General features: G+C 68.0%; 52 protein-coding genes and 1 tRNA gene (1 of these 53 running past the window's edge). 2 read left to right on the top strand and 51 right to left on the bottom strand.

All coding sequences use genetic code 11. The features are described 5' to 3' along the window. The 3 genes from RU09_RS00860 to polA form a co-directional block, all read right to left on the bottom strand. Positions 1-744 carry the 5' portion of an LLM class flavin-dependent oxidoreductase gene (locus RU09_RS00860; protein WP_042536656.1) on the bottom strand. The gene continues 291 nt to the left of window position 1, outside the view, so 744 of the gene's 1,035 nt are visible here — the first part of the coding sequence; the start codon lies at positions 742-744; its stop codon lies beyond the left edge, outside the window. Positions 745-797: 53 nt separating this feature from the next. After that, entirely contained in the window at positions 798-2,474 is a 1,677-nt protein-coding gene (locus RU09_RS00855) for a DUF885 domain-containing protein (protein WP_042536655.1), read from the bottom strand. 93 nt (positions 2,475-2,567) lie between these two features. After that, complete coding sequence (gene polA / locus RU09_RS00850) at positions 2,568-5,201, bottom strand: DNA polymerase I (RefSeq protein ID WP_042536654.1); 2,634 nt, start codon at positions 5,199-5,201, stop codon at positions 2,568-2,570. Between the two features lie 45 nt (positions 5,202-5,246). On the opposite strand from polA, the gene RU09_RS00845 reads away from it, so the two are divergent. Next, on the top strand, positions 5,247-5,675 hold the full coding sequence (locus tag RU09_RS00845) for a hotdog fold thioesterase (RefSeq protein ID WP_042536653.1): 429 nt from the start codon (positions 5,247-5,249) through the stop codon (positions 5,673-5,675). Here RU09_RS00845 and RU09_RS00840 read toward each other — a convergent pair. Together RU09_RS00840 and RU09_RS00835 are read right to left on the bottom strand one after the other, a co-directional pair. Then, complete coding sequence (locus tag RU09_RS00840; RefSeq protein WP_082040985.1) at positions 5,650-6,213, bottom strand: GNAT family N-acetyltransferase; 564 nt, start codon at positions 6,211-6,213, stop codon at positions 5,650-5,652. The genes RU09_RS00845 and RU09_RS00840 overlap by 26 nt on opposite strands. Positions 6,214-6,216: 3 nt before the next feature. Beyond that, entirely contained in the window at positions 6,217-6,837 is a 621-nt protein-coding gene (locus RU09_RS00835; RefSeq protein WP_042536652.1) for an ANTAR domain-containing response regulator, read from the bottom strand. A gap of 101 nt (positions 6,838-6,938) precedes the next feature. Between RU09_RS00835 and RU09_RS00830 the strand changes: the two genes are divergently transcribed. Continuing rightward, positions 6,939-7,021 (top strand) — tRNA-Leu (locus tag RU09_RS00830). A gap of 7 nt (positions 7,022-7,028) precedes the next feature. Here RU09_RS00830 and RU09_RS00825 read toward each other — a convergent pair. From RU09_RS00825 to RU09_RS00600, 46 genes are all read right to left on the bottom strand, one after another. Beyond that, on the bottom strand, positions 7,029-7,514 hold the full coding sequence (locus RU09_RS00825; RefSeq protein WP_042536651.1) for a hypothetical protein: 486 nt from the start codon (positions 7,512-7,514) through the stop codon (positions 7,029-7,031). Positions 7,515-7,637: 123 nt separating this feature from the next. Then, positions 7,638-8,315 (bottom strand): esterase/lipase family protein, encoded by a 678-nt coding sequence (locus RU09_RS00820; protein ID WP_042536650.1) that lies wholly within the window; start codon positions 8,313-8,315, stop codon positions 7,638-7,640. Continuing rightward, entirely contained in the window at positions 8,294-9,049 is a 756-nt protein-coding gene (locus RU09_RS00815) for an alpha/beta fold hydrolase (protein WP_042536649.1), read from the bottom strand. The genes RU09_RS00820 and RU09_RS00815 overlap by 22 nt, the downstream gene beginning before the upstream one ends. A 124-nt stretch (positions 9,050-9,173) precedes the next feature. Continuing rightward, on the bottom strand, positions 9,174-10,625 hold the full coding sequence (gene pyk / locus RU09_RS00810) for a pyruvate kinase (protein ID WP_042536648.1): 1,452 nt from the start codon (positions 10,623-10,625) through the stop codon (positions 9,174-9,176). A 56-nt stretch (positions 10,626-10,681) separates the two neighbouring features. Further along, positions 10,682-12,148 (bottom strand): glutamate synthase subunit beta, encoded by a 1,467-nt coding sequence (locus RU09_RS00805; RefSeq protein ID WP_042536647.1) that lies wholly within the window; start codon positions 12,146-12,148, stop codon positions 10,682-10,684. Next, positions 12,141-16,664 carry a glutamate synthase large subunit gene (gene gltB, locus RU09_RS00800; protein WP_153302177.1) on the bottom strand — a complete coding sequence of 1,508 codons (4,524 nt, stop codon included), beginning with the start codon at positions 16,662-16,664 and terminating at the stop codon, positions 12,141-12,143. Before gltB ends, RU09_RS00805 begins: the two co-directional genes overlap by 8 nt. Positions 16,665-16,799: 135 nt before the next feature. Next, entirely contained in the window at positions 16,800-17,828 is a 1,029-nt protein-coding gene (gene lgt / locus RU09_RS00795; protein ID WP_042536645.1) for a prolipoprotein diacylglyceryl transferase, read from the bottom strand. A gap of 10 nt (positions 17,829-17,838) precedes the next feature. Continuing rightward, entirely contained in the window at positions 17,839-18,642 is an 804-nt protein-coding gene (trpA, locus tag RU09_RS00790; protein ID WP_042536644.1) for a tryptophan synthase subunit alpha, read from the bottom strand. After that, positions 18,639-19,907, bottom strand: a complete 1,269-nt coding sequence (trpB, locus tag RU09_RS00785) for a tryptophan synthase subunit beta (RefSeq protein ID WP_042536643.1) — start codon at positions 19,905-19,907, stop codon at positions 18,639-18,641. Before trpB ends, trpA begins: the two co-directional genes overlap by 4 nt. Beyond that, entirely contained in the window at positions 19,907-20,677 is a 771-nt protein-coding gene (gene trpC / locus RU09_RS00780; RefSeq protein ID WP_042536776.1) for an indole-3-glycerol phosphate synthase TrpC, read from the bottom strand. Before trpC ends, trpB begins: the two co-directional genes overlap by 1 nt. A gap of 2 nt (positions 20,678-20,679) precedes the next feature. After that, the gene (locus tag RU09_RS00775) at positions 20,680-20,925 is read right to left on the bottom strand and encodes an HGxxPAAW family protein (protein WP_042536642.1); all 246 of its coding nucleotides are present in this window, start codon (positions 20,923-20,925) and stop codon (positions 20,680-20,682) included. A 48-nt stretch (positions 20,926-20,973) separates the two neighbouring features. Further along, the gene (locus RU09_RS00770; protein ID WP_042536641.1) at positions 20,974-21,564 is read right to left on the bottom strand and encodes a Trp biosynthesis-associated membrane protein; all 591 of its coding nucleotides are present in this window, start codon (positions 21,562-21,564) and stop codon (positions 20,974-20,976) included. Then, on the bottom strand, positions 21,561-21,920 hold the full coding sequence (gene hisI, locus RU09_RS00765) for a phosphoribosyl-AMP cyclohydrolase (RefSeq protein ID WP_042536640.1): 360 nt from the start codon (positions 21,918-21,920) through the stop codon (positions 21,561-21,563). Before hisI ends, RU09_RS00770 begins: the two co-directional genes overlap by 4 nt. Continuing rightward, on the bottom strand, positions 21,917-22,678 hold the full coding sequence (gene hisF, locus RU09_RS00760; RefSeq protein ID WP_042536639.1) for an imidazole glycerol phosphate synthase subunit HisF: 762 nt from the start codon (positions 22,676-22,678) through the stop codon (positions 21,917-21,919). Before hisF ends, hisI begins: the two co-directional genes overlap by 4 nt. Continuing rightward, a complete protein-coding gene (gene hisG / locus RU09_RS00755) occupies positions 22,678-23,520 on the bottom strand; it encodes an ATP phosphoribosyltransferase (protein ID WP_042536638.1) in 843 nt (280 codons plus the stop codon). Before hisG ends, hisF begins: the two co-directional genes overlap by 1 nt. 38 nt (positions 23,521-23,558) lie before the next feature. Continuing rightward, the gene (locus RU09_RS00750) at positions 23,559-23,822 is read right to left on the bottom strand and encodes a phosphoribosyl-ATP diphosphatase (RefSeq protein ID WP_042536637.1); all 264 of its coding nucleotides are present in this window, start codon (positions 23,820-23,822) and stop codon (positions 23,559-23,561) included. Further along, on the bottom strand, positions 23,819-24,499 hold the full coding sequence (gene rpe, locus RU09_RS00745; RefSeq protein ID WP_042536636.1) for a ribulose-phosphate 3-epimerase: 681 nt from the start codon (positions 24,497-24,499) through the stop codon (positions 23,819-23,821). The genes RU09_RS00750 and rpe overlap by 4 nt, the downstream gene beginning before the upstream one ends. Before the next feature lie 4 nt (positions 24,500-24,503). Then, a complete protein-coding gene (locus RU09_RS00740) occupies positions 24,504-26,045 on the bottom strand; it encodes an RsmB/NOP family class I SAM-dependent RNA methyltransferase (protein WP_082040981.1) in 1,542 nt (513 codons plus the stop codon). Then, positions 26,042-26,962 (bottom strand): methionyl-tRNA formyltransferase, encoded by a 921-nt coding sequence (gene fmt / locus RU09_RS00735; RefSeq protein ID WP_042536634.1) that lies wholly within the window; start codon positions 26,960-26,962, stop codon positions 26,042-26,044. Before fmt ends, RU09_RS00740 begins: the two co-directional genes overlap by 4 nt. Before the next feature lie 69 nt (positions 26,963-27,031). After that, positions 27,032-28,990: a hypothetical protein gene (locus RU09_RS00730; protein WP_042536633.1), complete on the bottom strand. Its 1,959-nt coding sequence runs from the start codon at positions 28,988-28,990 to the stop codon at positions 27,032-27,034. Between the two features lie 29 nt (positions 28,991-29,019). After that, positions 29,020-30,213: a methionine adenosyltransferase gene (gene metK / locus RU09_RS00725; protein WP_042536632.1), complete on the bottom strand. Its 1,194-nt coding sequence runs from the start codon at positions 30,211-30,213 to the stop codon at positions 29,020-29,022. Positions 30,214-30,306: 93 nt separating this feature from the next. Continuing rightward, positions 30,307-30,564, bottom strand: a complete 258-nt coding sequence (rpoZ, locus tag RU09_RS00720) for a DNA-directed RNA polymerase subunit omega (RefSeq protein WP_042536631.1) — start codon at positions 30,562-30,564, stop codon at positions 30,307-30,309. 64 nt (positions 30,565-30,628) lie between these two features. Then, positions 30,629-31,537, bottom strand: coding sequence for a guanylate kinase (gene gmk / locus RU09_RS00715; RefSeq protein WP_042536630.1), 909 nt, complete (start codon positions 31,535-31,537; stop codon positions 30,629-30,631). Further along, the gene (gene pyrF, locus RU09_RS00710) at positions 31,530-32,375 is read right to left on the bottom strand and encodes an orotidine-5'-phosphate decarboxylase (protein WP_042536629.1); all 846 of its coding nucleotides are present in this window, start codon (positions 32,373-32,375) and stop codon (positions 31,530-31,532) included. Before pyrF ends, gmk begins: the two co-directional genes overlap by 8 nt. Then, on the bottom strand, positions 32,372-35,659 hold the full coding sequence (gene carB / locus RU09_RS00705) for a carbamoyl-phosphate synthase large subunit (protein WP_042536628.1): 3,288 nt from the start codon (positions 35,657-35,659) through the stop codon (positions 32,372-32,374). Before carB ends, pyrF begins: the two co-directional genes overlap by 4 nt. Further along, complete coding sequence (carA, locus tag RU09_RS00700; RefSeq protein WP_042536627.1) at positions 35,659-36,804, bottom strand: glutamine-hydrolyzing carbamoyl-phosphate synthase small subunit; 1,146 nt, start codon at positions 36,802-36,804, stop codon at positions 35,659-35,661. The genes carB and carA overlap by 1 nt, the downstream gene beginning before the upstream one ends. Beyond that, entirely contained in the window at positions 36,801-37,328 is a 528-nt protein-coding gene (locus RU09_RS00695) for a PH-like domain-containing protein (RefSeq protein WP_042536626.1), read from the bottom strand. Before RU09_RS00695 ends, carA begins: the two co-directional genes overlap by 4 nt. Next, a complete protein-coding gene (locus tag RU09_RS00690) occupies positions 37,325-38,629 on the bottom strand; it encodes a dihydroorotase (protein WP_042536625.1) in 1,305 nt (434 codons plus the stop codon). The genes RU09_RS00695 and RU09_RS00690 overlap by 4 nt, the downstream gene beginning before the upstream one ends. Then, positions 38,626-39,591, bottom strand: coding sequence for an aspartate carbamoyltransferase catalytic subunit (locus RU09_RS00685; protein ID WP_042536624.1), 966 nt, complete (start codon positions 39,589-39,591; stop codon positions 38,626-38,628). The genes RU09_RS00690 and RU09_RS00685 overlap by 4 nt, the downstream gene beginning before the upstream one ends. Then, positions 39,588-40,118, bottom strand: coding sequence for a bifunctional pyr operon transcriptional regulator/uracil phosphoribosyltransferase PyrR (gene pyrR / locus RU09_RS00680; protein WP_042536623.1), 531 nt, complete (start codon positions 40,116-40,118; stop codon positions 39,588-39,590). Before pyrR ends, RU09_RS00685 begins: the two co-directional genes overlap by 4 nt. A gap of 68 nt (positions 40,119-40,186) precedes the next feature. Then, positions 40,187-40,771, bottom strand: a complete 585-nt coding sequence (locus RU09_RS00675; RefSeq protein ID WP_042536622.1) for a hypothetical protein — start codon at positions 40,769-40,771, stop codon at positions 40,187-40,189. Between the two features lies 1 nt (position 40,772). Further along, entirely contained in the window at positions 40,773-42,350 is a 1,578-nt protein-coding gene (locus tag RU09_RS00670) for a Rieske 2Fe-2S domain-containing protein (RefSeq protein ID WP_042536621.1), read from the bottom strand. A gap of 75 nt (positions 42,351-42,425) precedes the next feature. Then, on the bottom strand, positions 42,426-45,725 hold the full coding sequence (locus RU09_RS00665) for a DEAD/DEAH box helicase (protein ID WP_231567441.1): 3,300 nt from the start codon (positions 45,723-45,725) through the stop codon (positions 42,426-42,428). Positions 45,726-45,781: 56 nt separating this feature from the next. Further along, positions 45,782-46,192, bottom strand: a complete 411-nt coding sequence (gene nusB / locus RU09_RS00660) for a transcription antitermination factor NusB (protein ID WP_042536620.1) — start codon at positions 46,190-46,192, stop codon at positions 45,782-45,784. 3 nt (positions 46,193-46,195) lie between these two features. Continuing rightward, positions 46,196-46,756, bottom strand: a complete 561-nt coding sequence (efp, locus tag RU09_RS00655) for an elongation factor P (protein ID WP_042536619.1) — start codon at positions 46,754-46,756, stop codon at positions 46,196-46,198. A gap of 75 nt (positions 46,757-46,831) precedes the next feature. Further along, a complete protein-coding gene (gene aroQ, locus RU09_RS00650) occupies positions 46,832-47,269 on the bottom strand; it encodes a type II 3-dehydroquinate dehydratase (RefSeq protein ID WP_042536618.1) in 438 nt (145 codons plus the stop codon). Beyond that, positions 47,266-48,354 (bottom strand): 3-dehydroquinate synthase, encoded by a 1,089-nt coding sequence (aroB, locus tag RU09_RS00645; RefSeq protein ID WP_042536617.1) that lies wholly within the window; start codon positions 48,352-48,354, stop codon positions 47,266-47,268. The genes aroQ and aroB overlap by 4 nt, the downstream gene beginning before the upstream one ends. Next, entirely contained in the window at positions 48,351-48,869 is a 519-nt protein-coding gene (locus RU09_RS00640; protein ID WP_042536616.1) for a shikimate kinase, read from the bottom strand. The genes aroB and RU09_RS00640 overlap by 4 nt, the downstream gene beginning before the upstream one ends. Further along, positions 48,853-50,082: a chorismate synthase gene (gene aroC / locus RU09_RS00635; protein ID WP_042536615.1), complete on the bottom strand. Its 1,230-nt coding sequence runs from the start codon at positions 50,080-50,082 to the stop codon at positions 48,853-48,855. The genes RU09_RS00640 and aroC overlap by 17 nt, the downstream gene beginning before the upstream one ends. Before the next feature lie 54 nt (positions 50,083-50,136). After that, positions 50,137-50,949: a shikimate dehydrogenase gene (locus RU09_RS00630; protein ID WP_156145850.1), complete on the bottom strand. Its 813-nt coding sequence runs from the start codon at positions 50,947-50,949 to the stop codon at positions 50,137-50,139. Then, positions 50,946-52,466: an endolytic transglycosylase MltG gene (gene mltG, locus RU09_RS00625; RefSeq protein WP_042536613.1), complete on the bottom strand. Its 1,521-nt coding sequence runs from the start codon at positions 52,464-52,466 to the stop codon at positions 50,946-50,948. Before mltG ends, RU09_RS00630 begins: the two co-directional genes overlap by 4 nt. Continuing rightward, positions 52,466-52,942 (bottom strand): Holliday junction resolvase RuvX, encoded by a 477-nt coding sequence (gene ruvX, locus RU09_RS00620; protein WP_042536612.1) that lies wholly within the window; start codon positions 52,940-52,942, stop codon positions 52,466-52,468. The genes mltG and ruvX overlap by 1 nt, the downstream gene beginning before the upstream one ends. Next, entirely contained in the window at positions 52,939-55,599 is a 2,661-nt protein-coding gene (gene alaS, locus RU09_RS00615) for an alanine--tRNA ligase (RefSeq protein ID WP_042536611.1), read from the bottom strand. The genes ruvX and alaS overlap by 4 nt, the downstream gene beginning before the upstream one ends. Positions 55,600-55,680: 81 nt before the next feature. Beyond that, the gene (locus tag RU09_RS00610) at positions 55,681-55,869 is read right to left on the bottom strand and encodes a hypothetical protein (RefSeq protein WP_042536610.1); all 189 of its coding nucleotides are present in this window, start codon (positions 55,867-55,869) and stop codon (positions 55,681-55,683) included. Positions 55,870-55,974: 105 nt separating this feature from the next. Continuing rightward, positions 55,975-56,604, bottom strand: a complete 630-nt coding sequence (rpsD, locus tag RU09_RS00605; RefSeq protein WP_052492801.1) for a 30S ribosomal protein S4 — start codon at positions 56,602-56,604, stop codon at positions 55,975-55,977. A 161-nt stretch (positions 56,605-56,765) separates the two neighbouring features. Then, positions 56,766-57,671 (bottom strand): replication-associated recombination protein A (locus tag RU09_RS00600; protein WP_042536609.1); only part of this gene is annotated, 906 nt, incomplete at its 5' end.

Here is a 57,671-nt window from a genome sequence, read left to right as displayed (position 1 = left end):
CGCGGCCTCCCATGCCTCCTCATCGGTGTCCGCGATGTGGCCCGGCGAGTGCACGGCGATCGGGTGTGAGGTCGTGCCGAAGGATGCCACCGAACGGTGGTAGAGATCCACGAACTGACGGAAGCGACCGGCAGGGCCTCCGATGATCGCGAGCATGAGGCCGAGACCGTGACGTGCCACCCTCACGACGGACTCAGGGCTGCCGCCCACCCCGACCCAGGTGCGCAGACCGTTCTCCGTCTTCGGGAAGACGTTAGCGTTCTCGAGCGAGGCGCGCATCGATCCCGACCAGGTCACCGGTTGCTCTTTGAGGAGTTCGACGAAGAGTTCGAGCTTCTGCTCGAAGAGGGCGTCATAGTCGCGGAGATCGTAGCCGAAGAGCGGGAAGGACTCGATGAAAGAGCCCCGGCCGAGCACGACCTCGGCTCGTCCGTTCGAGAGGGCATCGAGGGTGGAGAAGCGTTCGAACACGCGAACAGGGTCATCCGAGGACAGCACGGTGACGGCGGTTCCGAGACGGATGCTCTTCGTGCGACCCGCGATGGTGGCGAGCACCATCTCCGGTGCCGACACGGCGAACTCCGTGCGGTGGTGCTCCCCCACGCCGAAGAAGTCGACACCGACGCTGTCGGCGCGCTCCGCCTGCTCGACGATGTTGCGGATCGTCTGCGCGCCGGTGAGCAGCTCGCCGTCGTCGCCTCTCGTGATGTCGCCGAAGGTGTCCAGCCCGAACTCGATGCTCATGTCAGCCCTTTCTATTCAGCTGAATGAACAGCGGATCCAGTCGGCGCATTCCCTCAGCGCGACAGAAGCGCGGTTCGGAGTGTGTCGAGTCCGACCCCGCCCATGTCGAGGGCCCGCTTGTGGAAGTCCTTCACATCGAAGTCCGCGCCCCGCTCTGCCTGATACGCGTCTCGCACCTGCTCCCAGATGCGCTGACCGACCTTGTAGGAGGGCGCCTGGCCCGGCCAGCCGAGATAGCGGTTGACCTCGAACTGCACGAACTGATCGGACATGTTCACGTTCTTGCGCATGAAGTCGAGTGCGTAGTCGGCGTCCCAGGTGCCCTCGCCATCGAGACGCGGCTTGCCGAGGTGCACTCCGATGTCGAGCACGACACGGGCCGCGCGCATCCGCTGGCCGTCGAGCATGCCCAACCGGTCGGCCGGATCGTCGAGGTAGCCGAGTTGCTGCATCAGACGCTCGGCGTACAACGCCCAACCCTCTGCATGGCCCGAGGTGCCGGCAAGCAGTCGCCGCCAGGAGTTGAGCTCGGTGCGGTTGTAGACGGCCTGCGCGATCTGCAGGTGATGCCCCGGGACACCCTCGTGATAGACCGTCGTCAGTTCGCGCCATGTGTCGAACTCGGTGACGCCCTCGGGAACCGACCACCACATGCGCCCCGGACGCGAGAAGTCGTCGGTCGGACCGGTGTAGTAGATGCCGCCCTCTTGCGTCGGCGCGATCATGCATTCGAGAGTGCGAATCGCCTCGGGGATGTCGAAGTGCGTGGCGCCGAGCTCTGCGACGGCGCGGTCGCTCGTCTCCTGCATCCACTTCTGGAGAGCGTCTGTTCCGACGAGCTTGCGAGCGGGATCGGCCTCGAGGTGGGCGACGGCCTCTTCGACCGAGGCGCCGGGGAGGATCTCGTTCGCGATCGCGGTCTGTTCGGCGACCATGCGGGCCAGTTCCTCGCGGCCCCAGTCGTAGGTCTCATCGAGGTCGATCGTGGCACCGAGGAAGCGACGGGAGTTCAGCGCATAGAGCTCTCGTCCGACGGCATTGACCTCCGTCGCGACGGGAGCGAGCTCCTCGGCCAGGAAGCTGCGAAGTTCGCCGTACGCGACTCGCGCCGCAGCGGAGTTGTCGGCCAGAGTGCGAGCGAGGGATGCGGGGAGGTTGCCCTCCTGAGGAGTCGCTTCGGCCACGAACGCGGCGAAGAACCCGTCGTCGGCCGTGTAGCGGTCGATCTGCGTCGCGACCTCCACCACCTGGCGCCGAGCCGGGGTGATCCCGGCGGCGATGCCCGCGCGGAGCGTCTCGGTGTATCCGCGGAGCGCATCGGGCACCGCGGCGAGACGCGTCGCGATGACGCTCCAGTCGTCCGCTGTGGCCGTCGGCATCAGATCGAAGGCCGACCGCACGTCCTGCGGCGCTGAAGCGATGACGTTGAGGTCTCGCAGGTGCCACTTCGCGTCGTGCAGCTCGAGATCCAGGCTGAGCTCTGCCGAGAGATCGGTCTTCGTGACTTCGTCGATCGCGTCGACCGGGTCGAGTGCCTGCAGCTTCGCGAGCGTCGATCGCGTTGCAGATGCGATCTGCTCGTGCCCCTCGGGGCTCAGATCGCCGAAACGGTCGTTGACCTCGTCTCTGCCGATGTAGGTGCCGAGCGTCGGGGCGAGCACCGCAATGGTGTCGACCCACTCATCGGCGACTTTGTCGATGGCAGACGGAGTGCGGGGAGCTGAAGTCATCCCTCCAGCGTAGCCCCGCACCCCCGGCGCAGGATATCGGTGTGCCGCGCAGCCGTGCTCTGCACCGTGGAAGTCACGACGCGTCGGCCAGCCTCAGTGCGCGGCCTCGTTCCAGTCGTGTCCGCGGCCGACCTGAACGTCGAGAGGCACGGTGAGGTCCGCTGCGTCGCCCATGCGGGTCCGCACGATCCGCTCCGCCGCGTCCCACTCCCCCGGTGCCACTTCGACGACGAGTTCGTCGTGGATCTGCAGCAGTGCGCGCGAGCTGAGACCTTCTGACCTCAGGTCCTCGTGGATGTGCAGGAGTGCGATCTTCATGATGTCCGCCGCGCTTCCCTGGATCGGGGCGTTGAGCGCTGCGCGCTCGGCGTTCTCGCGAAGCACGCGGTTCGGGCTCGCAAGGTCGGGGAACGGGCGGCGGCGGCCGAAGATGGTCTCGGTGTAGCCGACCTCCTTGGCCTTCATGACGGATGCCCGCAGGTAGTCGCGAACCGCTCCGAACCGAGCGAAGTACTCGACCATCAGCTGCTTCGCCTCGGACTGCTCGATGCGGAGCTGCTTCGACAGCCCGAAGGCCGACAGGCCGTAGACGAGCCCGTACGACATCGCCTTCACCTTCGTGCGCATCGCCGAGGTCACTTCGCTCGGCTCGACACCGAACACCCGCGCACCGACGAACCGATGCAGGTCCTCACCGCTGTTGAACGCCTCGATGAGACCTTCGTCGCCCGAGAGATGTGCCATGATCCTCATCTCGATCTGGGAGTAGTCGGCGGTGAGCAGAGACTCGTAGCCCTCTCCCACCTGGAAGGCGCTGCGGATGCGACGTGATTCCTCGGTGCGCACCGGGATGTTCTGGAGGTTCGGATCGGTGCTCGACAGGCGTCCGGTCTGGCTGCCGGTCTGCACGTACGTCGTGTGCACGCGGTGATCGTCCTGGATGGCGGTGTCGAGCGACTCGATGATCTGGCGCAGCTTCGTCGCCTCGCGGTGCTGCAGCAGCAGGCCCAGGAACGGATGCGGGTGGGACTCCTGCAGGTCGGCGAGCACTGCGGCATCCGTGGAGTACCCGGTCTTCGTCTTGCGGGTCTTGGGCAGCTGCAGGTCGTCGAACAGCACCTCCTGGAGCTGCTTCGGAGAGCCGAGATTGAACTCGCGACCGACGATGCCGAACGCCTCCTGAGCGAGACCCTCGGCGCGCGTCGCCAGCTCGCCGGAGAAGGTCGACAGCACGTCGTGCGACACCGCGACACCGGCGACCTCCATGTCGGCCAGGGTCAGCAGCGTCGGCAGCTCGATGTCGGTGAGCACGGTGGCGACGGATTCGGGAATGTCCTCGCGCAGCGCGGCGGCGACACGGAGCGCGAACCAGGCCTCCTGCGAGGGAGTCGCGCCCTCGGTCTCCGGAACGAGCTGCGTCGGGTCTGCCTCCGGCAGCTTCTCGCCGAGGTAGCGCTCGACGAGGTCGCCGAGCGTCTTGTCGGGGAAGCTCGGACGCAGCAGCCATCCCGCCAGACTCGTGTCATAGGCCAGGCCGCTCATTCGCACCCCCAGGCGGAGCAGAGCCTTTACCTGGGGCTTCGCGTCATGGAGCACTTTGGGGCTCGCGGACTCGAGCCACGGCCGCAGGACTTCGACGACCTCGTCGTTCCAGTCGAGTTCACGGAGCTCGTCCCCGGAGGCGGCACCGAGTCTCGTCGGAGCCCCGCCCTGCACGACGATCCGCACGGCGACGTCGTCGGTCTGCGCCCCGGCCCAGCTGACGAAGTCCGCCGCGGTGACCTCGGTCGGCTCGGGCAGCACCACTGTCGTCGTCGGATCATCGGCGACTTCGCCCGCGCCGACGGCCTCGAAGACGCGAGGCAGCAGGGTGCGGAACTCGAGGCGGGCGAAGATGTCTCGCACTGCCTGGGCATCGATCGGTGCGACGGCGAGGTCGTCAGGCGCGACGGGAAGTTCGACGTCACGCAGCAGTCGGTTGAGGCGGCGGTTGCGACGCACGTCTTCGATGTGATCGCGCAGATTGCCGCCCACGACGCCCTTGATCTCGTCTGAGCGCTCGAGCAGGTCGTCGAGCGAACCGAACTGGGTCAGCCACTTCACGGCCGTCTTCTCGCCCACCTTGGGCACACCGGGAAGGTTGTCGCTCGTCTCGCCGACGAGAGCCGCGATGTCGGGGTACTGCTCGGGTCGGACCCCGTAGCGCTCCTGCACGGTCACCGGGTCGTACCTCTTGAGCTGCGAGACGCCCTGCACCGACGGGTACAGCAGCGTGACGTCGTCGGTGACCAGCTGGATCGTGTCGCGGTCTCCCGAGACCACCAGCACGTCGTATCCCTGCTCCGCTCCCTGCGCCGCGAGCGTCGCGAGGATGTCGTCGGCTTCGACCCCTTCTTTGGTGAGAACCGGGATGGACATCGCGGCGAGACAGTCCTGCAGGAGCGGGATCTGCCCCTTGAACTCCTGCGGGGACTCGGAGCGGGTCGCCTTGTACTCCGGGTAGACATCCGTGCGGAACGAGTGGCGCGAAGTGTCGAAAGCGATCGCCATGTGCGTCGGCTGCTCGGCCTTGATGAGGTTGACCAGCATCGACAGGAAGCCGTAGATGGCGTTCGTGTGCTGATTGTCTTTGGTCGTGAAGTTCTCGACCGGCAGGGCGAAGAAGGCACGATAGGCGAGCGAATGGCCGTCGACGACCATGAGGGTAGGCTTTGCGGAGTCCGTCACCCTGTCAGCCTAACGAGGACGACGGACACCCGCTGAGGAGGAACCATGAGCGACACCGCGACCAGTGCAGGACTCGACTGGGCGACAGCCCGGGGAATGGGTGCGCTCGCTCAGAAGATGGGCATGGAGTTCCTTGAGTTCACCACCGAGCGCTGCGTCGCGACGCTGCCCGTCGAGGGCAACACTCAGCCCGTCGGCCTCATGCACGGCGGCGCCTATGTCGTGCTCGGCGAGTCGCTGGGATCCATGGCCGCCAACCTGCACGCGGGTCCAGGGCGACTGGCCGTCGGGGTCGACATCAATGCGACGCACACGCGATCGGCGACGTCCGGCGTGGTGACCGGCGTGTGCACGCCCGTGCACCTCGGGCGCAGCATCACGGTGCACGAGATCGTCGTCACCGACGATCAGGGCCGCCGGTGCTCGACGATCCGCATCACCAACATGATCAAGGACGCTCCCGAGGCTCGCTGAGAGGTTCGTCCAGCAGCAGCTGGAACAGCAGGTGGTCCTGCCACTCCCCCGCGATCCGCAGATACTGCGGTGCGATGCCGATGCGCTCGAAGCCGTTGTCCGCGAGAACACGCTGAGAACCGGAGTTGTGCAGCAGTGTCGCTGCCTGCAGGCGGTGCAGTCGCACCTCGTCCCGCGCGTAGGCGGCGACGAGGCGCACCCCGCGGGAGGCGAGACCGCGACGGAGCCGCGTGTGATCGACCCAGTAACCCAGATCGGCGTTCCAGAACGCACCGCGCACGATGTTGTTGAGGTTGATCCGTCCGCGGATCTCGCCGTCGGACGACTCGATCACGAAGCGGATGTTCCGGCCAGCAGAGGCTTCGATCACGCACTGCTCGGCGTGGAACTCCTGCCACTCCGGGGTGAAGAACTCCGGTGACCTGAGCGGCTCCCACGGTGCGAGGTGCTCTCGGTTGGCCGAATACGCCCTGGCGAGTGCAGGACCGTCGCCGACCTGCACAGGACGCAGCAGATGCTCCGCGTCGAGCGGGAGCAAAGGCTACTTCTTCGGAGCGAGCTGCTCGATGATCGCCTTGGCGACATCCTGCATCGTGAGGCGGCGGTCCATCGATGCCTTCTGGATCCAGCGGAACGCCTCGGGCTCGGACAGGCCCATCTTCTCGTTCAGCAGGCCCTTGGCACGATCGACGAGCTTGCGGGTCTCGAAGCGCTCGACCATATCGGCGACCTCGGCCTCGAGCGTGATGATCTGCTCGTGACGCGCAAGGGCGATCTCGATGGCGGGCAACAGGTCGTTCGGGGTGAAGGGCTTGACGACGTAGGCCAGTGCTCCGGCCTCGCTCGCGCGCTCGACGAGCTCCTTCTGGCTGAACGCCGTGAGAAGGACGACGGGTGCGATGTTGCCCTTGTGCAGCTTCTCGGCTGCGCTGATGCCATCGAGCTGCGGCATCTTGACGTCCATGATGACGAGGTCGGGGCGGAGCTCGGTCGCGAGTGCCACGGCCGTCTCGCCGTCACCTGCCTCACCGACGACATCGAAGCCGTTGTCGCGGAGGATCTCGACGATGTCGAGACGGATCAGCGACTCGTCCTCGGCGACGACGACGCGTCTGGGTGCGGATGACGTGGGCTGTTCTGCTGCCTGTTCTTGCTCGGTCACAGACCCATCCTAGTGGAGACCACCTCTGAGGTCCCCCGATGGTGTGGCGGGTGACGGTGAGCACGGATCGCCTGCGCTAAAGTCGAAGACGCTACACACGAGCCGGCGTGGCGGAATGGCAGACGCGGAGCACTCAAAATGCTTTGTCCGAAAGGGCGTGTGGGTTCGAGTCCCACCGCCGGCACATCAGTTCAGATGCTGATCCATACCTGACCGTCGATCAACAGATATCGATCGAGGGCGGGGCTCATCGCCTCGAGGATCATCCGCTCAGCGACCGCAGGGTGGTCGGCGGTGACGACGTCTCGCGGAACCACGGACCGGATGATCGTGTCGAGGTTCTCATCGGTTGCATCGACGTGAAGTCCGCCGACCAGCACCGGTTCATATGTCTGCCCGTCGTGCACCCGGTGTCCGTCGGAGTCGAGGACGGTGTCGCATGCGTGACTCTGCGCAAGATAGGCGGGGACGCACGCGATGGCCTCGTGGGTGCGGAAGCGACCTTTGAGGCGGAACCTGACGCCGATGCTTCCCGGCTTCCTCGCGAGGAGGGGCGTGTCGTCAGGCTCCGGGTGGGCGCCGGCGGGATACCGCTGAGGCGCGGACGGCGCTCCGACCAGCGGGCGGGAGCGGTCGGGTCGCTCGGCCACGGCGGGGTCGATGGTCAGGTCATCCATGTGTGCGGGTGCGGGCCTGCCGCCGTGCGGGCGGCCTGCGCCTGACCAGAGTACTAGTCCGCGGCTGAGAAGCCGCGGAGCCGTGGACGACGGGTCGGTGAGGCCCGAGGGTCGACACGTCGTTCACCGCTCGGACAGCGCAGCGACCTCTGCGAGAACCCGGGGGTCCGCGAGAACCCGGAAGTGCCCTCCGGAATCGAGACGCACGTTCTTCATCGCGCCGCTGAGCTCGCTTCCCTCGGGGATGTGCGGGTCGAAAGCCGCGTAGATCGACACGATCCGTCGGTTGACGTCCACCTGGCGCGCGAGCTGCATGATCGACGGGTCCGAGGGTGAGAACGCGCGGAGAGAGCGGACGGGAAGCATCCGCGCATAGCGGGAGCCGCCGAAGGGCGTGGCCACAGCCACCATGGCGCGCACCCGGAAGCCAGAAGGACCAGCCATCGCCATCTTGCCGGCGAGTCCGCCCTTGCTGTGCGCGACGATGAGCGCATCGGTGAGTTGCGCCGACTCGAGGAAGTCGGTCATGAGCTGGGCCGATTCGATGACGGGGCGGCGGTTGTGCCTGAGCGAATCGAGGACATGCACGGGGTGCCCCCGGGCGTGCAGCGCCGTGATGAGGGGCTGCATGAACCGCCATGTCTCGTACACGCCCGGAAGGATCACGATCGGAGCCTCGGAGCCGGTCGCGAAGGAAGCGGCGTCGCGTCGGTCGACGGCAGCGCGCAACTGCCAGTACACGGCATAGGTGTAGTCGGCGATCCACCAGGCGGCTCGTCTCAGCGTGCGGATGGCGCCCATCCTTCGATCGCTTCGGCGACTGCCTGCGGCGCCGAGAAGTGCACGTTGTGCTGCTGTCCGGGGATCTCGACGACCACACCGTCATGCGCCGCGGCGCCGAGAGCGTGGCTCCATTCCGACCCCGCGACCGGGTCGTCGCCTCCGCGGATGACCAGCACCGGCATCTGCAATGCCGGAACCGTCGACGCCGTCGAGTACTCGATCATCCGCCGTGCCTGCTTCAGATACCGGCGGATGCCGCAGCGCAGGTAGTCGACCAGGACGACGGCGTTCGCTGCCGGGGTCTCCCCCAGCGTGTCGACCACGAGTGCGCGTGCCTGCGCTCCGAGCGTGCGGTGCCGCTCATCGACGACCGCGCCGATCAACACGATGCCCTCGATAGGCTCCGGACGTGCACGCGCAGCTTCGAGCGCCCACTGGGCTCCCATCGAATGCCCGACGTAGACGACGCGTCCGAGCCCCAACACCGCGACGAGCTCTGCCAGCAGGCGCCCCATGTCCTCCACCTCGAGATCGCGCTCGGGCTGCGGCAGCCCGGCGAAACCGGGGAGGTCGATCGAGATCACCCGTGCAGATCTCGGCAGGGCCGCGTGCAGAGGAGCGAAATACCGATGGGACATGCCGATGCCGTGGACCAGCACATATGTGACGACGCCTGGCGCGTGCGTCTCGGTGCTCTCGTGCAGACGGAAGGCGTGGCCCGCCACGACGATGCGCCGAGCGAGAAGGGTCATCCGCTCACCGTAGGTGCGACGCGCTCTCCCGCACCAGACGCTTGACATGACCGCCCAGGAACATCGCCGAACGGACGACGAAGGGGCGGAACAATCGTTCCGCCCCTTCGCTGTGCGACCTGGATCAGATCGTGGCTTCCTTGTAGATCGGCGCTGCGCCGTTGACGGCGTCCCCGACCTTGTGGACGCGGATGTCGTTGGTCGAGCCCACGATTCCGGGAGGGGAACCCGAGATCACGACGACCTTGTCTCCCTCGACGGCGAGTCCGCTCGAGAGCAGATAGTCGTCGACCTGCAGATACATCAGGTCGGTGTGCTGCACCATGTCGACGAGCTTCGAGCGGATGCCCCAGGTGAGGGCCATGCGCCGACGGATGCTCGGCTCGGGGGTGAACGCGATCATCGGGATGCGCGAGCGCAGACGCGAGAGGCGGCGAGCCGAGTCACCCGACTGCGTGAACACGCAGAGGTACTTCGCGTCGACGAACTCTGCGACCTCGAGAGCGGCGAGGGTGATCGCACCTCCCTGGGTGCGCGGCTTGGTCGTGAGCGGAGCGATGCGCTCCAGACCGTGCTCCTCGGTGGACTCGATGATGCGAGCCATCGTCTCGACGACGACCACGGGGTAGTCGCCCACGCTGGTCTCGCCCGAGAGCATAACGGCGTCTGCACCGTCGAGCACGGCGTTCGCGACGTCCGAGGTCTCGGCGCGCGTGGGCACCGGGCTGTTGATCATCGACTCGAGCATCTGCGTCGCGACGATGACCGGCTTCGCCATGCGGCGCGCCAGTTCGACAGCGCGCTTCTGCACGATCGGCACGGCCTCGAGCGGAAGCTCGACGCCGAGGTCACCACGGGCGACCATGATCGCGTCGAACGCGTCGACGATCTCTTCGAGCGCATCGACGGCCTGCGGCTTCTCGACCTTGGCGATGACGGGGACCTTAACGCCCTCTTCGGCCATGATCTCGTGCACGCGGCTGATGTCCTCCGCGTTGCGGACGAACGACAGGGCGATGAGGTCGGCGCCGATGCGAAGGCCCCAGCGGAGGTCCTCCTCGTCCTTCTCGCTCAGAGCGGGGACGTTGACTGCGACACCGGGCAGGTTGATGCCCTTGTTGTTCGACACGGCACCGGCGACGATCACGCGGGTCGTGACGGTGACGCCGTCGGTCTCGACGACCTCGACGCGGACCTTGCCGTCGTCGATGAGCAGGAAGTCTCCCGGCTTGACGTCGTTGGGCAGGCCCTTGAACGTCGTGCCGGAGATCTCCTTGTTGCCGATGATGTCCTCGGTCGTGATCTTGAAGATGTCGCCGGCGGCGAGCTCGTAGGGGCCGTTCTCGAACTTGCCGAGGCGGATCTTCGGTCCCTGCAGGTCGACGAGGATGGCGACGGCGCGGCCCGCGTCGTCGGCGGCCTTGCGCACGTTGGCGTAGTTGTTCTCGTGCACGGAGTAGTCACCGTGGCTGAGGTTCAGGCGCGCGACGTCCACGCCGGCGTCGATCAGTGCACGCACGGTTTCATAGGTGGAGGTGGCGGGGCCCAGGGTGGCGACGATTTTCGCGCGTCTCAACAGATTGCTCCAGGGTAGTGGGGGATGGAAATCAGGCGACGGTGCCGCGGCTCAGCCTACGCGGGCTGGAGACCGATAGCGACTTCATGCGGTCGCACAGGCTCGGGCAGAACGGTCGTGCCCATGAGGAAGCGATCGACGTTGGCCGCGGCTGCACGGCCCTCCGCGATCGCCCACACGATGAGGGACTGCCCCCGCCCGGCGTCGCCGGCGACGAAGACACCGGGCACGGTCGACTCGTAGGTGTCATCACGACGGAAGGCACCGCGGTCGGTGACCTGAGGAAGCGTGTCCTCGGTGTAGCCGTCCTGCTCCGGGCCGGTGAAGCCCATGGCGATCAGCACGAGGTCTGCGGGGATCTCGCGCTCGGTGCCGCTCTTGGGCACGCGGCGGCCGTCGATGTACTCGGTCTCCGCGACGCGCAGAGCACGAACCTCGCCGACGTCGTTGGAGAGGAACTCGACGGTCGAGGCGAGGAAGACGCGCTCACCGCCTTCTTCATGAGCCGAGGAGACCTCGAAGAGCGTCGGCATCATCGGCCATGGCTGGTGCCCCGGACGCTCGGTGCCCGGCTGCTTGCCGATCGCGAGGTTGGTGACGCTGATCGCACCCTGACGGTGTGCGGTTCCGATGCAGTCCGCACCGGTGTCGCCGCCGCCGATCACGATGACGTGCTTGCCTTCGGCGCTGATCTGCTCGGGGACCTTGTCTCCGGCGACCGCATGGTTGGACTCGACCAGGTACTCCATCGCGAAGTGCACTCCGTCGAGGTCACGTCCCGGGATCGACAGGTCGCGGGGAACCGTCGATCCGGTGGCGATCACGACGGCGTCGTAGCGGGCGCGGAGGTCGGACCATGAGATGTCCTTGCCGATCTCGACTCCGGCACGGAACCTCGTGCCCTCCTCCTGCATCTGGCGCAGGCGGGACTCGAGCTGCCCCTTCTCCATCTTGAAGTCGGGGATGCCGTAGCGCAGCAGACCCCCGATGCGATCGTCTCGCTCGAAGACAGCGACCGTGTGACCTGCACGGGTCAGCTGCTGTGCTGCGGCGAGCCCGGCGGGGCCGGAGCCCACGACGGCGACCGTCTTGCCGGTCAGACGAGCGGGAGGCTGCGGCTCGACCCAGCCCTTGGCGAACGCCTCGTCGATGATCGAGACCTCGATCTGCTTGATCGTGACCGCGGGCTGGTTGATGCCCAGGACGCAGGCGCTCTCGCACGGCGCAGGGCACAGCCGACCGGTGAACTCCGGGAAGTTGTTGGTCGCGTGCAGACGGTCGATCGCCGCCCGCCCTTCTCCGCGCCAGGTGAGGTCGTTCCACTCGGGGATCAGGTTGCCCAGCGGGCAGCCCTGATGGCAGAACGGCACACCGCAGTCCATGCAGCGCCCGGCCTGACGCTTCAGGACCGCCTGATCGGCGGCCTCGTAGACCTCTTTCCAGTCCATGATGCGCACGGGCACAGGACGACGCTTCGGAAGCTCACGCTCAGTGACCTTCAGAAAACCTTTGGGATCAGCCACCGGTCACCTCCAGGATGCGGTTCCAGACGATGTCGCCGTCGGGGTCGATGCCCTCGGCGACTGCTTCTTCGCGCATGCTGCGCACTGCGGCGTAGTCCCGCGGAAGCACCTTCGTGAACTGGCCTGCGGTCTCATCGAACCGCGCCAGGATGTCGGAGCCGAGCGGCGAGGCCGTGCGCTCCACGTGTGCGACGATCAGGCTGCGCAGCACTTCGAGGTCGGCACGGTCGAGCGGCTCGAGCCTGAGCTCTCCGCTGCCGAGCGACTGGGCGTTGATCTTGGCGCTGTCGAGCGAGTGGATGTAAGCCACTCCCCCGGACATGCCGGCGCCGAGGTTGCGACCCGTCGAGCCGAGGATCACAGCGACTCCACCGGTCATGTACTCGAGCGCGTGGTCGCCCACGCCCTCGACGACCGCCGTGGCACCGGAGTTGCGGACGAGGAATCGCTCGCCCACGACGCCGGAGAGGAACATGGTTCCCGACGTGGCTCCGTATCCGATGACGTTGCCGGCGATCACGTTCTCGTGCGGCGCGATGGCAGAGCCCCGAGCCGGACGGATCGAGATGTCGCCGCCCGAGAGCCCCTTGCCGACGTAGTCGTTCGCGTCGCCTTCGAGGCGCAGCACGATGCCGGAGGGAAGGAACGCTCCCAGCGACTGACCCGCCGTTCCGTGCAGCGTGACGTCGATGGTGCCGCTGGGAAGGCCCGCGGCGCCGTGGCGCGACGTGACCTGGTGACCCAGCATCGTGCCGACGGCCCGCTCGGTGTTGGCGATGGGCAGCTCGACCACGACCGGCTCTCCGTTGAGGAGGGCGGGCTTCGCGATGTCGATGAGCTGCACGTCGAAGTGCTTCTCGAGCTCGTGATCCTGGGTGCGGCGGCTGCGACGCGGCTCGCTCGCGGGGAACGCGGGGCCCTCGAGCACAGGGCTCAGGTCGAGACCCTCCGCCTTCCAGTGCTGCAGGGCCGCGTTCGCCTCGATGAGCTCTGCACGCCCCACGATCTCGTCGATCGAGCGGAACCCGAGCTCCGCCAGGATCTCGCGGACCTCCTCGGCGATGAACTCCATGAAGTTCACCACGAACTCCGGCTTGCCCGTGAAGCGCTCGCGCAGCACCGGGTTCTGCGTCGCGACGCCCACCGGGCAGGTGTCGAGGTGGCAGACCCGCATCATGATGCACCCGCTCACGACCAGCGGGGCGGTGGCGAAACCGAACTCCTCGGCGCCGAGCAGGGCGCCGATGATGACATCGCGTCCGGTCTTCAGCTGGCCGTCGACCTGCACCACCACGCGGTCGCGCATGCCGTTCAGCATGAGCGTCTGCTGCGTCTCGGCGAGGCCGAGTTCCCAGGGCGTTCCCGCGTGCTTGAGGGAGTTCATCGGGCTCGCGCCCGTGCCGCCGTCATGGCCGGATACCAGGATGACGTCGCTGAGCGCCTTCGCGACACCCGCGGACACTGCGCCGATACCCGACTGGCTGACCAGCTTCGTGTGGATCCGCGCCTCGGGGTTGGCCCGCTTCAGGTCGAAGATGAGCTGCTTCAGATCTTCGATCGAGTAGATGTCGTGATGCGGCGGCGGCGAGATGAGGCCGACGCCGGGCGTGCCGCCGCGTGTGCGCGCGACCCAGGGGTAGACCTTCTGCGGAGGCAGCTGACCGCCCTCGCCGGGCTTGGCGCCCTGGGCGAGCTTGATCTGGATGTCGTCGGCTTCGGTGAGATACAGGCTCGTGACTCCGAAGCGTCCTGATGCGACCTGCTTGATCGCGCTGCGGCGTTCGGGGTCGAGCAGACGGTCGGTGTCCTCGCCGCCCTCGCCGGTGTTCGACTTGCCGCCGAGCCGGTTCATCGCGATCGCGAGAGTCTCGTGCGCCTCTTTCGAGATCGAGCCGTAGCTCATGGCGCCCGTCGAGAAACGCTTCACGATCGCGGAGACCGGTTCGACCTCATCGAGCGGCACCGGCTTGCGGGTGCCGGTGCGCAGCGTGAACATCCCGCGGAGCGTCTTGAGCTCCGCCGCCTGGTCGTCGACCATCTTCGTGTACTCGCGGAAGATGTCGTAGCGGCGCTCGCGCGTCGCGTGCTGCAGCTTGAACACCGTCTCGGGGTTGAAGAGATGCGGTGAGCCGTCGCGGCGCCACTGGTATTCACCACCGGTCCACAGTCGCTCGTGCGCACGAGCGGCTTCGTCCTCGGGATAGGCGTAGTCGTGGCGAGCCTGGTTCTCGATGAAGATCTCTTGGATGCCGATTCCGCCGAGCTTCGACTCGGTGCGCGTGAAGTACTTGTCGATGAACTCCTCGCTCAGGCCGACGGCCTCGAAGACCTGGGCCCCGGCGTACGACGACACGGTCGAGATGCCCATCTTCGACATGATCTTCAGGACGCCCTTGCCGAGCGCGTAGATCAGGTTGCGGACGGCCTTCTCGGGGCTGATGCCCGTGATGTATCCGGTGCGCACGAGATGCTCGACCGTCTCCATCGCGAGATACGGGTTGACCGCCGAGGCGCCGTAGCCGATCAGGGTCGCGACGTGGTGCACCTCGCGCACATCGCCGGCTTCGACGATCAGTCCGACCTTCATGCGGTTCTCGCGGCGGATCAGGTGGTGATGGATCGCAGAGACCATGAGCAGCGACGGGATCGGGGTCAGATCCTTGTTCGAGTCGCGGTCCGACAGGATGACGAACTCGGCACCCTGTTCGATGGCCTCGTCGACCTCGTCGCACATCTCGGTGAGACGCTTCTCGAGCGTGTTCGACCCGGCGTCGAAGTGGTAGAGACCCTTGATCGTCACGCTCGAGCGATCCGGAAGCGCCTTGTCGATGTGGCGGATCTTCGCGAGCTCGTCGTTGTCGATGACGGGGAAGTCGAGCGACACGGTGCGCGTGTGGTCCGGGCCCCACGTGAGCAGGTTGCTCTCGGGGCCGAGACCCAGCTTGAGGCTCGTGACGACCTCTTCGCGGATCGAGTCGAGCGGCGGGTTGGTGACCTGCGCGAACTGCTGCGTGAAGTAGTCGAAGAGCAGACGCGGGCGCTTGCTGAGCACCGCGATCGGAGTGTCCGATCCCATGGCACCGAGGGGCTCGACGCCGGTCTGACCCATCGGGGTCAGCAGCAGACGCACCTCTTCTTCGGTGTAGCCGAAGGTGCGCTGACGCCGGGTGATGGACGCCGGCGGGTGCACGATGTGCTCACGCTCGGGAAGGTCGGCGAGACGGACGGATCCGGCATCCAGCCATTCCTGCCACGGGTGCAGGGTCGCGAGGTCGCGCTTGATCTCCTCGTCCTCGATGATGCGCTGCTGCGAGGTGTCGACGAGGAACATCTTGCCCGGCTGCAGGCGTCCTCGACGCTTGATCCGCTCGGGCTCGAAGGTGAGCACGCCGGTCTCCGAACCGATGACGATCAGGCCGTCGGTCGTCTCGGTCCAGCGCCCTGGGCGCAGACCGTTGCGGTCGAGGGTCGCTCCGACCACGGTGCCGTCAGTGAAGATGAGGGCGGCCGGGCCGTCCCACGGCTCCATCTGGTTCGAGTGGTACTCGTAGAACGAGCGCAGCTCTGGCGAGATGTCCGACTGCTTCTCGTAGGCCTCCGGCACCATCATCATGATGGCGTGCGGCAGGCTGCGACCCGTGAGCGTGAGCAGCTCGAGCACTTCGTCGAACGATGCGGAGTCGCTTGCGCCGTCGGTGCAGATAGGCAGCAGAGGTGCCATGTCCCCGAGCAGCTCGGACTCGAGCTGCGACTGACGCGCACGCATCCAGTTGCGGTTTCCGCCGACCGTGTTGATCTCACCGTTGTGCGCGAGCATGCGCAGCGGTTGAGCCAGCGGCCAGGACGGGAACGTGTTGGTCGAGTAGCGCGAGTGCACGACGGCGAGCTCCGACATGAAGCGCTCGTCCTGCAGGTCGGGGTAGAAGGGCTCGAGCTGGAGCGTCGTGACCATTCCCTTGTAGCCGAGCGTGCGCGCGGACAGCGAGACGAAGTACGCCCCCAGCTCGTGGCCGGCGCGCTTGCGCAGGCGGTAGGCGACGCGGTCGAGCGCGATCCCGGTGAGCGGCGCGTCGGAGTGGGTCGCTCCCCCGGCGCTCACGAAGAGCTGCTCGAAGGCGGGGCGGGCTTCGTCGGCGAGCTTGCCGAGGTTGTCGTTGACCGTCGGCACCTCGCGCCAGCCGAGGACGCGCAGGCCCTCGGCGCGGGCGATCTTCTCGATACCGGCCTTCTGCTGACGGCGCTCGCTGGAATCGCGCGGGAGGAATGCCAGACCCGCGGCGTACTCGCCGACCGGGGGCAGTTCGAAATCTGTGACCGCGCGCAGGAACGCGTCCGGCATCTGGGTCAGGATGCCTGCGCCGTCACCCGTGCCGGCATCCGAGCCGATCGCGCCGCGGTGCTCGAGGTTGCGCAGCGCCTCGAGCGCCAACGCGATGATGTCGTGGCCGGCTTCGCCACGAAGTGTCGCGACCATGGCGAGGCCGCAGGCGTCCTTCTCGAACGCCGGGTTGTACATGCCCTGCTTCGGGGGGTAAGCGCCGGAAGCGCCGTAGGGAGGCTGAAAATACACCAGTACCGTCCTCAGATCTGCAGCTGACCCGGGGGCGTCATTGGCCGGGTGGATGTGATGGGGTCCGCACGGACCGGTCGGCTATCGAGCGCCTTCCGTGTCCGTGGGAGCGGTGCTTGTGGCGCTGGCTCCTGCGGCGACTTCTTCGGACGGAGGCTCACTCAGGTCCACGAAGTCGGAGGGATTGTTCTGCGATTCTACATCAGCGTCCAGGTCGGTCCGGCCGCGACCGGGCTGGTACGGCGACGGCTCGAGTCCGGGGTGACGGCGCGACTGCACGATGAGGATCGCAAGGCCGACGACGATGCCGAAGATCGCAGCCCAGACGTTGCTGCGCAGGCCGAGGAAGATTTCGCTCGGATCGATGCGGATCGACTCCCAGACCACACGGCCGGCGCTGTACCAGATGAGGTAGATCGCGAAGAGCCTGCCCCACTGGAACGCGGTCGCCTTGCGGCTCAGCCACAGCAGAACGATGACGCCGAGACCGTTCCACAGCACCTCGTAGAGGAAGGTCGGGTGGAAGAGCGTGCCCTCGGGAAGCCCCGGGGGGAATGCGGAGTTGTCGGCGGGGATCTCGAGACCCCACGGCAGGTCGGTGGGGAGTCCGTAGAGCTCCTTGTTGAACCAGTTGCCGAAGCGGCCCATGGCCTGCGCGAGCAGGAGTCCGGGCGCCAGCGCGTCGGCGAAGGTCCAGAAGCGGATGCCGGTCCAGCGGCAGCCGAGGTATGCACCGACGGCTCCACCGATGAGGGCGCCGAAGATGGCGATGCCACCCTCCCAGATAGCCCAGACGGAGCCGGGCTCGAACGGGTTCCAGGTGTTCCTGCCCTCGCCGAAGTAGAAGTTCGGGTGGGTGAGCACGTGGAAGATGCGCGCGCCGATGATCGCCAGCGGAACGGCGAGGATCGAGATGTCGATCACGACCCACGGCTCTGCCCCGCGCCTCGTGAGGCGGTGGTTGGTCAGCAGCACCGCGGCGATGATGCCGGCGATGATGCAGAGCGCGTAGAAGTGGATCCGTAGCGGCCCGAGGTCGATGTAGGAGACCGGGGGGCTCGGGATGCTGGCGAGCACGCCGCCGAAGGTGCTGTGAAGCGCGAGGGACATGAGTGCGATTCTAGTTCTCGTGTGTGGGGCGTGCCGACGACGTGCCGACTGCCAGGTTTCGGGTGACCTCTGCGAGCGCGGGGATGCCGCCGTCGCGGAGAGCGCGGACCAGCGCGGTGCCGACGATCGCGCCGTCCGCGTATTCGGAGACCCCGGCGATCTGCTCGGCGGTCGAGATGCCGATGCCGACGCAGGCGCGGACATCGCCGTGCTCGCGCAGGCGGCCGACCAGGGTGCGCGCCGCCCGGTCGAGCTCGGTGCGCTCACCGGTGATGCCCATCGTCGAGACGGTGTAGACGAAGCCGGTCGAGGACTTCACGACCAGCCCGAGGCGTTCGTCCGACGAGGTGGGAGCTGCGAGGAAGACACGGTCGAGACCGGTGCGCTCACTCGCTGCTATCCACTCCCCCGCGACATCCGGGGTGATGTCGGGGGTGATGAGCCCGGCGCCGCCGGCTGCGAGCAGGTCATCGGCGTACCGATCGACGCCGTACTGGAACACCGGGTTCCAGTACGTCATGACCAGCACAGGCACGTCTGTGGCTGCGGTGATCGCGCGCACAGCGGTGAAGAGGTCCTTCATCTTGAACCCGTTCGCGAGCGCCGCGGTGGTCGCCTCCTGGATCACCGCGCCGTCCATCACCGGGTCGCTGTAGGGCGGGCCCAGCTCGATGATGTCGACGCCGTTCTCAGCGAGTGCGATGGCCGCCTGGATGCTGGTCTCGAGGTCGGGGAACCCGACCGGGAGGTATCCGACGAACGCGCTGCGGCCGGCCTCATGGGCTGCGGCTATCGCCTGTTCCACGCGGCTCACAGTTCCGGCTCCCCCTTCGACGCGGCTGCCTCGGCGTCGCTCTCGTCCTCGACGTCGTGCGCGAGCGCCTCGGCGTCGTAGAGGTCGAAGTACCGAGCAGCCGTGTCCATGTCCTTGTCGCCGCGGCCGGAGAGGCAGATGGCGAGCACGGCGTCAGGTCCCAGCTCACGGCCCAGGCGCAGAGCCCCCGCGAGGGCGTGAGCCGACTCGATCGCCGGGATGATGCCCTCGGTGCGGCTCAGCAGGCGCAGTGCCTGCATGGCCTCGTCGTCGGTCGCAGGGATGTACTCGGCGCGGCCGATGTCGGCGAGCCAGGAGTGCTCAGGACCGACGCCCGGGTAGTCGAGGCCGGCGGAGATCGAGTGGGATTCGACCGTCTGACCGTCTTCGTCCTGCAGCACGTAGGTCTTGGCGCCGTGCAGGATGCCGGGGCGCCCACGCTCGATCGATGCGGCATGCCGCGGAGTGTCGACGCCGTCTCCGGCGGCCTCGACGCCGTAGAGCTTCACGCCCTCGTCGTCGAGGAAGGCATCGAACATGCCGATCGCGTTCGAGCCGCCTCCGACGCAGGCGATGACCGCGTCGGGCAGACGTCCGACCTCGTCGAGGAGCTGCTGTCGCGCCTCCTCGCCGATGATCTTCTGGAAGTCCCGGACCATCGCGGGGAAAGGATGCGGGCCTGCAGCGGTGCCGAAGATGTAGTTGGTGGTCTCGACCGACGCGACCCAGTCGCGGTAGGCGTCGTTGATCGCATCCTTCAGGGTGCGCGAACCCGAGGTGACGGCGACGACCTCTGCGCCGAGCAGTCGCATCCGAGCGACGTTCAGCGCCTGGCGCTCCGTGTCGACCTCACCCATGTAGATCGTGCACTCGAGACCGAAGAGGGCGGCAGCCGTCGCCGTGGCGACGCCGTGCTGACCCGCGCCCGTCTCGGCGATCACGCGCTTCTTGCCGAGACGTTTCGTCAGCAGCGCCTGACCGAGCACGTTGTTGATCTTGTGCGAGCCGGTGTGGTTGAGATCCTCGCGCTTGAGGAAGACGCGCGCACCACCGGCGTGCTCGGCGAACCGCGCGACCTCGGTGAGCGGAGACGGGCGGCCGGCGTACGAGCTGAGCAGAGACGCCAGCTCGGCGCGGAACGCCGGGTCGACGATCGCATCGGCGTACGCCGCTGAGAGCTCGTCGATCGCGGCGATCAGCGACTCGGGCATGTATCGCCCGCCGTACTCGCCGAACAGGGGACCATGCTGATCTCGCAGGCTCATCACGCCTCCAGGAAGCTCTTGAGAGTGGCGACCGGGTCGCCCGTGACGAGCGCCTCCCCGATCAGGACGACATCAGCACCCGCGGAGCGGTAGTGCGTGACGTCTGCAGGTGTGAGGACCGCGGACTCGGCGATCTTGACGGCTGAGTCCGGGATGCGGTCGACGAGACGGCCGAAGAGGTCGCGGTCGAGCTCGAGTGTCGTCAGATCGCGGGCGTTGACGCCGATCAGCGGCGCACCGAGATCGATCGCCACCTCGAGCTCGTCGGCCGAGTGGGTCTCGACCAGCGGAGTCATGCCGAGCTCCGTGATGAAGCCGAACAGATCACGGAGCACGTGCGGATCGAGTCCGGCGACGATGAGCAGCACGAGGTCGGCACCGGCTGCTCGGGCTTCGAGCACCTGGTAGCGGTTCGCGATGAAGTCCTTGCGCAGCACAGGCAGCGACACCCGTGCCGTGACGGCCTCGAGATCGGCGAGACTGCCGCCGAATCGACGCTCCTCGGTCAGGACGCTGATCGCAGACGCACCGCCCGTCTCATACAGGGAAGCCTGCAGTGCCGGGTCGGGGATCTCGGCGAGAGCACCCCGCGACGGACTCGCGCGCTTCACCTCGGCGATGATCTTCACGCGCTCAGCGGGAGCGAGGAACGCGAGCGCGTCCTTGGCGGCGGGGCGTGCTAGAGCGTCGCGCTCGACGTCGGCCAGAGGCCGGGTCAGAGCACGACGTTCAGCGTCTGCGACTGCGCCGGCCGTGAGGTCGGCGAGCACCATTAGTGCGCCTTCGGCGAGTACTTGGGGCCCTTCACGCCGTAGCCGGCCCTCGACAGCAGCCAGCCCACCAGCGCACCGATCGGGATGATCGCGGCGCCCACCCAGATCAGCGCGACCCAGACGGGGCTGAACTCGGCGAGGCAGAACGCCAGCGTGCCGATCGTGAAGCCGGCGAGCATGATGATGACGCCCGTCCATGCGGCAGGCGAGTGTCCGTGGCCGGGGTCAGCGATCGGGTTGGTCATGGTCTCCTCCGGGGGACGACGTGCTGGTTCGGATCAAGTCTATCGGGGTCATCGTGTCGGGTCGGTTCCGCGCGAGAGGTCGTCCCACGAATCGATCGCGTCGACGGGCCCGGCGGTCGAGTCGACATGTGCGGCATCGGTGCGGTAGCGGCGTCCGCCGCGCTTCCATCGCCGCCACGTGAGGAGCACGACGAGGGATGCCGCCAGCAGGATCACCCAGCCGATGAGCGTCATCACGGGCCAGGCCGAGAGCTCGATGCCGGCGACGACGTCGGCGATCGCCGTGCTGCCTGCGAGCCCGGTCGTCTCGGTGACGGTGGGACCGACAGCGCTCAGCGGCTCGGTCAGGAGCAGCTGCAGGGTCGTCCAGCCGAGGAACAGCGCTGCCGCGGTGGCGAGAATGCCGAACACGAGTCGCATGACCGGGCCGACGATCGAAAGGGCGATGCCGAGCGCCAGGACCGCGAGGCTCAGAGGAGCGAGCAGCGGCAGCGCGGACGCGCCTGGCACGAGGATGGCTTCCCCGGCATCCGCGCGTTCGACGGTGAGCCACGTCTGGGTCGACGAGATGATCCCGACCGCTCCCGCGAGGAGGAAGCCGGAGACGGCGATCGAGCGACCTCTGCGCGCGAGAGTCACTCGGCCGAGCTCCCCTCGACGGCGTGCAGGTCCGTCGTGTCGAAGCAGGTGCGGGTGCCGGTGTGGCACGCAGGGCCGGTCTGGTCGACCCGCAGCAGGATGGCGTCGCCGTCGCAGTCGAGTCGCGCCTCGTGCACCACCTGGATGTGTCCGGAGGTGTCTCCCTTGCGCCAGTACTCCTGACGCGAGCGCGACCAGTACACCGCGCGACCGGTGGTGAGGGTGCGGCGCAGGGCCTCGGCATCGACCCACGCGAGCATGAGGACCTCTGCCGTGTCCCACTGCTGGACGATCACCGGCGCGAGGCCGTCGTCGTTGAAGGCGACCTGGGCGATGCGCTCCTCGATATCGTTCATCGGACGAGCACTCCCTCCGCGCGCAGCGCGTCCTTGACGTCGCCGACCGTGAGCGCGCCCGTGTGGAACACGCTGGCTGCCAGCACCGCATCCGCTCCGGCCTTGATCGCGGGAGCGAAGTCGGATGCCTTGCCCGCGCCACCGGAGGCGATCACCGGCACTGAGGCGGCCTCACGCATGAGCTTCACCAGTTCGAGGTCGAAGCCGTCTCGCGTGCCGTCGGCGTCGATCGAGTTGACCAGCAACTCGCCTGCCCCGCGCTCCGCCGCCTCACGCGCCCAGTCGAGCGCATCGAGGGTCGTCTGGGTGCGTCCGCCATGGGTGGTGACGACGAAACCGGAGGGAGTGCCGGGTGCCCGCTTGACGTCGAGCGACAGCACCAGCACCTGTGCGCCGAAGCGGTCCGCGATCTCGCCGATCAGCTCAGGGCGAGCGATGGCAGCCGAGTTGACCCCGACCTTGTCGGCGCCGACCGAGAGGAGCCGCGCCACGTCGTCGACGCTGCGCACTCCCCCGCCGACCGTCAGCGGCACGAACACCTGCTCAGCCGTGCGCTGCACCACGTCGTACGTCGTCGCGCGAGCATCGACGGTCGCCGTGACGTCGAGGAAGGTGATCTCGTCTGCGCCCTGCGCCGTGTAGTGGCGCGCGAGCTCGACGGGGTCGCCCATGTCGCGCAGGTTCTCGAAGTTGACGCCTTTGACGACGCGACCCGCGGCGACGTCGAGGCACGGGATGACGCGACTCGCGAGCGCCATCAGAGCCTCGCGTTGTGGATCGCCGTGACGAGGATCGCGCGAGCGCCGAGCGCATACAGCGCGTCCATCACGGGGTTGACCCGCGCACGCGCCACCATGACGCGGACGGCGACCCACTCCGGATCGCGGAGCGGTGAGACCGTGGGCGACTCGATGCCACCCGCGATCTTGACGGCGTCGTCGAGCAGAGCCAGCGGCAGGTCGTAATCGATCATCACGAACCGCCGAGCGACCATGACTCCGCGCAGGCGGCGAAGAAGCGTCTCGGACCCCTCGGCATCATGCGGGCCGGCGATCAGCACGGCCTCGGACTGCAGGATCACAGGGCCGAAGACGTCGAGCCCCGCCTGACGCAGCGTCGTTCCCGTCTCGACGACATCGGCGACGGCGTCGGCGACGCCGAGGCGCACGGCGGACTCCACCGCGCCGTCGAGCGGCACGAGGTCGACGGCGATGCCCCGCTCGTCCAGGAACGCGTCGACGAGGCCGGGGTACGACGTCGCGACGCGCAGCCCGTCGAGCTCTGAGACGTCGGTGTAGCGCCCCGATGGCGCGGCGAAGCGGAACGTCGACCCGGCGAAGCCGAGCGCCTCGATCTCGCGCGCGCCCGGCATGCGGGCGTCGAGGAGCAGATCGCGTCCTGTGATGCCGACGTCGATGGCGCCGGACCCGACGTAGGTCGCGATGTCCTTCGGGCGGAGATAGAAGAACTCGACGTCGTTGTCGGCATCGACGACGTGAAGCGTCTTGGGGTCACGACGACCGGCGTAGCCGGCCTCCGCGAGCATGTCGGCGGCCGTCTCGGAGAGAGAGCCCTTGTTGGGAACAGCAATGCGCAGCATGGGAAGCCTTCAGATCGAAGCGAGTGGGGCGGAGCGCTTCACAGATGTCGGTAGACGTCCTGCAGGCTCAGGCCCTTCGCGATCATCATCACCTGGACGTGGTAGAGCAGCTGCGAGATCTCCTCCGCAGCGGCCTCGTCGGATTCGTATTCGGAGGCCATCCAGACTTCGGCGGCCTCCTCGACGATCTTCTTGCCGATCGTGTGCACGCCGCCGTCGAGCTCCGCGACCGTCCCCGATCCCTCTGGACGGGTCTCGGCCTTGACGCTGAGCTCGGCGAACAGCTCGTCGAAAGTCTTCACGATTCCAGGCTAGCGGCTCTGGCGCGGTCTCTGAGCCGGGTGACGGCCGCCTCGACGTCGTCGGCGCCGTAGACCGCCGACCCGGCGACGAACGTGTCGGCGCCCGCGGCGGCTGCCGCTTCGATGGTCGCGTCCGAGATGCCGCCGTCGACCTGCAACCAGACGTTCGATCCGCGACGCTTGGCCTCGTCGGCGAGAGCGCGCAGCTTGGGCATGGTCTCGTGCATGAACCCCTGCCCGCCGAACCCGGGTTCGACCGTCATCACGAGGATCTGGTCGAACTCCTCGAGCACGCTGTAGAGCCCCTCAGCGGGGGTGTCCGGCTTGATCGCGACGCCGGCCCTCGCCCCGATGCTGCGCAAGGTGCGAGCGAGCGAGATCGGATCCGCCGCCGCTTCGAGGTGGAACGTGACGCTGGCGGCGCCCAGCTCTGCGTAGGCGGGCGCCCAGCGCTCGGGCTCGGTGATCATCAGGTGCACGTCGAGCGGTATGGGGCTGGTCGCCTGGATCCGTTCGACCATCTGCGGCCCGAATGTGAGGTTCGGCACGAAGTGGTTGTCCATCACATCGACGTGAGCGAAATCCGCGGTCGCGATCTTGGCGAGATCGCGCTGCATGTTCACGAAGTCGGCAGCGAGGATGCTGGGGTTGATGCGCGGTGCGCTGGGGAGTTCCACGTCTCTAGTCTCTCTCTTCGGAGTTCGCGTCGCCCTGCTCGGTGGCGGTGCGCTGGAGCAGCGCGAGGAACATGGCATCGGTGCCGTGGCGGTGCGGCCACAGCTGCACGCGACCGGAGCCGTCGCCGGCGAGGTCGATCGGTGACGCGGAGACGCCCTGGAGCACGCCACGCGCATCGAGCTCGGTGATGTCTGTGCGGCCTCGGAGCACCTCCTGGACGACGCCCGTCGTCTCGGCGAGATGCGGCGAGCAGGTGACGTACGCGACGATCCCACCCGGCGCGAGTGCGTGGAGCGCGGAGCTGAGGAGCTCGACCTGCAGCGGCACGAGCTCTGCGACGTCGGCGGGGGTCTTGCGCCAGCGCGCTTCCGGCCGCCGTCTGAGCGCGCCGAGGCCCGTGCACGGCGCGTCGACGAGGATGCGATCGAATGCACCGGGATGGGACGCGCCGAACGAGCGCCCGTCCTCCTCGTGCACCACGACCTCGCCAGGCACCGCACGCAGGGCGTTGCGCACGAGACGTGCGCGTGTCGGGATGACCTCGTTCGCCTCGAGCGTGACGTCGTGCTCGCGGGCGATGGCGGCGAGCAGCGCGGTCTTGCCGCCCGGGCCGGCGCACAGGTCGAGCCAGCGCTCGCCCGACGTGAGGGGCGCGGCAGCCGCCAGTGCGAGAGCGACGAGCTGCGAACCCTCGTCCTGCACGCGGACGGTGCCGCCTGTCGCGGCGATCACGCGATGCGGGTCTCCCCCGGGCGAGCCGAAGGCGGTCGGCGCGTACGGACGCCGTGGCTCACCCGGGTCTGCGAGACCGGGGAGCGCGACGAGCGTCACCTCCGGCGAGGCGTTGTCGGCGTCGAGGAGATCATCGAGCTCGTCTGCCCGGCCCTCGGCCGCCAGCGCGCGTCGCAATGCCCTGATGACCCACACGGGATGCGCGGAGCGCAGTGCGAGACGCTCGTCATCGGACCGTGCCGAGCTCTCGATGCGGTCTTCCCACTCCCCCGGTGTCTCTCGGGCGATCCGGCGCAGCACGGCGTTCGCGAAGCTCGAAGCGCCTCGCCCCTGCGTCGAGGCGACCAGATTCACGGATTCGTTGACGGCCGCGTGCGAGGCGACCCGTGTGGCGAGCAGCTGGTGCGTGGCCAGGCGCAGCGCATCGAGCACAGCCGGGTCGATCTCCTCCGCCGGACGATCGGCGGCGGAGGCGATGATCGCGTCGTAGGTGCCACGTCGACGGAGCGTCCCGTATGCGAGTTCAGTGGCCAGGGCCGCATCCTGCGGGCCGAGGCCCGCCTCGGCGATGGCCGAAGGCAGGATGAGGTTGGCGTAGGCATCCGACTCGGAGACCGCTCGCAACACGTCGTACGCCACCCGACGCGCGGGCTGCACCGTGCGCTGCGGCCCGCGAGGCTCGTCGCCACGACGGCCCCGTGGCTGACCACCGGCCTGCTGACTGCCACGCTGCCCGTGCGATCGCCCCTGCGGCCGGTTCTGCGGACCGCCCGGACGGCCGTCGCGACGCCTCGCGTCTCCCTGGCCGCTCATGCTCCGGCTCTCAGACCGTCGGTGTCGCGTTGGCCCCGCCACCAGTCGACCGCGTTCATGGCTCCCTTGCCCGCCGGCTGCACACGAGCGACCGAGAGGGGCGTCGAGCCCGTGCCGATGAGGAGGGCCGACTTCGTGGCGATGATATCTCCCGGTTCCAGGGTGACGACGTCGCTCGATGGCGCCGCCTCGAGGATCTTCAGTCGGAGCCCGTCGACGGTGGTGTGCGCCCCGGGCTCGGGAGTGACTCCGCGGAAGCGCGCGAACACCTGAGCGAGGGGCTGGCTCCAATCGAGCAGGCCGTCGTCGAGCGTCAGCTTCGGCGCCAGTGTCGGCTCCCCGTGCTGCGGCACGGCGCGCGCAGTGCCGTCGGCGATGGCCTGCACGACCTCGGCCGTCAGCTGCGCCCCGTCGACGGCAAGGGTCGCGAGCGCCGCGTCGGCCGTCGCCCCTGCTGCCACATCGACGACGCGGGTCGCGAAGACATCTCCTGCGTCGAGGGCCGGCACGAGCTGGAAGACGCTTGCTCCGAGCTGGGCGTCGCCGGCGATCAGCGCGCGCTGCACGGGAGCAGCACCTCGCCACTGGGGCAGAAGCGAGAAGTGGAGGTTGATCCATCCCTTCGCCGGGGTGGAGAGCAGCGGCTCTCGCACGAGGCCGCCATACGCGACGATCACGCCGAGCTCGACCTGCAGGGCAGCGATCGCCTCTGTCGCCTCGTCACCGAGCCGCGCAGCCTTGATGATCGGCAGACCGAGGTCGGCGGCTGCCTGAGCGACGGGTGACGGTGTCAGCACCCTCTTGCGCCCCAGTGGCGCATCAGGACGCGTGACCACAGCCGCGATGTCGTGTTCGTCCGCGAGGCGGAGGAGGGTGGCAACGGCTGCCGATGGTGTGCCGGCGAAGACGAGACGCATGAAGGTGCTCCGGAGGGATGCGGGGTGAGGATCCGGGAGGATCGGGGTGATCGGATCGGTGCGGACTGATCAGAGCTCTGGGTCGAGGATATCGAGCCGAACCGAGAGCGTGCTCCGAGTCGACTTGCCCTTGCCCCGGCGAGTGCTGACGGCTTCGGCGACGACGGCCGCTCGCAGCGTCGCCGCGACCTTGACTCCGGCGCCGTACTCGAACCGGACGAGGGCGCGGACGCGCGGCGGGTAGTCGTCGGACTCGATGGGCACAGGACCCAGGACCGCGTCGGACGGGAGGGCGAGCTCCTGCAGCGCCGCCAGCGCACGGCCGACGGCCGCGGCTGACCCCTCGACCAGGGCCACGCGCGCGGCCGGCGGCATGTGGAGCGGCGCGCGCTCTGCGAGCTCAGAGCGTGCGTAACCCGACTGGTTCCACGTCGCGAGCGCTCGCGCGATCGTGCCGTCGACTCCGACGAGGTGGATCGGCGCCCCCGGGGCCGCGAGTGCTGCGGCGTTCGACCACCACCGCAGGCAGGCCTCGCCGATCCGCAGATCCGGGGCCTGGAGCATCCGCGGACCGTCGAGCAGCACCACTGCGCGATAACCGCCCTCGGCAAGCGGCTCGGCGCCGCGCGTCGCGACCACCAGTGCGGGCTTGTCCGCGACGTGCTCGACCGGGTGCGCGCTGTCGGCCACGATCACGCGGACGCCGGGGAACGCCTTGCCCAGCTCGTCGGCGGTCCGCTCGCTTCCCGACGACGCCAGGCGCAGCTTGGTCGACGCACACGTCGGGCAGGTCCAGGCTCGCGCGCCCCGGCCGCACCACGCGCACACCGGCACGGCGCCGCGATGCTTGGCGCCCAGGGGTCCGCCGCAGTGCGCGCATCGGGCGGGGGCCCGGCACTCCGCGCACACGAGGGACGGTGCGAATCCCGGGCGCGAGACCTGCACGAGCACCGGCCCCTCGGACGCGGCGTTGCGGGCCGACAGGAACGCCGACGACGGCATCCGCTGGGCTGTCGGCGCATCCATCTCCTGCGGGGTGCTCAGGATCACCCTCGGCATCACCCGCCGCGCGGCTCGCACGTCCTGCAGGTAGCCGTGCGCGACGAGGCGCTCCACGTCCGTCGTACGGGTGTGGCCGACGAAGAGCAGGGCGGAGTCCTCCTGCTCCTGCCGGAGCAGGGCCGCATCGCGCGCGTTGATGTAGGGCGCGAGAGGTTCGCCGAGCAGCGGATCGCCGTCGTCCCAGACGGCGACGAGCCCGGCGCGGACCGGCGCGTACACGGCCGAGCGGTTGCCGACGACGATGCACGGAGCATCCTCGAGCGATCTGAGGAACGAGCGGTATCGATCGGGGTTCGTCTGACGTGAGTCGTATCGCACGACAGCCTCGGGCGGAACCAGCGAACCGAGCGCTGCGAGCAGCAGATCGAGGTCGCGATGGTCCGGCACGATGAGGATGCTGGAGCGTCCGGCAGCGAGCATCCGCGTCGCCGTCGACGCGAGCAGAGCCGTCCAGCCAGGCTCGCCCCTGTGCTGCACCGGGATCGCCTCCACTGCGGCCCTGCCTGCGCCTTCGAGCACCTCCTCGAGGTGGTCGTACGTGGCGATGAGCGAAGATGCGGAGGTGACGGCGTCATCGGCGGGCACGGGCGTCGGCGCGTCTGAGGTCCACGCCTTCTCGACCCGCACCTGACGCTTGGGGATGACGAGACGCAGCACGTCCGACGCCGAACCCGCCGCACGGTCGGCTGCACGACGAGCCAGCCGGTAGGTGCGTTCGGGGAGCACGGGAACCTGTGAGACGACGCTCTCGACCTCGGAGAGGGGCCTGTCGGCGTCGTCCTCGGTGTCGATCTCGACCACGTACCCGTCGACGACCCGACCGGCGGTACGGAGCGGCACGCGCACGCGCACCCCGATGGGCACGTCTCCGAGTTCTGCCGGCAGGGCGTAGTCGAAGAGCCGGTCGAGCTGCGGAAGCGGCGAGTCGAGCAGCACGCGCGCGATACGACGGCTCTCGGCCGTCATGAGCGGATCGCCATCAGGCTCGCGCTCCGTCAGAGGCCTGCAGCGCGCCGCAGCTCCTCAGCGCGGTCGGTGCGCTCCCAGGTGAACTCCGGCAGCTCGCGACCGAAATGCCCATAGGCGGCTGTCTGCGCATAGATCGGGCGCAGCAGATCGAGCTCCTCGATGATCGCCTGCGGACGGAGATCGAAGACGTCGTTGATCGCGCGGATGATCGCCTCGTCCGACACCTTGCCGGTGCCGAAGGTCTCGACGTAGAGCCCCACCGGACGTGCGACTCCGATCGCGTACGCGACCTGGACTTCGAGCCGGTCGGCGAGACCCGCCGCCACGGCGTTCTTGGCGACCCAGCGCGTCGCGTAGGCGCCCGAGCGGTCGACCTTGGACGGGTCCTTGCCGCTGAAGGCACCGCCACCGTGGCGCGCCGCACCCCCGTACGTGTCGATGATGATCTTGCGGCCGGTGAGCCCGGCGTCGCCCTTGGGACCGCCGGTCACGAAGGGACCGGCGGGGTTGATGTAGTAGGTGATGTCGTCGAGGTCGAGCCCTGTGGTCTCGAGGACCGGGTCGATCACGTGCTCCTGCACCTGTGCCTTGAGCTCGTCCTGCGAGATCTCGGGGTGATGCTGGGTCGACAGCACGACGGCATCGACGGTCTTGGGGGTGAAGCCGTCGTACCCGAGCGTGACCTGCGTCTTGCCGTCGGGGCGGAGGAACGGCAGCGCGCCGGAGCGGCGAACCTCGGCGAGACGCTCCGCGATGCGGTGCGCGGTCCACGCGGCCATCGGCATCAACTGCGGCGTCTCGTTCGTGGCGAACCCGAACATGATGCCCTGGTCTCCGGCACCGAGTCCGTCGAGCGGATCGACGGATGACCCGTCGCGGTGCTCCTGGGCGTTGTCGACACCGTGGGCGATGTCTGTCGACTGCTCGCCCACCGAGATGCTCACACCGCAGGAGTCCCCGTCGAAGCCGGTGTCGCTCGACGTGTAGCCGATCCCATTGACGACCTGTCGGACGATGGTCGGGATGTCGACGTAGGCCTCGGTGCGGATCTCACCGGCGACGTGCACGAGACCGGTGGTCACCAGCGTCTCGACCGCGACCCGCGAGCCGGGGTCTTTCGCGATGAGTCCGTCGAGGATGCTGTCTGAGATCTGGTCGCAGATCTTGTCCGGGTGCCCCTCGGTGACGGACTCGGACGTGAACAGACGCAGCGCGCTCATCGGGGCTCCAGGACGGAATCGGACAGCAGGAAGGGGGTGGCTCCCATGATGGACCGCACCGCCGACATCAGTCGGCGGTGCGGTCATCGGACGTCACTCGGCGTGACGGAGGCGGAGCTTGTCCTCGTTGATCTCGTGCAGAGCGATGGTCAGCGGCTTGTCCTCGACGGAGGAGTCGACGAGCGGACCGACGTTGTCGAACAGGTTGCCCTCGTGGAGATCGGAGTAGTAGTCGTTGATCTGACGGGCACGCTTGGCGGCGTAGATCACGAGCTCGTACTTCGAGTCGACGCGGTCGAGCAGGTTGTCGATGGGGGGATCGATGATTCCGTTGGTGTGGTGTCCGGCCATGGTGGGACCTCCTGATCAGGCGACGGGATCGTCGCGAAGACTGTGCTGCGGCGCGCGAAGAAGCTCAGCGCGCAGAGCTTGAAGACAATTCTACGACCTCTGCGGCCGCGGCGGCGACGTCCTCGTTCACGATGAGGTGATCGAACTCGTTCTGCGCGGCGAGCTCCACCTTCGCGGTGCGCAGTCTGCGAGCGCGTTCCTCGGCACCCTCGGTGCCTCGACCGACCAGTCTCTGAACCAGTTCGTCCCAGGTCGGCGGCAGCAGGAAGATGAGCGTCGCCGCAGGCTCGGCCTTGCGCACCTGGCGTGCACCCTGCAGGTCGATCTCGAGCAGAACGGTCTTGCCGGCGGCCAGCGCGGCATCGATCGGGGCACGCGGAGTTCCGTATCGCGACCTGTTGTGCACGACCGCGTACTCGAGAAGCTCGTCCTCGGCGATCAGCCGATCGAACTCCGCGTCGTCGACGAAGTAGTAGTGCACGCCGTCGATCTCGCCCGGGCGCGGTGCGCGGGTCGTCGCCGAGACCGACAGATGGATCTCGGGGTTGTGCTCGCGGATGTGGGCGGCGACCGTGCCCTTGCCCACAGCGGTCGGGCCGGCGAGCACCAGCAGACGGCTGCGTGCGCCCCGCGGCTGCAGGAGCGGGAAGCGTGTGTCGAGCCACTGCGTGAGCGCCAGCCGTTGCCTGACGCCGAGACCGCCCAGTCGCTTGACCGGCGAGATGTGCAGTTCTGCGAGAATTCGGTCGCGCTTGCCCGCCCCGATGGCAGGGAGGGCGAGCAGGAAGTCCGTGATGCGCATCGATCCCTCGACCGAATCGGGGTCGGCGGTGGCGCGCTCGAGCACCGACTGCGGGGTGACGACACGCGTCGTCAGATCGCGCTTGAGCGACGCACGGGCGCGGCGCCGCTCGACCGCCTTGCGTGCGGCGGCGGCACGATCGACCTCGGGGACGGGACGGGACTCAGCCACGGCCGGCCTCCCTGTACTCTGCGACGCGAGCGTCGATGGCGGCGGCGAGACCAGCGGGTCCGGCCGAGAGGATGCTGCGGCTCTCGCTCGCGATCACCGCGGGGCTCATCGAGCCGAACCGCCGGTGCAGGTCTGCCGCAGTCGCGCCCTGCGTGCCGAAACCGGGGGCGAGGACGGGTGCCACCGGCGCGAATGCGGCGATGCCGGCATCCGTCCAGTCCACCGTCGCTCCGATGACGAAGCCGAAGCTCCCCCACTCGCCTGCCTCCGAGTGCTCCGCATTGCGTGCCGAGACGACCGAGATGATGTCCGCAGACACAGCGCGGCCGGTCTCGGAGACCGAGCGCTGCAGAGTCTGCGCCTCAGGGTTGCTCGTCGCGGCGAGCACGAAGAGGCCCTTGTCGTGCTCGCCGGCGAGGGCGAAGGCGCCGTCGAGCGCACCGACCCCGAGGAACGGGTTGACGGTCAGGGCGTCGGCCTCGAGCGGAGACCCCGGTGTGAGCCACGCCGCCGCATACGCATCCATGGTCGAGCCGATGTCGCCGCGCTTGGCATCCGCGATCACGATGAGTCCGGCCGCGCGCGCAGCCGCGAGCACCTCTTCGAGGGCTGCGAACCCCGCAGAGCCGAAGCGCTCGAAGAACGACACCTGCGGTTTCACGATCGCGGCACGGCCAACGGCGGCCTCGACCGTGCGCAGCCCGAACTCGCGGACGCCGGAGGCGTCGTCACCGAGCCCCCAGTCCGTGAGCAGCGCCGCATGCGGGTCGATACCCACGCACAGCGGGCCGTGCGCCGCGAGGGCGGCACGGACCCGTTCGCCGAAGCGTGCGCTCACAGAGCGGCCTTCCGGTCGAGTGCGTACTCCTGGAGGCTCTTCACCTGGAAGCCCTCGTGGGCTGCGTCCATGCCGCTCACCGCTGCGCCGAGCACTGCCATCGTGGTGAACAGCGCCTTGTCGGCCGCGACGGCAGCCGCACGGATCTCGTAGCCGTCAGCACGCGCCGCCCCACCCGAAGGCGTGTTCACGACGATGTCGATCGACCCGTCGTTGATGAGGTCGACGATGTTGGTCGCGCCCGACTCCTGGGTCTCGCTGTACTTCTCGACCACGGTCACCGCGATGCCGTTGCGCGAGAGGATCTCGGCCGTGCCCTCGGTGGCCACGATCGTGAACCCGAGCTGCTGCAGACGGTGGGCCGGCAGGATCACCGCGCGCTTGTCGGAGTCGGCCACCGAGATGAACACGGTGCCCGAGGTCGGCATCCCGCCGTACGCGGCCGCCTGGCTCTTCGCGAACGCGGTCGGGAAGTCGCGGTCGATGCCCATGACCTCGCCGGTCGAGCGCATCTCCGGGCCGAGGATCGAGTCGACGGTCTTGCCGTCGGCCGTGCGGAACCGCTTGAAGGGAAGCACGGCCTCCTTCACCGAGACGGGGGCGTCGAGCGGCACACGAGAGCCGTCCTGCTCGGGGAGCATGCCCTCGGCGCGGAGCTCGGCGATGGTCGAGCCGACCATGATGCGGCTCGCGGCCTTCGCCATCGGGATGCCCAGCGCCTTCGAGACGAACGGCACCGTGCGGCTCGCGCGCGGGTTCGCCTCGATGACGTAGAGCACGCCGGCGCTGATCGCGAACTGCACGTTGAGCAGACCGCGCACGCCGACACCCTTCGCGATCGCGAGGGTCGCCTCGCGCACCCGGTCGATGTCGGTGCGGCCGAGCGAGACCGGCGGCAGCGTGCAGCTGGAGTCGCCCGAGTGGATGCCGGCCTCCTCGAGGTGCTCCATCACGCCGCCGATGTACAGATCGGTGCCGTCGTACAGCGCGTCGACATCGAGCTCGATCGCATCGTCGAGGAATCGGTCGACGAGCAGGGGCTTGCCCTCCTCGATGATGACTTCGCCCGCCGTGCGCACGAAGTACTCGCGCAGCGACTCCGCGCTGTAGACGATCTCCATTCCCCGGCCGCCGAGCACGAAGCTCGGACGCACGAGCACGGGGTAGCCGATCTCGTCGGCCACGGCCACCGCGGCGTCAGCGTTCACAGCGGTGCCGTGACGCGGTGCGATGAGACCCGCCGCGTCGAGCAGCTGGGAGAACAGCTCGCGCTCTTCGGCGATGTCGATGGCCTCGGGGCTCGTGCCGAGCACGGTGTAGCCCGCGGCCTCGATGCCCTTGGCGAGACCCAGCGGCGTCTGGCCGCCGAGCTGGCAGACGACGCCGAGGATGGTGCCGCTGGCGGCTTCCGCGTCGAGCACCTCGAGCACGTCCTCGAGCGTCAGCGGCTCGAAGTAGAGCCGGTCGGACGTGTCGTAGTCGGTGGACACGGTCTCGGGGTTGCAGTTGACCATGATGGTCTCGAAGCCGGCATCCGACAGCGCGAACGACGCGTGCACGCAGGAGTAGTCGAACTCGACGCCCTGGCCGATGCGGTTGGGACCGGATCCGATGATCACGACCTTGGTGCGATCCGATGGCATGACCTCGGTCTCGAAGTCGTAGCTCGAGTAGTGATACGGCGTGAGAGCCGGGAACTCGCCGGCGCAGGTGTCGACCGTCTTGTACACGGGGCGGATGCCCAAGCCGTGGCGCACACCGCGGATCTCGGCCTCGTCGTCACCCCGGAGCTGTGCGATCTGCGCGTCGGAGAATCCGTGCTCCTTGGCATAGCGGAGCGTGGCCGCATCGAGCTCGGGCGCCGTGCGCACGGTCTCGGCGACCTCGTTGATCAGCACGATCTGGTCGATGAACCACGGGTCGATCGCGGTCGCCTCGAACGCCTGCTCGACTGTCGCACCCTTGCGCAGCGCCTGCTGCAGGGTGACGATGCGACCGTCGGTCGGGATCTTCGAGATCTCGAGCAGCTCGTCTGCCGAGCGGTTCTCCTCGCCCCAGTGGAAGCTCGAGCCGCGCTTCTCGAGCGAGCGCAGCGCCTTCTGCAGCGCGGTCGCGTAGTTGCGGCCGATCGCCATGGCCTCACCCACCGACTTCATGGTGGTCGTCAGCGTCGCATCGGCGGCCGGGAACTTCTCGAACGCGAATCGCGGCACCTTGACGACGACGTAGTCGAGCGTGGGCTCGAAGCTCGCCGGGGTGACACCCGTGATGTCGTTGGGGATCTCGTCGAGACGGTAGCCGAGTGCGAGCTTGGCCGCGAGCTTGGCGATCGGGAATCCGGTGGCCTTCGAGGCGAGGGCGCTCGAGCGCGAGACGCGCGGGTTCATCTCGATGACGATGATGCGGCCGTTGCTGGGGTCGACGGCGAACTGGATGTTGCAGCCACCGGTGTCGACGCCGACCGCGCGGATGATGTCGATGCCGATGTCGCGGAGCTTCTGGTACTCGCGGTCGGTGAGCGTCAGAGCCGGGGCGACCGTGATCGAGTCGCCCGTGTGCACGCCGACCGGGTCGACGTTCTCGATCGAGCAGACGACCACCGTGTTGTCGGCGGTGTCGCGCATGAGCTCGAGCTCGTACTCCTTCCAGCCGAGGATCGACTCCTCCAGGAGCACCTCGGTGGTCGGCGAATCGCGCAGACCGGCCCCGCCGATGCGGCGCAGGTCCTCTTCGTCGTATGCGAAGCCCGAGCCGAGACCGCCCATCGTGAACGACGGGCGCACGACGAGCGGATAGCCCAGCTCGGCCGCACCCTCGAGCAGGTCGTCCATCGAGTGCGCGATGATGCTGCGGGCGACGTCGGCTCCGGCGTCGAGCACGAGCTGCTTGAAGATCTGGCGGTCCTCGCCCTTGTTGATCGCCTCGAAGCTCGCACCGATCAGCTCGACGTCGTACTTCTCGAGGATGCCGTGGTTGTGCAGCTCGATCGCGGCGTTCAGGGCGGTCTGTCCGCCGAGAGTCGGAAGGATCGCGTCAGGGCGCTCCTTCGCGATGATCGTCTCGATGACCTGCCACGTGATCGGCTCGATGTACGTCGCGTCGGCGAAGTCGGGGTCGGTCATGATCGTGGCCGGGTTGGAGTTGACCAGGATGACCCTGACGCCCTCTTCGCGGAGCACGCGGCAGGCCTGGGTGCCGGAGTAGTCGAACTCGCAGGCCTGACCGATGACGATCGGGCCGGAGCCGATGACGAGAACGGAGTTGATGTCGTCGCGCTTGGGCATTACTTGGCGTCCTTCTTGCTGGCGATGACCATGTCACGGAACCGGTCGAAGAGATAGTTGGCGTCGTGCGGGCCGGCGGCGGCCTCCGGGTGGTACTGCACCGAGAACGCCGGGATGTCGAGGGCGCGGAGGCCCTCCACGACGTTGTCGTTCAGACCGACGTGGCTGACTTCGACCTTGCCGTAGCCGTGGGGGCTGTCGAACGAACCCTCCAGCGGCGCTTCCACGGCGAAACCGTGGTTGTGCGCGGTGATCTCGACGCGTCCGGTGGACTTGTCGAGCACCGGCTGATTGATGCCGCGGTGGCCGAAGGGCAGCTTGTAGGTGCCGAGCCCCAGCGCCCTGCCGAGCAGCTGGTTTCCGAAGCAGATCCCGAAGAACGGCAGCCCGTCGTCGAGCACCGAGCGCAGCAGCTCGACATGGTCGCCCGACGCCGCGGGGTCTCCGGGGCCGTTCGAGTAGAAGACGGCGACGGGGTCGATCGAGCGGATGTCGTCGATCGTGACGTTCTGGGGCAGCACGTGCACCTCGAAGCCGCGGGCTGCCAGATTGTCGATCGTCGCCTGCTTGACTCCGAGGTCGAGGACGGCGAGATTGCCGACCCGCTCCCCCATCGCCGTCGTCACCGTGGCGACGTCGACAGAGACCTGCGACGAGAGGTTCTGACCGGCCATCTCGGGGGCTTCGCGCACGAGCCGCAGCTGCTCTTCGGGGTCGATCTTCGCGGCGTCGCCCGAGAACACGCCGCCGCGCATCGAGCCGGCCGAGCGGATGTGTCGGGTGATCGAGCGGGTGTCGATGCCGCTGATGCCGACGATGCCGTCTCGCTCGAGGATCTCGTCGAGCGAGGCGTTGGCTCGCCAGTTCGAGACGACGCGCGAGGGGTCGCGGACGATGTAGCCGGCCACCCAGATGCGACGGGACTCGCGGTCTTCGTCGTTCATGCCGGTGTTGCCGATGTGCGGTGCCGTCTGCAAGACGATCTGGCCTGCGTACGAGGGATCGGTGAGGGTCTCCTGGTAGCCGGACATGCCGGTGGCGAAGACGACCTCGCCGAAAGTGGTGCCCCGCGCGCCGTATGCACGGCCCGTGTGGCGGGTCCCGTCTTCGAGGACGAGGACGGCGGGTTCGGGGAGGGCTGTCATGACGTTGCTCCTGTGTCGGGGGCGGCGGCGTCGTCCGTGGCCGGGACGAGGCGCTGCAGTTCTGAGATGAAGTTCTGGGGGTCGCCGTCCGTCAGGCGGAGGTACGAGTCGACGATCGTGTCGTCGTCTGCGCTCCAGGCGACGCGGACGAGTCCGCCCGGTTCCACGACGCGGTCGATCGTCACGGTCGCACGATCGACGCTCGCGAGCCGTGCGGAGGCGAGGAAGACCGTCGGCGCCCCGTCGAGGCAGAGCGCGAGGCCGCGATCAGTGACGGCGACCTCTCCCCTGGCTCGGTAGGCGAGCGGGTGCAGGGTCAGCCGCTCCAGCGGCTGGTCGTGCTTGGTCGTCGAGACGTAGAGCACCTCACGACGGGCGATCACCTCGGCGTGCTCCGGCACTCCGAGGGGCGCCGAGAGACCAGAGTCGCGTCGGAGTCGTCGTCGCCACGCGGTGAACATGACGACGAGCACGAGCGCCGCCACGGCGATGGTGATCGCGATGGCGATGTCGCGTGCGCTCATGCGTTCAGCTCCTCGACGACGTCTGCGCCGTCGACCGTCAGGACTCCGCGGTGCACCGTGAATTCGACGCGACCCGGGAGGTCGCGGCCGAGGTAGGGCGAGTTCACGCTGCGACCGTGCAGGTCCGATTCGGTGAAGACGCCGGCGACGGACGGGTCGTAGAGGGTGATCTGCGCGGGAGCACCCGCCTCGAGAGGCAGCCCGTGGCCCGCGAGTCGGCCGATCCGCGCGGGCGCGGCGCTCATCACCCGAGCGACGTCATCCCAGCCGATCAGGCCGGTCTGCACCATCGACTGGTGCACGACGCGCAGCGCGCTCTCGAGTCCGACCATGCCGTTGGCGGCGGCCTGCCACTCGCACGACTTGTGCTCGCTCGGGTGCGGCGCGTGGTCGGTCGCGACGATGTCGATGGTGCCGTCGGCGAGGCCTTCGCGCACCGCCAGGACGTCCTCCTCACGACGCAGCGGCGGATTGACCTTGTAGCGCGCGTCGTACCCGCGCACGAGCTCATCGGTGAGGAGCAGATGATGCGGAGTGACCTCGGCCGTGACGTCGATGCCCCGCTTCTTGGCCCAGCGGATGATGTCGACGGAGCCGGCCGTGGACAGGTGGCAGACGTGCAGACGCGATCCGACGTGCTCGGCGAGGAGCACATCGCGGGCGATGATCGACTCCTCGGCGACGGCCGGCCATCCGGCGAGGCCGAGCTCGGCCGAGACGGTGCCCTCGTTCATCTGGGCGCCCTCGGTGAGGCGGGGGTCCTGCGCGTGCTGCGCGATGACGCCGCCGAAGGACTTCACGTACTCGAGCGCGCGACGCATGATCAGCGGGTCGAAGACGCAGAATCCGTCATCGCTGAAGACGCGAACCTGGGCACGGGATGTCGCCATCGCACCGAGCTCGGCGAGTCGCTCGCCCTTCTGCCCCACGGTCACGGCGCCGATGGGCTGCACGGTCGCGTACCCGGCCGCTTCACCGAGCGCGAGCTCCTGCTCCACGACGCCTGCGGTGTCGGCCACCGGAGACGTGTTCGGCATGGCGAACACGGCGGTGAACCCGCCGGCCGCGGCCGCCCTGGTGCCGGTGAGGATCGTCTCGGATGCTTCGTAGCCGGGTTCGCGCAGATGGGTGTGCAGATCGACGAGCCCGGGAAGTGCCACCAGGCCGTCGGCGTCGATGACCCGTGCACCCCCACGGCTCAGCCCGGTGCCGATCTCGGTGATCAGACCGTTCTGCACGATGATGTCGGCGCGCTCGGCACCGAGAAGCTGTGCGCCGGTGATGACGAGGGTCTCGCTCACTGGTCTCCCCCTCGTTCGTCGTCTCGTTCTCCTGCAAGGAGCAGGTACAGCACCGCCATGCGGATGGACACTCCGTTCGTCACCTGTTCCAGCACGGTCGAGCGCGGGGAATCGGCGGCTTCGGAGGAGATCTCCAACCCTCGGTTCATGGGTCCGGGGTGCATGACAATGCTACCGTCCGGAAGGCCGGCCACACGCAGTGCGTCAAGACCCCATCGTCTGGAATACTCCCGCTCAGTGGGGAAATATGCGGCGTTCATGCGCTCGAGCTGGATGCGGAGCATCATCACGGCGTCGGGCCCCTCGGCCAGGGCCTGGTCGAGGTCGTAGACGACCCTGGCGGGCCAGAGCGAGACGTTCTGCGGCACCAGGGTGGGCGGAGCGACCAGGGTGACCTCGGCGCCGAGTGTGGCGAGCAGCCAGACGTTCGATCGCGCGACCCGCGAGTGCAGCACGTCGCCGACGATCACGACCCGGATGCCGGCGAGATCGCGACCGCGGCTGTCGGCGCCGAAGCGCCGTTTGCGGATCGTGAACGCGTCGAGGAGCGCCTGGGTCGGGTGCTCGTGCGTGCCGTCGCCGGCATTGACCACCCCGGCCGAGATCCAGCCGCTGGTGGCGAGTGTCTGCGGCGCACCTGATGCAGGGTGGCGGATGACGACCGCATCCGCGCCCATCGCCTGCAGCGTCTGGGCGGTGTCCTTCAGGCTCTCCCCCTTGGAGACGCTCGAGCCCTTGGCCGCGAAGTTGATGACGTCGGCCGACAGACGCTTCGCTGCGGCCTCGAACGAGATGCGGGTTCGCGTCGAGTCCTCGAAGAAGAGGTTCACGACGGTCTTGCCGCGGAGGGTCGGGAGTTTCTTGACCTCGCGTGACTGCGTGTCGGACATGTCCTCGGCGACGTCGAGGATGCGCAGCGCCGTCTCGCGATCGAGGGTGCGGGTGTCGAGGAGGTGTCTCATGCTTCGATCGTCACCTCCTCGGCGCCGTCATGTTCGGCCAGCCGTACGTTTACTCGCTCCTGACGGGACGACGGGATGTTCTTGCCGACGAAGTCGGGCCGGATCGGCAGTTCGCGGTGACCCCGATCGACCAGGATCGCGAGGCGCACGATCGAGGGACGGCCGATCGACTGCAGCGCATCGAGCGCAGCGCGGATGCTGCGACCGGAGAAGAGCACGTCGTCGACGAGGACGACCGTCTTGCCGTCGATGCCGCCGGCGGGGATGTCGGTCGGACGAGGGGACCGCGTCGGCTGCTTCGCGAGATCATCCCGGAAGAGTGTGACGTCGAGCGCTCCCACCGGAACGGCGGTCTGTGCGATCTCACCGATCACAGCGGACAGGCGATGGGCGAGAGTGACTCCGCGGGTCGGAATTCCCAGCAGGACGAGGTTCTCAGCCCCCCGATTGGATTCGAGGATCTCATGTGCGATGCGGGTCAATGCCCGCGAGATATCGGCTTCGTGCAGCACAGTTCGTGCACTCATCGGCCGCTCCCTTCTCCGCCTCACAGGACGGTGTTAAAGGTTGCTTGATTGACCCAGTCTAGCGCGACTCAGCGCCACTCCAGGACTTCACGCACGACCGCCTGCGAGGCGGGCGAGCCGTCGTTCGCTATGCCGGAGAGCGACTCGTGCGAGAGCATCGCGCCCTCGGCCCCGGCGGCGGCGGTGATCTGTTCCAGGGCGGATGTGACGCGTGGTGCCGCTGCGCGCGCATGCGTCGCATCTCCACGTGCCGAAGTGTGCGGGAAGACGACGAGCTCGGCCACGCCGACGGCGACGGGGCGTGCTGCGGCCACGACGAGCGTCGGGGGCAGCACGGGCTGCAGCGCGTGGGGCAACGGGAAGGGCAGTTCGTCGGTCAGCAGACCTCGCCACCAGCTGCGCTTCGAGCCCTTCTCATCGCCGATCTCGAGCGCGGTCGCCGTCCACTCCGAGCCTCGCGCGCGGAGCCTACCGTCGAAGTCGTCGTCGCGGCGCTCGAAGCCCACGCCGGTCAAGAAGTCCGCGGCGATGCGCACGAGTCGCTCGGAGTCGGATCGCACGATCCATCGCGCACCGCGCAACGGCCCCTTGTACTCGAGCCGCGTCGTTCGGGCATCACGACCCGATCCCTGCGGATGCGGGGTTCGTGACACGTCAGCTGGCCTCGCTGAGCACAGCGTCGCTGACCTCGTCGATCTTCGTGGAACGGATCGGGTGACCGCTCGTCGACAGGCAGCGGCCGGTCTTGAGGTCCCACTTCCAGTCGTGCATGCTGCAGGTCAGGATGCCGTCTTCGTCGACCTTGCCGGTCTTGGTCAGGTCGGCACGCAGGTGCGGGCAGCGGCGCTGCACGACCCAGTCGCCGATCTCGGCGTCCTCGGTCTGATCCGTCTGCTCCTGGTACCAGTTCTCGACGTACTCGATGCGGTCGACCGAGAGGCACTTGAGGAACGTCGTCAGGAACTCGTTGAACTTGCCGCTGCGTCCCACCTGGAACTGCATGGAGAGGAAGATCGAGTTCGACCAGTCGATCTCATGATCGCGGATGTTCGTCGAGACGAGATCAGCGGGGATCGTGTACCAGTAGATGCACTCCTCGCCCGCATACTCGCGGACCTTCGCCCGAGGGAAGTCCACGACCATGTCGAGGTCGCCGATCCTGAATCGCACGCAGCCACCGACTCCGAGACGGATGGTGCGCGACTTCTTCAGCAGCGGCTCCCACCAGGTCTTCAGCTCCTCGAGCATCTCGGCGGCAGGAAGGACCTCTGCGCGAGAGGCCTCCTCATCGAGGATCTCCTGCTGGCGGGACGCCCGCTGCTCTTCGAGGTAGTCCCACTTCTCATCGAAGATGTGGGCGAGCTCCGCCTCGGAGTACAGCGTCTGCTCGGTCGACACGTGACCGGCGTCGACGGTCACGACCGTCCCCGGAACGAACAGATGCCCGTCGTACTGCGGCGAGAGCTCCTTCATGTGGGCGAGGAACTGCTTCTGGTCCGTGAAGATGGACTCACCGTTGCGGCCGACCCCGTTGAAGTCGAAGAGATCGTCGCGCAGGAACATGGGCGGCCCTGCCATCGGGAAGACGTGCGGAGCGTCCACCTTGTCGATGTAGTACATCGCTCGCTTGTTCTGCGCGTCTCGCTTGAGCTTCGCGAAGTTCTGCTTCGCGTCCATCGGCAGGTCGTAGACCATGGGCCACCAGATCGCACCCGAGACCTGTGTGAAGTACGCGTCAGGCTTGCCGAAGTGCAGCAGCGTGTCGAGGTCGAGGGGGTGGGAGTCGTTCTGGTTGAGCACCGATCCGGTGCCGTCGTCGACGCTCAGCGACGAGTCGCCGATGGGGCCGTCACTCGGCGCTCGCAACGGCGTGATCATGATCTTGAGATCGCCGCGCTCGATGATCCTGCCAGCCGGGGCGTAGGTGATGTTCGTGTATCCCAGTGCCCTGATGTCCTGTTCGAGGTCATCGATGGGGTACTCGGGCAGCAGCACCTCGATGTCCTTGCGGATGTAGCGCTCGAGCAGCGTCGGGTCGAAGTGGTCGCGGTGCCGGTGCGAGATGTAGAGGAAGTCCGCCTCGCGGCCGAACCGCTCCCAGTCGAGCGCACGGTTGTCGGGGAACGGGAACCACGAGCCGAAGAACGAGGGCCCGAGAACCGGGTCGCAGATGATGTTCCCGCCGACTGTCTCGATGAACATCCCGGCGTGGCCGAGTCCCGTGATCCGCATGCATTCCTCCTGAAGTGAACCGTTCGATTCTACCGACGGGGTGCTGGACGGATGCGGTGACCCGGCCGGAACAAATCAGGCCTCGTCGAACAGACCCTTGATGTCGTCGGCCGTGAGCGACTGCGCGAAGAGCTCGTCGTCGTCCATCACCGCGGTGAAGAGCCTGGCCTTGCGGCGCTGAAGCTCGAGGACCTTCTCCTCGATCGTGCCGGTCGAGATCATCCGATAGACGAACACCTGATTCGTCTGCCCGATGCGATGCGTGCGGTCGATCGCCTGCTCTTCGGCGGCCGGGTTCCACCAGGGATCGAGCAGGAAGACATAGTCGGCTTCGGTCAGCGTGAGTCCGAACCCACCGGCCTTCAGGCTGATCAGGAACACCGGCTGCTCCCCCGCCTTGAACCCGTCGATCACCTGCTCTCTGCGCCGCGTCGAGCCGTCGAGATGCGCATACGGGATGCCGGCGGCCTCGAGACGAGCAGCTGCGAGATCGAGGAACGAGGTGAACTGGCTGAAGACGAGCGCGCGGTGCCCCTCGGCCTGCAGCTCGACCACTCGCTCGAGAAGCGTGTCGAGCTTGCTCGAGCCGATGTCCGCATCGGCTTCGTCGACCAACGCAGGTGCGAGGCTCAGCATCCGCAGCAGCGTGAGAGAGCGGAACACGATGAAGCGGTTGCGATCGAGATCGTCGATCAGCCCCAGGACCTTCTGACGCTCGCGCTGCAGCACGACGTCGTAGAGCGCCTTGTGCTCCGGGCTCATCTCGACCTCGAGAAGCTGCTCCTGCTTGGCAGGGAGATCAGGTGCCACGAGCTCCTTCGTGCGTCGCAGCATCAGAGGCCTGACGCGACGACGGAGCTGGGCGAGGCGCCGAGCGCGATACTCGCCGCCCTCCTCGTTCTCGGGGACCTTCCCCTTCTCGATCGGCTGGATGTACCGGTCCTTGAACTTCCGCGCCGAAGGGAAGAGCCCCGGCGCGGCGAGTTTGAGAAGCGACCACAGCTCGGAGAGGCTGTTCTCCATCGGCGTGCCGGTCACGGCGTACGTGACGTCGGCACGGAACGTCGAGATGGCGCGGTGGAGTCTCGTCTTGGGGTTCTTGACGAACTGGGCCTCGTCGAGGATCAGTCCGGCCCACTCGACCTCGCGGAACTCCTCTTCGTCGAGTCGTGCGACCGTGTACGAGCTGACGACCAGGTCGCTCGACCGTGCCGCCGCCCTCAGCACATCAGCGCGTTTTCCGCTCGTGCTGTCGACGATCGACACGCGAAGCCCCGGAGTGAATCGCGCGGCCTCCGACCGCCAGGTGCTCAGCACCGACGTGGGCGCGAGCACGAGGAACGGCCGCGTCTCGCCGGCATCCCTCGTGTGCTGCACGAACGTCAGGAGCTGCAGGGTCTTGCCGAGACCCATGTCGTCGGCGAGGATTCCGCCCAGCCGATGACGCCACAGGAAGACCAGCCAGTCGAAGCCGGTCTTCTGATAGGGGCGCAACTCCGCCTGAACCCCCTCGGGCACGGGCGTCGGGGGGACACCGGTGGCCTGACGAAGCCCGTCAGCCGTGGCGCGCCAGCTGACGGCAGGCTCGGCCTCGTCTGCGAGATCCTCGAACTCCTCCCAGAGATCGGTCTGGTAGCGACTGATCCGGGGGCCCGTCTCCCACTCGTCGAGCTCGCCCGCGTCCTCGATGAGGTCACGGAGACGATCCAGCGACGGGTGGTTGAGTGAGAAGTACCCGCCATCGGAGAGGAGCAGCTTCTTGCGCCCCTTGCTCAGTGCCGTGAACAACGGCCCGAAGGGAATCGTCCGGCCGTCGATCGTCACGAGGATGCCGAGATCGAACCAGTCGGAGTCCGTCGACTCGACGGTCGTGACCTTGACCTGCGGATCGCCGATCAGCTCGCGGTACGCCTTGCGCTCTCCGCTCGATTCGACGCGCACTCCCACCGCCTCGAGTGCGGGAACCCCCTCCGCGACGAACGCCGCCGCGTCGATGTCGTGGAAGGAGCCGCTCGGCCTGAAGCTCGTCGTGCGGAACTCCTGCCACGCAGCCTCGATCGCCGCCCTCTTGGCGGTCTCGACGGCGGCGTCGCGCACTGCTGCGTCGTTCCAGGCGAACGGCACGCGCCCGAACTGACCGTATGACCATTCGAACGTGTAGCTCACGACATCGCCGCGCTCGTAGCTGACGGTCAACACGGGCTCCGGCTCGGGAACGTCGGGGAGCGCGACCGCGCCGACCGTGCGCACGGTGCTTCGTCTCGCCAGCAGCGGATACGCGTCGGCGATGAACGCCTTCTCATCGTCGGAGGGCACGACGATCGGATCGGGTGCCGCGAGCAGTGCGCGCGTCTGCTCGCTCAGCGACACCTCGGCGAGGACGATCTCGATCCGTGCGCCCACGAGGCCGACCGAGTACACCCCCGTGCGGCCGATCGGATGCACCTCCCGGTCAGGAACCTCTCGATCGTCGATGCGCACGTCCGCGGACACCGCCAGAGAGCCGTCGTCCGTTCGAGTGATGCGTGTCGAGACCTCCGCGCCGGCCGCAATGCGCACCGAGGCGCTCTTCTGACTCGCGACGAGCGGGATGCCGAGCTCGGCGCCCGAGCGGAGGTGCCGCCAGAGCAAAGGGGACTCGACCTGGTCGAGGACGAGCCATTCGCCGGCGTTGCCGGAGAGCAGCGAATCCCGCGAGATGCTGAGCAGGTCGCCGAACCAGCGGTTCTGATCGCGACCGAACTGTGAGGCGTCGCGCCGGACGGCATCCCACCCAGCGCCTCCCTGGATCCAGGCGCCGGTCTGCGCACTGCGCATCATCGGACGGATCGCCAGCAGCAGCTCCCCGTTCGGGCGTGCCAGATCGCGCGCCGTCGCAGCACGAACCGGGCGTGGTCCCCAGTGGTTCTCGCTGCGGGACTCGCGGTGCCGCAGCTCGATCCCGAGCGCGAGGCGCTGGGGGTGCCGAGAGACCGACGGGTCGAGCAGGCTGCGCCACGACGTCGCCGCAGCGCTGCGGGGCGCGGCCGACTCCGGTTGAGCGTCGGGCTGACGCTGAAGAGCCGCCGCCTGCTGGGAGTACTCGTGCACGTTGGACGCGAGCAGCGTCGCGACGACGTGCTTGCAGCCGCTGCCCACCGGGCACGAGCAGCGAGTCGTCCTCGGACGCCTCGTCCCGTTCGATGAGTGGAAGAGGATCTCGGTCACATACTGGGCATCGGAGCTGCCGCGAACATGCCCCTCGAGTTCGAGGAGATCCTCATGCCAGACCACGTCGAGCACGTTGCCCTCGCGGAAATAGGCGAGACCGCGTTGATAACCACCCGCATCGGTGATCTGCATGAGATCCCGAAGATCGACGTGCGGCGCGGGCATGACCCCATCCTTCCCAGGGCCTCCGACATCTCGGAGACCGCGTCCTGAGTCGTCGCTCAGGCCGCGCGAGAGACGCGGGCGAGCACGCCGTGCACGAATGCGCCCGAATCGTCGGTGGAGAACTCCTTGGCGAGTTCGACCGCCTCATCGATGGCGACGGCCGTCGGCACCTCGGCGTTGAACAGGATCTCCCAGACGCCGATGCGCAGCAGCGCGCGGTCGACCGCGGGCATCCGCTCGAGCTTCCAGTCGCGACTGTGCGTCGTGATGAGCTCGTCGATCTCGTCGCGGTGGTCGATGATGCCGTCTACGACCTCGCGCGCGTACAGCCAGGAGGCCTCGCGGGCCGGTTCGCTCGCGGCGCGCTTGGCTTCGGCGGCCAGGGCCACCGCGACCTCGTCGCCGCGGACGTCGGCGGAGAACAGGATGTCGAGTGCGCGCTTGCGCGCCTTCGTACGGGCGCTCACGCCTTACTTCTCGCGACCGAGGTAGTCGCCGGTGCGCGTGTCGACCTTGACCTTGGTGCCGGTCTCCACGAACAGCGGCACCTGGATCTCGTAACCCGTCTCGAGCGTGGCGGGCTTGGTGCCGGCCGACGAGCGGTCGCCCTGCACGCCTGGCTCGGAGTAGGTGATCTCGAGGATCACGGACGCCGGCAGATCGATGTACAGCGGGTTGCCGTTGTTGAGCGCGATCGTGACCTGCTGGTTCTCGAGCAGGAAGTTCTTCGCGTCGCCGACGGTCGCCGCGGGGACAGTGATCTGGTCGTAGTCGGTCTGGTCCATGAAGACGTACCCGTCACCATCGGTGTACAGGTAGGTGTAGTCGCGACGGTCGACGTTCTCGATCTCGATCTTCGCGCCTGCGTTGAACGTCTTGTCGACGACCTTGCCGCTCATCACGTTCTTGAGCTTCGTGCGGACGAACGCGCCGCCCTTGCCGGGCTTGACGTGCTGGAACTCGACGACGCTCCAGAGCTGCCGCTCGATGTTGAGGACGACGCCGTTCTTGATGTCTGCGGTAGATGCCATGCGCTGGACTTTCCGTTTCTAGAGTCTGGGGGCCGCTCGCGTCCGAGGTGGACTGGGGTGGGCCGAGAGTCGATTCTACGCGATGAGCGCTGCGAGCTGCCGCACAGCGCTCGCGTAGCCGTCGACGCCCTCGCCGATCACACGCACCGCTGCCACATCGTGGAGGTAGGAATGGTGCCGGAACTCCTCCCGCGCGTACACGTCGGAGATGTGCACCTCGGCGAACGGCAGAGCGACGCCGGTCAGGGCGTCGCGCAGCACCACACTCGTGTGCGTGAGCCCGCCCGGGTTGATGATGATCGCAGTGCAGTCCTCCCTCGCGGCGTGGATGGCATCGATCAGCACCCCCTCGTGATTGCTCTGCAGCGCCCGGAGCTCGAAGCCCTCCGCCTCGGCGGCCGCAGCGGTGAGCTTCTCGACATCGGCGAGTGTCGCCGTGCCGTAGACCTCGGGCTCGCGGCTGCCGAGCAGGTTGAGGTTCGGACCGTTGACGAGCAGGATGCGACGGGTCATTCGCCGATCTCCTGGTAGGCGGCGAAGAGCAGCGACTCGTCCGGCGCCTGCAGCACGGTGGGCTTGGCGATGTCGTCGAGGAGGATGAACCGCAGCATGCCACCCCGGCTCTTCTTGTCGCGCTGCATCGTCGCGAGCAGCTGTGGCCATGCACCGGCACGATAGCCGGTCGGCAGCCCGAGCGAGTCGAGGATCGTGCGGTGACGCTCGGCGGCGGAGTCCGACAGTCGGCCGGCGAGTCGCGACAGCTCAGCCGCGTACAGCATGCCGATCGAGACGGCCGCACCGTGGCGCCAGCGGTATCGCTCGGCATGCTCGATCGCGTGGCCGAGGGTGTGGCCGTAGTTGAGGATCTCGCGCTGGCCCGCTTCGCGGAAGTCGTCGGAGACGACCTGCGCCTTCATGTCGATGGCGAGTTCGATCGCCCGACGGAACTCGGGTGTCGTCGAGTCGACGGCGCGCGCGGGGTCCGCTTCGATGATGTCGAGGATCTCGGGCGCCCAGATGAATCCGGCCTTCACGACCTCGGCGAAGCCCGCGGTCGCCTCGTTCGGGCTGAGGCTGGCGAGCTCGTCGAGGTCGCCGATCACCGCGCGAGGTGCCCAGAAAGCGCCGACGAGGTTCTTGCCCTCGGCGGTGTTGATCCCGGTCTTGCCGCCCACCGATGCGTCCACGAGGCCGAGCACGGTGGTGGGCACCTGGACGAGCTGCACCCCCCGCAGCCAGGTCGCCGCGACGAAGCCGGCGAGATCGGTCACGGCGCCGCCGCCGTATCCGACGACGGCGTCCGAACGGGTGAAGTCGGCCTGTCCCATCACCTGCCAGCAGAAGGCGGCCACCTCGACGCGCTTGCCCTGCTCGGCATCAGGCACCTCTGCGAGCAGAACCTCTCGCTGACCGTTCTCGACGTCGGCGAGCAGCCGATCCCGCAGCTCCGCCGCGCGGGCGGCGAGCGTGGGCGGGTGGACGACGAGGACCTTGCGCACTCCGGGATCGAGCACCTCCGACACCCGGTCGAGGATGCCGCGTCCGATGGCGATGTCGTAGGGGTTCTCCCCCGTCACGCTGATGGTTGTCGTACTCATCCCAGTTCTCTCCTCCATGCCACGATGTCGTCGGCTATGCGCTGCATGGGGCGCCGTGACGTGTCGAACGTCACGGATGCCACCTCGTCATACCAGTCTCGACGTTCTTCGAAGATCTGTGTCCAACGCCCGACGGGGTCATCGCCCGCGAGCAGGGGGCGTCCGCCGCTGTGGATCCGATCGGCGACCGCCGCAGGGGTCACGGTCAGGAACACGACCGGGTGCTCGATCAGCAGCGTGCGGGTGGCCGCGTCCGTCACGGCCCCACCGCCGAGGGAGATCACACCGCCCGTCCCCAGAGCCTCCGCGACCGCGGCGCGCTCGAGCGCGCGGAAGTGCGCCTCACCGTGCTGCTCGAAGATCGCCGGTATCGGGCCGTGTGCTGCGACCACGCGCTTGTCGGTGTCGACGAACGGCACGCCGAGCTTGCGCGCGACGCGACGCCCGACGCTGGTCTTGCCGGCGGCCATCGGACCGACGAGCACCAGCGTCAGCGGATCAGCCTCGCTCGTCATGCGCGATGAGCGCCGCCTCGGACGCGGGCGTCGTGCGCAGCTCGGCCGGGATCGCCGCGAGGTAACCCTCGAGGTTGCGGCGGGTCTCTCCGATGCTGTCGCCCCCGAACTTCTCGAGCACGGCATTGGCGAGTTCGACGGCCACCATGGCTTCGGCCACCACTCCGGCCGCAGGCACGGCGCACACGTCAGAGCGCTGATGGTGTGCGGTGGCATCCTCGCCCGAGGCGACGTCGATCGTGCGAAGAGCATGCGGCACGGTGGCGATCGGCTTCATTCCCGCGCGCACGCGCAGCACCGTTCCGGTCGACATCCCGCCCTCGGTGCCTCCCGCGCGGTCCGAGCCGCGCGAGATGCCGTCTGCGGTCGCGAACAGCTCGTCGTGAGCGGCGGAGCCGCGTCGGCGCGTGGTCTCGAAACCGTCGCCGACCTCGACGCCCTTGATCGCCTGGATGCTCATGAGGGCCTGCGCGAGACGTGCATCCAGACGGCGATCCCAGTGAACGTGCGAGCCCAGTCCGGGCGGAAGACCGTATGCGAGCACCTCGACGATCCCACCGAGGGTGTCGCCGTCCTTCTTCGCGTCATCGACTTCCTCAACCATGAGGGCGGAGGTCGTCGCGTCGAAGCAGCGCAGCGGATCGGCATCGAGCGTGTCGACGTCTTCGGGGGTCGGAAGCGGAGCGCCGTCCGGCACGCGTACCGGCCCGATCGACAGCGTGTGGCTGACGAGGCGAATGCCCAGCTCGCCGAGGAACGAGCGGGCGATGGCGCCGAGGGCGACCCTGGCAGCCGTCTCTCGTGCGCTGGCACGCTCGAGGATGGGCCGTGCTTCGTCGAAGTCGTACTTCTGCATGCCCACGAGATCGGCGTGTCCTGGCCGCGGGCGGGTCAGCGGTGCGCTCCGGCCACGGGACTTGTCTGTCAGCTCGACGGGTTCGGGGTTCATGACCTCGATCCACTTCGGCCACTCCGTGTTGCCGATGCGAAGAGCGATCGGGCTGCCGAGGGTCTTGCCGTGGCGAACGCCGCCCGAGATCGTCAGCTCGTCCTGCTCGAACTTCATGCGCGAGCCGCGCCCATAGCCGAGCTTGCGACGTGCGAGATCGGCCTGGATCGCCTCGGAGGACACAGGGACGCCTGAAGGCAGACCCTCCATGACGGCAATGAGTTCTGGGCCGTGCGATTCGCCGGCCGTGAGCACGCGGAGCATTGCTCTAGTCTCCCACGCCTTTCGACTCGGATCGTGCCGCGTGACGACCGGTGACTACAGAACGGCCTTCATCGCGGCGACCACGGCCTCCTCGGAGGGCAGCGGAACGCTCTGGTCGCCGTGCAGGAAGATCCGGACCTGCCGCACGGCCTGGCGCAGCAGCATCCCCTCACCGGAGACGGCGCGGCCGTCGCTCCATGCCGATGCGAGAGCCGACGGCCACGGCGAATAGGCGACGTCGAACAGCACTCCCCCGCTCGCAGACAGCCGCGCAGAGGTCGCGGGGCCGAGCGCCGTGCCACCGGGCAGCGTCGCCACGGTGAGCCCGACGTCGGGCAGGTCGGCATCGAAGGGAGACGCCGAGATCGTGACACCGAGCCGATGCCCGAGGGCCACGAGCGCGGCGGCGCGTTCAGGTCGGCGTGCCCGCACATCGATCGAGCGGGCTCCCGCCTCGACGCACGCGACCAGAGCGGATGAGGCCGTGGCACCGGCGCCGAGGATGCGGACCCGGTCGATGTCGAGCAGACCCTGCTCACCCAGGGCATCGACGATCCCGCCGACATCGGTGTTGAACCCGCTGATCCCACCTGTCAGCAGGAGCGTGTTGACCGCTCCGGTGAGGTCCGCGTAGCGATCGTGCGTTCGCGCGGCTCGATGCGCCTTCTCTTTGAGGGGCATCGTGAGCGAGAGCCCGCGCCACGAATCGTCCAGAGTCTCCAGCGCCTCGATGAACGCCGCCTCGTCGATTCGGCGACGCGTGTACTCCCAGTCGAGACCGAGTGCGGCGTATGCCGCGGCGTGCAGCTGGGGTGACTTGGAATGCGCGATCGGGTCTCCCCACACCGCGAGGCGCCGCTGGGTCATCCGGCCGAGCATCCCCCGTCAGGATTCTCCTGGCACCACTGCTCCCACTTCTCCACACCCTGGAGGTGCTCCTCATAGGTGACCGAGAACTGGGTCTCGCCGGTGGCGAGGTTCGTCGTCACGAAGTACAGCCACGGACCGTCGGCGGGGTGCATCGCTGCATCGATGGCCGCAAAGCTCGGGCTGGCGATCGGTGTGACCGGCAGGCCGGTGTGCACGTAGGTGTTCCACAGGTTGTCGTCCTCGAGCGCCTCGGCGGAGCTCGAGACGACACCCTCGTGGAGCGAGCCGTATCCGTATTGCGCCGTCGAGTCCATCTGCAGCTTCATGTCGATGTCGAGACGGTTCTCGATCACGCGCGACACCTTCGGGAAGTCTGCGGTGAGGCCCTCGCGCTGGATGATCGACGCGATCGTCAGCACGCGCTGCGCATCCTCGGCGGGCACCCCGGCCTCCGTCAGCGCTTCCTTCGTGCGATCGACCATGCGCTGGATCACCTGCGTGGCGGTCACCTCAGGATCGAACGTGTAGACGGCCGGGAAGAGCCACCCCTCGAGGCTCTGCGCGCTGACACCGTAGGTCGCAGGATCCGCGTCGACCGCAGCCTGAAGTTCTTCGACGGGCATGCCGAGAGACTCGGCCATGTCGGGCAGCGAGGATTCGATGGTCGCGCCCTCACCGACGCTGGCGGAGTTCTCGCGCTTGTTCTCGGGGTTCTGCAGCGCCTCGAGCGCCGCTTCGGCCGTCATCTTCTCCTTCAGGGAATAGATGCCCGGATAGAAGGTGACCGCGATGTTCTCGGTGACGAGGTAGTCGTAGAAGACATCCTCCGTGCGCGTGACGCCGGCTTCGTGCAGCGCCGCCGACACGGGTGCGCCGGTGTCGCCCTCATGGATCGTGACGAGCACCTCGCCCGTGGCCATCCCCGGCTCCCAGTCCTTCGGATCGCCCCAGCCGAGGGCATCGCTGATCTTGTCGCCGTACGCGTTCCACGCCCAGACGCCTGCACCGACGATGCCGCCGATCACCGCGAGGACGATGACGAGGGCGACGAGGCACCCTGTGCGACGCTTCTTCTTCGCCGGCGGTCGGTTGCCGGTGTGGTCCTCGGGATGTCCGTGGAAGAGGTCCTCCAGACGGCCGCCTGCCGCGGAGCCGTCGCCGGCCCGGGCCGGAGCACCGTCCCCGGTCGGCCCGCCCGACGGGGCGTCGGAGGCTCGCTCCGCGGAGGCCGCCCTATCCGCCGAAGGCGACGACACGGCGGGGTCCTCGGCAGCGGCCGTCGGCATCGCTCGGGTCGACACGTCCTCACCCGTCGGCGTGTCCGCGGACGGGCGTGCGGGGTCAGTGGACGACTGCGCGGCGGCGGCTTCGCGTGCCGCTCGACGAGACCCGGGCGCGGGTGGCGTGTTGTCCACCGTCGGGATCTGCTGCGCCGGGTCGGGAAGGTTCTCGAACAGGTCACCCAGGCGGGCGTCCGGATCGTGCTGGGGCGAAGCACTCTCACGTTCGGGCATTATCGGGGGGACTCCTCGTCGAGCGGAATCGTGGCACCGGTCGGGTTTCCGGTGCTCTTCTCCGTGTCGATCGCCTGCTGCAGCAGGACCACCGCGGCGATCTGATCCACAATGCTACGAGAGTTCTTCTGTGTTCTGCCCGAAGAACGCAACGCGGCGTGTGCAGTGACCGTGCTGAGCCGCTCGTCCACGAGCCGCACAGGAGTGCCTGTGCGAGCCTGCAGGGCGACCGCGAACTCACGGGAATCCGTCGTCGATGCCGTGTCGGCACCCATCAGGTTGACGGGCAGTCCGACGACGAACTCGAGCACGTCGTAGTCCTCGGCGATCATGGCGATCCGGTCGATCGCCTGCTCGTTCCGCTGCACCGTCTCGACGGGCACCGCGAGCATGCCGTCCGGATCGCAGCGAGCGACCCCGACGCGCGCCCGCCCGACATCGATGCCGATGCGCACCCCGCGGCGGAATCCGCTCACGCTGACTGCAGCTCCTGCGACACGGCCTCCAGCGCCGACTGCAGAGCTGCGACATCGGTGCCACCGCCCTGAGCGACGTCATCACGACCGCCGCCGCCTCCACCGAGCACCGAAGCGGCGCGCTTCGCGAGCGCTCCGGCCTTGGCACCGGCCGCACGGGCGGCGTCGTTCGTCGCGACGACCACCACAGGGCGACCGTTGACCGAGGCCCCGAGCGCGACGACCGCGGCGTCGGAACCGAGGCGGTCCCGGACAGCGAGGACGAGCTCGCGCACGTCATCGGCCGAAGCCACCTCGCCGAGCGACTGCGCAGCGACCCGGAAGGCGCCGACGCGGCTCGCCGCATCGGCGATGGCGGGAACACGACCCGCGCGCTCCTTGGACTCGAACTGCGCGATGCGCTTCTCCGCCGCTTTGAGGCTCGCGGAGAGATCGGCGATGCGCTCGGCGAGCTGATCGCGAGGGGTCTTGAGCGAGGTCGTCAGCTGCGACACGAGCGCACGCTCTGCCGCGAGCTCGCGGAACGCATCCTGACCGACGAGCGCTTCGATGCGTCGGTTCGACGCACCGACGGACGATTCGCCGACGACGCTGACGAGACCGATCTCCACGCTCGTGCTGACGTGGGTTCCCGCGCACAGCTCGCGAGACCACGGCCCTCCGATGTCGACCATGCGCACGACATCGCCGTACTTCTCGCCGAAGAGAGCCATGGCTCCGGCATCCTTCGCCTCATCGAGCGTCACGATGCGTGTCGTGACCTCGAGGGCGTCGTTGACGGCGCGGTTGGTGATCTCCTCGATCTCGGTGCGCGTGTCAGCCGAGAGCGCCTGCGACCACGAGAAGTCGAACCGCATGTAGCCCGCACGGTTGAGCGACCCGGCCTGCGTCGCCGTCGGACCGAGGGTGTCGCGGAGCGCGGCGTGCACGAGGTGCGTCGCGGAGTGAGCCTGGCGAGCCGCGCGTCGATTCGCCGCATCGACGACGGTGGTGGCCGCATCGTCGACGGCGACGACACCGCGGGTGACCTCGACGGTGTGACTGATGAGTCCGGGCACCGGGCGCTGCACGTCGAGCACCTCGAGCTCGTACCCGGGGCCGACGATCACGCCCTTGTCGGCGACCTGCCCACCGGATTCGGCGTACAGCGTGGTCTCGGCGAGCACGACCTCGGCGATCTGCCCCTCTGCGGCGCTGCGAACGGTGTGGCCGTCGACGAGGATTCCGAGGATGCGCGAGTCGACCTCGAGCTCGGAGTATCCGTCGAAGCCCGTCTCACCCAGAGCACGGAGATCGCGGTACACGGAGACGTCCGCGAGCTGACGCTTGCGATTGCGTGCATCGGCTTTGGCGCGCGAGCGCTGCTCCTGCATGAGGGTGTCGAACGCCTCGCGGTCGACCGCCAGACCCGCTTCCTCGGCGACCTCGAGCGTGAGATCGATCGGGAAGCCGTAGGTGTCGTGCAGCAGGAACGCCTCGGAGCCGCTCAGCGAGGCTCCGCCGCTCTTCTTCGTCTCATCGAGCGCGAGGTCGAGGATCGTGGATCCGGATGCCAGCGTGCGGCGGAAGGTCTCCTCCTCGGCGATCGCCGAAGCGGAGAGAGTCGACCACTCCTTCTCGAGCACGGGGTAGGCGGACTTCATCGCGTCGCGCGAGGTGGCGAAGAGCTCGGGGAACACCGGCTCGTCGACACCGAGCAGACGCATCGAGCGCACAGTGCGACGCATCAGGCGTCGGAGGATGTAGCCGCGGCCCTCGTTGGACGGGCGAACGCCGTCAGACAGCAGCATGAGCGACGAGCGCACGTGGTCGGCGACCACCCGGAAGCGGACGTCGTCTTCGTGCACGGCTCCGTAGCGTCGACCCGAGAGCTCGACAGCACGGTCGAGCACCGGGCGCACCTGATCGGTCTCGTACATGTTCTCGACGCCCTGCTTGAGGAAGGCGACGCGCTCGAGTCCCATGCCGGTGTCGATGTTCTTCTGGGGCAGCTCCCCCACGATGTCGAACTCGGTCTTGCCCCGGATGTTCTCGATGAAGTCCTGCATGAACACGAGGTTCCAGATCTCGAGGAACCTCGAGTCGTCGGCGGCCGGGCCGCCGTCCTTGCCGTATGCGGGGCCGCGATCGAAGAAGATCTCGGAGTCCGGTCCACCGGGGCCGGGCTGGCCGGTGTTCCAGTAGTTGTCGGCGCGCCCCAGACGCTGGATGCGCTCGGGCTTGAGGCCGATGATGTCACGCCAGATGGCCTCGGCCTCGTCATCCGTCTCATAGACGGTGACCCAGAGGTCCTTCTCGTCGAAGCCGAGGCCGCCGTCGGCCTCGGAGCTCGTCAGGAGCTCCCACGCGTAGCGGATCGCACCCTCTTTGAAGTAGTCGCCGAACGACCAGTTGCCCATCATCTGGAAGAAGGTGCCGTGACGCGCGGTCTTGCCGACCTCTTCGATGTCGTTGGTGCGGATGCACTTCTGCAGATCGGCGATGCGCGGATGCGGTGCGGGCACGACCCCGGTGAGGTACGGGATCATCGGCACCATTCCGGCGACCGTGAACAGGAGCGACGGGTCATCGCTGACCAGCGAGGCCGAGGGGACGATGAGGTGGTCGTTCTTCTCGAAGAAGTCGAGATACCGCTCCGCGATCTCCGCAGTTTTCATAGGGGTGCCAGGTGTCCTTGCGTACAGGGTGTGGAAGGGCGTGGAGACTGACGTGATGTCGCGGCGAGGCTGCCGCGACGGTCAGTCGTCAGAGGGTTCGGTGAGACGAGCCTGCTCCGCGCGGAAGGCATCGCCGACGATCCCCGTGAACTCGTTGAAGCGGGCGTCGACCTCGGCGAGGATCTCATGACCGCGCGGGTCGTTGTTCATGAGATGCGCCGCGACGAAGCCGCCGATCACACCGATCAGGAACCACTGCACGTTCTTCATGTCGCCATCCTTGCCTTTGGCCCGCGTGGGCGCGGTGCTTCCATCGTATGCGGAAACGACAGAAGGCGTCGGGTGACCCCGACGCCTTCTGCGGAAAAGCTGAACTCAGCGAGCTGCGTAGTACTCGACGACGAGCTGCACTTCACAGGTCACGGGGACCTCGGCGCGCTTCGGGCGACGAACCAGGCGAGCCTGGAGCTTGTCGAGCTCGACCTCGAGGTAGCCGGGAACGGGAGGCAGGACCTCGGCGTGGCCGCCGGCTGCTGCGACCTGGAAGGGCTCGGTGCCCTCGCTCTTGGCCTTGACGTGGATGAGCTGACCCGGCTTCACGCGGAAGGACGGGCGGTCGACGAGCTGACCGTCGACGAGGATGTGACGGTGCACGACGAGCTGACGAGCCTGCGCGGTGGTGCGGGCGAAGCCCGAACGCACGACGAGGGCGTCGAGACGCATCTCGAGCAGCTCGACCAGGTTCTCACCGGTCAGGCCCTCCTGACGGCGAGCCTCGTTGAACGTGTTGCGCATCTGCTTCTCGCGGATGCCGTACTGCTCGCGCAGACGCTGCTTCTCACGAAGACGGACGGCGTAGTCGCTGTCAGCCTTGCGCTTGGTGCGGCCGTGCTCGCCCGGAGCGTAGGGACGCTTCTCGAGGTAGCGGGCGGCCTTCGGGGTGAGCGGGATGCCGAGTGCACGGCTCAGACGCACCTTGCGGCGGTCCTGGGACTTCGTGGTCACGAAGTTATCCTTCCGATGACGTGGTCGCGTCTTTCACGACTCACGGACGTATCGTCCGCGTTCTGCCTTGGAGCGCACGCCGGGGCGCCAGCAAGGTGGGGTGTGAACGAGGAGATGCCCGAAAACTTGGTTTCGAGCCGATCCAGTCTAACAGATTCGTGTCACCGGCCGTCGAGGATGCGACGGATGCGCTCCAGGCGGGCCGAGATGTCTCGCTCAGCGCCCAAGTTCTTGGGCTCGTAGTACCGCTTCCCGCGCAGCTCGTCGGGCAGATACTGCTGCGGAAGGATGCCGAACTCGCCGTCGTGCGGGTAGACGTAGCCGCGTCCGTGGCCGAGCCGCTTGGCACCGGGATAGTGGGCGTCGCGCAGGTGCAGCGGCACCCGACCGAACCCGCCGGAGCGGATGTCGGCGATCGCCGCGTCGATTCCCACGTACGCCGCGTTCGACTTGGCGGTCGTGGCGAGGTAGACGGTCGCCTCGGCGAGCGGGATCCGCCCCTCGGGCATGCCGATGAAGGCGACCGCATCGGCGGCGGCGACCGCGATCGAGAGCGCCTGAGGATCGGCGAGACCCACGTCTTCGGACGCCGAGATCACCAGACGCCGCGCGATGAAACGGGGGTCCTCCCCCGCCTCGATCATCCTTGCGAGGTAGTGAAGTGCGGCGTCGGGGTCGGAGCCGCGGATCGACTTGATGAACGCGCTGATGACGTCGTAATGCTCGTCACCCTGACGGTCGTACCGCAGCAGGGCCTTGTCGACGGCCTGAGCGACATCGTCGGCGGTCGCGGCCGGCACCGCGCCCTCCTTGCCCTTCGACAGAGCGACGGCCGCAGCCGCCTCGAGCCCCGTGAGCGCGCGTCGCGCATCGCCGGACGCCAGTCGGATGAGGGCGGCACGCGCGTCATCGGCGAGAGTGACCGCGCCGTTGAGTCCGCGCGCATCGGTCACCGCCCGATCGACGAGCAGCCCGACGTCGTCGTCTGTCAGCGGCTGCAGCGTCAGGAGCAGCGACCGCGACATCAGCGGCGAGATCACCGAGAACGAGGGGTTCTCGGTGGTCGC

The organism is Microbacterium sp. MEJ108Y (assembly GCF_000834175.1).
In the GTDB taxonomy this organism is placed as follows: Bacteria; Actinomycetota; Actinomycetes; order Actinomycetales; family Microbacteriaceae; genus Microbacterium; species Microbacterium forte.
Note: the sequence above shows the minus strand (reverse complement) of the source record. Positions and strands in the feature narration are given on the sequence as shown.

Bases quoted from the DNA above. Each gene is read 5' to 3' on its own strand.
- RU09_RS00855 (WP_042536655.1), bottom strand. From the start codon at position 2,474: ATGACTTCAGCTCCCCGCACTCCGTCTGCCATCGACAAAGTCGCCGAT.
- RU09_RS00845 (WP_042536653.1), top strand. From the start codon at position 5,247: ATGAGCGACACCGCGACCAGTGCAGGACTCGACTGGGCGACAGCCCGG.
- RU09_RS00825 (WP_042536651.1), bottom strand. From the start codon at position 7,514: ATGGATGACCTGACCATCGACCCCGCCGTGGCCGAGCGACCCGACCGC.
- RU09_RS00820 (WP_042536650.1), bottom strand. From the start codon at position 8,315: ATGGGCGCCATCCGCACGCTGAGACGAGCCGCCTGGTGGATCGCCGAC.
- RU09_RS00815 (WP_042536649.1), bottom strand. From the start codon at position 9,049: ATGACCCTTCTCGCTCGGCGCATCGTCGTGGCGGGCCACGCCTTCCGT.
- gltB (WP_153302177.1), bottom strand. From the start codon at position 16,664: ATGTACAACCCGGCGTTCGAGAAGGACGCCTGCGGCCTCGCCATGGTC.
- lgt (WP_042536645.1), bottom strand. From the start codon at position 17,828: ATGTCCCTCGCGCTTCACAGCACCTTCGGCGGCGTGCTCGCCAGCATC.
- trpB (WP_042536643.1), bottom strand. From the start codon at position 19,907: ATGAGCCTGCGAGATCAGCATGGTCCCCTGTTCGGCGAGTACGGCGGG.
- RU09_RS00775 (WP_042536642.1), bottom strand. From the start codon at position 20,925: ATGACCAACCCGATCGCTGACCCCGGCCACGGACACTCGCCTGCCGCA.
- hisI (WP_042536640.1), bottom strand. From the start codon at position 21,920: ATGAACGATATCGAGGAGCGCATCGCCCAGGTCGCCTTCAACGACGAC.
- hisF (WP_042536639.1), bottom strand. From the start codon at position 22,678: ATGGCGCTCGCGAGTCGCGTCATCCCGTGCCTCGACGTCGCCGCGGGT.
- hisG (WP_042536638.1), bottom strand. From the start codon at position 23,520: ATGCTGCGCATTGCTGTTCCCAACAAGGGCTCTCTCTCCGAGACGGCC.
- RU09_RS00740 (WP_082040981.1), bottom strand. From the start codon at position 26,045: ATGAGCGGCCAGGGAGACGCGAGGCGTCGCGACGGCCGTCCGGGCGGT.
- fmt (WP_042536634.1), bottom strand. From the start codon at position 26,962: ATGCGTCTCGTCTTCGCCGGCACACCATCGGCAGCCGTTGCCACCCTC.
- RU09_RS00730 (WP_042536633.1), bottom strand. From the start codon at position 28,990: ATGACGGCCGAGAGCCGTCGTATCGCGCGCGTGCTGCTCGACTCGCCG.
- metK (WP_042536632.1), bottom strand. From the start codon at position 30,213: ATGAGCGCGCTGCGTCTGTTCACGTCCGAGTCCGTCACCGAGGGGCAC.
- rpoZ (WP_042536631.1), bottom strand. From the start codon at position 30,564: ATGGCCGGACACCACACCAACGGAATCATCGATCCCCCCATCGACAAC.
- carB (WP_042536628.1), bottom strand. From the start codon at position 35,659: ATGCCCAAGCGCGACGACATCAACTCCGTTCTCGTCATCGGCTCCGGC.
- carA (WP_042536627.1), bottom strand. From the start codon at position 36,804: ATGACAGCCCTCCCCGAACCCGCCGTCCTCGTCCTCGAAGACGGGACC.
- RU09_RS00695 (WP_042536626.1), bottom strand. From the start codon at position 37,328: ATGAGCGCACGCGACATCGCCATCGCGATCACCATCGCCGTGGCGGCG.
- RU09_RS00685 (WP_042536624.1), bottom strand. From the start codon at position 39,591: ATGAGACACCTCCTCGACACCCGCACCCTCGATCGCGAGACGGCGCTG.
- pyrR (WP_042536623.1), bottom strand. From the start codon at position 40,118: ATGAGTGCACGAACTGTGCTGCACGAAGCCGATATCTCGCGGGCATTG.
- RU09_RS00670 (WP_042536621.1), bottom strand. From the start codon at position 42,350: ATGCGGATCACGGGACTCGGCCACGCCGGGATGTTCATCGAGACAGTC.
- RU09_RS00665 (WP_231567441.1), bottom strand. From the start codon at position 45,725: ATGCCCGCGCCGCACGTCGATCTTCGGGATCTCATGCAGATCACCGAT.
- efp (WP_042536619.1), bottom strand. From the start codon at position 46,756: ATGGCATCTACCGCAGACATCAAGAACGGCGTCGTCCTCAACATCGAG.
- aroQ (WP_042536618.1), bottom strand. From the start codon at position 47,269: ATGACCCGTCGCATCCTGCTCGTCAACGGTCCGAACCTCAACCTGCTC.
- aroB (WP_042536617.1), bottom strand. From the start codon at position 48,354: ATGAGTACGACAACCATCAGCGTGACGGGGGAGAACCCCTACGACATC.
- RU09_RS00640 (WP_042536616.1), bottom strand. From the start codon at position 48,869: ATGACGAGCGAGGCTGATCCGCTGACGCTGGTGCTCGTCGGTCCGATG.
- aroC (WP_042536615.1), bottom strand. From the start codon at position 50,082: ATGCTCCGCGTGCTCACGGCCGGCGAATCGCACGGCCCAGAACTCATT.
- RU09_RS00630 (WP_156145850.1), bottom strand. From the start codon at position 50,949: ATGACCCAGCGGCGCCTCGCGGTGTGGGGAGACCCGATCGCGCATTCC.
- mltG (WP_042536613.1), bottom strand. From the start codon at position 52,466: ATGCCCGAACGTGAGAGTGCTTCGCCCCAGCACGATCCGGACGCCCGC.
- alaS (WP_042536611.1), bottom strand. From the start codon at position 55,599: ATGAAAACTGCGGAGATCGCGGAGCGGTATCTCGACTTCTTCGAGAAG.
- RU09_RS00610 (WP_042536610.1), bottom strand. From the start codon at position 55,869: ATGAAGAACGTGCAGTGGTTCCTGATCGGTGTGATCGGCGGCTTCGTC.